The organism is Fodinibius sediminis, assembly GCF_900182555.1.
Taxonomy (GTDB): domain Bacteria; phylum Bacteroidota; class Rhodothermia; order Balneolales; family Balneolaceae; genus Fodinibius; species Fodinibius sediminis.
The window spans coordinates 56,842-114,512 of sequence record NZ_FXTH01000012.1 but is presented as its reverse complement, the minus strand read 5'-3'; the positions used below and the strand labels follow the sequence as shown (position 1 = coordinate 114,512).

The window sequence follows — 57,671 nt, the reverse complement described above, 5'->3', positions numbered from 1 at the left end:
ACAGCGATGGGTTGCCAGGGAAGGCTACCGGCTGTCAGCAGTTCCACGCTCTTGCCTACTGCGGCCGTCAGGGCCAGGGTCCATGCAATACAGCCTATGGATAAAAAGAGGGCCAGTACGAGGGCTCCCTTTTTTCCCAGTTTTTCCCGGATGAACGTCATCAGGGTATCACCAAAAATTCCAAGGCGGGCGCTCATATCCTGGGCCATAAACCCCAGCAATACCGCCCCGATGACAGCCCAGATGAGTACATAGCCATATTCCACGCCCGCCTGGCTGGCGATGAAGATGGACCCGGAGCCAAAATAGCTGGCGACCATAATAAATGACAGACCATATCTATCAAAGAAGTTTGCTAACAATTCTTTCATGTACAGAGATAATGTATGTTGTGATTAGGTGCAGAATGATGCTGTAGTGACGTTGAACCCAAAATGCCAACAATGGGAAAAGCACAAGCGAAAGAAGACCACAGGTCGGGTAGTTGTGTCTGCCAAAGTCCTGTGATATCGTTTTAACGAGACTTTGGTTATTTCTTTAAACGCATACAGCCGGCCAAAGATAAGGATTTAGCAGAGGAGAGTAAATCATATAACGTAATGGATTTACTGCCGGTGACCGGCCCCTCATAGACCCACAGACGTTCGCTTTGGCAGTTTTGGAAGTCTGCCTGATGCCTTCGGTTTTTATGCAGACCGGAGGTAATTTAAAATTGGTATAACATTATCAAATGCTTTCCGTAAGATGGTAATAACAGATATTTGAACTATATTTATAGGAAAGACCGGTTCTGCAGCATCTGCTTGCTGATGTCGTACTGTTAATCAGGAGGTTGAAGAACCCTGAAACGAAAGTGGGAGATGGATGTTGAATCTTCAAAAAATAACCTAACTTATTGTTATGTTGGTTACAGCACTGCTGTAATTAGTCAATAGGGCAAGGGCAAAAGCTAACAAACCAAAAATACTATGTTTAAACGATTTATTCGGGCAATCAAGTCACTGTTCGGCGGATTTGTAAGTTCAATGGAGGATCCGAAACTTATCCTGGAGCAAAATATCAGGGATCTTAATGATCAGATTCCCCAGATGAATGAGAATATTGCTACAGTCAAAGCGAATATGATCATGCTTCAGAAAGAAGTAAAGAAATACGAAAAACGTATTGAAAGCCTTACGGCAAAAATAAAGTCGGCTATCAATGCCGACCGGGATGATATTGCCGAGGGGTATGCTTTGCAGCTGGAAAATGCCAAGGAAAATTTGCGGTCTTCAAAAGAGCAGCTGAAGTTTGCTGAACAGGCTTATGAAAAAGCATTGAAAGTTAAAAAAGCGTTTATCCGTGAGAAGGATCGCAAGATTGAGGAAGCCAAGGAAGCTTTGCGTGCCAACGAGCGGGCCGAATGGCAGGGACGGGTGGCCGATGCGCTGGAACAGTTTGAGGCCGGCGGGCTGGATCAGACCCATGATGAGATGGTTAGCCGCCTTAATGAGGAAACTGCTAAAAATGAAGCCCGCATGGAACTGGCCCTTGACAGTGTCGACACCGAAGCGATGGAGATTGAGGCCAACGCCGAAAAGCTGCGGGCCAGTGAGCTGGTCAAGCAGTTTAAAGCGGAGATGGGCAAGGCTGATGTCTCGGAGGGCGAGAAGAGCGTGGGGACGTCCGGCGACGGTGACATAGAAATTGAGGAGGAGTCGGCCGAGAAGGAGCAGGGTAAAACGATTGGAAGCAAGGAGCGGTCCAAATCCTGACCTGCCGGCCTGCAGCCCCTCCGGTTGATACAACGGCTGGGCAGGAAGGCGGGGGAGGACCATCCAGCCCCCCCCTGTTACATTGAGAACCTCCAATAACTAATAACCAATAACGGCTAATCCATCCATGAGCTCTGATAATCGCAGTGAACGGGAACGGTTGAAAGAAGAGTACAAGGCACATTACCGGAAAATGCGGGCTACAAAGGAGCGTTTGGAGCAGACCAGGAAGAAACAGAATATCGTTCAGGCCCTCAAAAATATGGATAAAAGTGAGCTGCTTGACTCATTTGACAATTTCCTCTACTCGGTAAAGCATAAACTGGCCTCGGTGGAAGCGCGGCTGGACATAGCGATGAATAACCTGGCTGATATGGAGGGTCAGGGAACATCAGAACAGCAGCTTGACGAGGAAATGAAACAGACCAAGGCCAGGGAGACACTCAGGCAGGTAAAAACGGAGATGGGGCTTCTTTACCAGGAAATTGAACAGCAGGCCGGTTCCATCCATGTAGAAAAGACAATAGGATCAGGAGAAGAGGAGAGCAGCCCGGATAAGCCGGCATCTCCAACTCGTTCTGAGCGAACTAAAGAGGAACGGTAAGTCATGAGCGACCAGGAAGCTATTAATTTTACGCGAGAAGCATTTCTCCACCCGGTTAACCTGGGGGTATTGTTGATTGCCACGATTTCGGCTTTTGTTGTCAATGACATGGGCATGATCCCCAACCTTATTCTGGGCATGGCTTTCAGCACCGAGCTGATCTATCTGGGCATTGTGCCCCGCCTGCCGCAGTTCCAGCAGATGGTGAAACTGAAAAAGATGCATGATCGTGATCCGGCGGATGAGGAGAAGGCCATTTTCCAGGAACTCGACCGCAGGAGCAAAAAACGATTTCTGACCCTGAAACGGCTGACAAAATTGATTAAGGAAAATTTTGATCGCCTGCCCTACAGCTCACAGGGACTGTTGGAAAATATTCGCAATAAAATTCAGGATCTGACTTCCAATTACTTGACGCTGCTGGACCTTCACAAGCGTTACCAGCTCTACATGAATACTTCGGTGGAAGAGAGCTTGAAGAATGAAGTCCAAAAAGAAGAGCAGGAAATGGAAAGCATGACGTCGGACCGTCTTAAGCAAACGACCCATCGGCGGGTGCGCATCCTAAAAAAGCGACTCAAAAAGTTTGAAATTGCCAAAGAGAAGTACCTGGTCTGCGAGACCCATCTTGAGACGATCGAAGATGCTATTCAGTATATCTACGAACAGTCGATGACTATGAGCGATCCGGATGAAATTGGTTTTCAGCTGGATAATCTGCTGGAGGAGGTGGAAGAAACCTCCCAGCTGCTCGATGATATGGATCGGGAGATTATGCCCTACCACTCCGATATTGATGATTTTGATCTGGATGCCGAATTTCTAAAAATGGAAGAAGAACAGGAAGCAAAGCAGGAATCAGATACCAATTCTTCAAACCGCCTAAAAGAATAATGATTTATGAGTCTATCGTTTGATACCCTCATCCTGGACAGGGATGATAATGGGATTGCTACCATAACCATTAACCGCCCTGCAAAGCTCAATGCTCTGAATGCCGAGGTGCTGGAAGAGCTGGAAGAGGCTGTGAAGGCTATTCGGAAAGATCAACAGATAATGGCAGCCATATTAACGGGGACAGGAGATAAAGCTTTTGTCGCCGGAGCTGACATCAGGGAACTCCGCGATTTGGATGGCTCTGCAGGACAGGCAACATCGCGCAAGGGACAGCAGGTCATGCAGCTTGTCGAGGACAGCCGCAAGCCGGTGGTGGCTGCGGTCAACGGTTATGCCCTGGGGGGCGGGGCTGAGCTTGCGATGGCCTGTCACCTCAGGGTAGCGGGCGACAATGCCGTTTTCGGTCTGCCCGAGGTCGGTCTGGGGCTTATCCCCGGCTACGGCGGGACCCAGCGATTGCCGCTGATCGTCGGACGAGCCCGGGCACTGGAGATGATACTTTCGGCCAAACAACTGAAGGCCGCAGAAGCCCTGGAAATGGGACTGGTGAATCGAATCGCGGAAGACAACCCGGTTGAGGCTGCACGGTCCCTGCTTATGACCATTCTTGAAAATGGTCCGCTTGCCATCCGGCATGCCATTGAAGCAGTTTACCAGTCCGGAACCGGGGAGGGCTATCAGGTGGAGGCCGACCTTTTTGGGAAACTGTGTGAAACCGAAGATTTTGCAGAGGGAACCTCCGCCTTCCTGGAAAAACGGCCAGCCGATTTTAAAGGAAAGTAGCAGGATGGTTCCGGCTGGAACTTTGTGCATCGTGTGGTGTTGCAAAAAACGGCTTGCTATACAGCTAATGCACGATATTCTTAAATAGATCTACAGGGCAAGAAGCTCTATGACAGAACTACTTCTTATTGTTTTAACAATTATTCTCAGCGGGTTCTTTTCCGGCTCTGAAATGGCATTTGTCAGCGCAAATCGGCTGAAGCTTGAAATTGAGTCGCGCAAGGATTCCTGGACCGGAAAGGCCGTCAACAGCTTTGTCCAGAGTCCGGAGACCTTCTTGACGACCACCCTTGTGGGTAACAATATTGTCAACGTGGTTTATGCGACCTTGATGACGATTTTTTTGGTTCCGCCCCTAACCAATATGTACCAGGGCTGGACGGGTACGCCCCCGTCGGAGGTTTTGCTGCTGGTCAGCCAAACGGTGATTGCTTCCGGTGTCATCATGCTTTTCGGAGAAATTCTGCCTAAAGCTTTTTTTCGCATCCACGCCGACTGGTGGATGAAAATTATCGTGGTTCCACAAAAAATAAGCTATTACCTCTTTAAGCCGTTTATCGTGATTGCCAATGCGGCTTCCAAAATGGTTATCAGGATCGTACAGCCCGATTCGGCTACTTCTGACCAAATATTCAGCCGCCAGGATGTGGAACTAATTTTCAAAGAACTACGCGACACCGGCGGAGAGGATCTTGACCGCGAGGACTCGGAAATCCTGCATAACGTTCTGGAGCTTTCCAACATGCGGGTCAAGGAATCCATGATTCCCCGGACTGATATTGTGGCTGTTGAAAAGAACACCAGCATAGAGGATACCCTTAAGCTGTTTATCTCTTCCGGTTTTTCCAAGCTGCTGGTCTACCAGGGATCCATTGATGACATTATAGGTGTTATTTTTGCTTATGATCTGTTTAATAACCCGGAGAAGCTCATTGATATCATGCGTCCCGTTAAATTGGTACCGGCCTCACACCGTTCGAAAGATCTGTTGTCGGAGTTCCGAAAGTCCAATCTCTCAGTGGCGGTTGTTATTGATGAATATGGCGGAACAGCCGGTATGGTGACCATTGAAGACCTGCTGGAGGAGGTCGTGGGCGACATACAGGACGAGTACGATACCGAAGATTATTTCATGAAGAAAATTTCGCCCAAAACCTATATTCTAAGCGGGGGTACTGAGGTGGAAGATCTGCTCGAAAAATTTCCCGAAATTGACCTCCCGGTGGAAGCTGACGAATATGAGACGGTTGCCGGATTTATCATTAATACTCTGGGACGCATTCCCAACGTTAATGAAGAACTGCTTATTGACGGAAAAAAAATTATCATCAGCAAGGCGACTTCAAGCAGGATCGAAACCATAAAGCTGGTAATAATGGACTAGCCGGGATCTGTTTGTGACCCTGATTCGGGGATCGGTACAGCCGGGGCGTAGCTGTAAAGGCCACAGAAATTTTACCTTGACCGGAAGTTGGGAGATGCCCAGCCTCTGCTAACTGCTAACTGCTAACTGCTAACTGCTAACTGCTAACTGCTGATGTTTGATCATTACCCACAGTGGGCCCGTGAATTTGCCCAGAAATATTTAAGCCGGACTATCAACCAGTTTATTCTGCACGGCAATGTCTACGACCTGGTTCCGCTCAAGAGAAAGAAGAAATCAGAGTTTGTACGTTTGAAGTCATTCCTGTCGGAGGAGTTCTTCGGCGCGCGCGACTTTGTGATCTTCTACGACCGGTCCTCCGGCATCTACTTCCGGGATGAACAGAGCCGCAAGGACTTCAACCAGGCACTGTCCGGCCGCGACTCCCTGCTGGGTACGGATTATGCCAACAAGCTTCCCAAAGATCCGGTGCGGGTTTTTTCACTGCTGGAACAGTATTTCAGGGTGCGCATCGACAGCAAGAAGAGCATTGCCCTGATTATCGATTATGCAGAGACTATTGTACCAATGAACGAAGCCGGATCAACCGGTTCGGAAGACCGCACATCGATGGTCTATTTATCGCGCTGGGCCCATGACCCGATGTTCCTGGCCGCTGATTTTACGACCGTACTGATCACGGAAAACCTGGCCGACCTGAATAAAACCCTGGTTCAGAATCCCTATACCGATGATATTCGCATGGATATTCCGGATCAGCAGCAGCGGGAAGCCTTTATCAGCCATGAGCTGCCGGGCGAGCAGTTTGCCGAGCTGTCGTCCGTACCGAAAAGGGTGGTTGCCCAGCAGACCGCCGGGCTCAACTTCGTCAATCTGCGCAGTATCTTATTCAATGCACGTGAAAATAAGGAGAAGATTACCCATCACAGGCTCTCTGAGGCCAAAAAAGAACTGATTGAGTCGGAAGCCTATGGTCTGCTGGAATTTATCGAAACTGAGTATTCTTTGGACAGTGTGGCCGGCCATGCCAAGGTAAAGGAACACCTCCGGTTTGCCGTGCAGGCCCTCAAGAACGGTCGCCAGGATGTCATGCCGATGGGCTACCTGGTATGCGGACCCGTGGGAACGGGAAAAACGTTTCTGGTGACCTGTTTTGCCAGCGAAATCGGCATCCCGATGGTGAAACTGAAAAACTTCCGAAGCCAGTGGCAGGGGGTGACCGAAGGCAACCTGGAGAAAATATTGGGCTTGCTGAAAGCGATGGCGCCGGTGGCTGTGATGATTGACGAGGCGGACGCTTACCTGGGCGATCGTGATGCGGGGGGCGACAGTGGCGTGTCCAGCCGGGTCTTTTCGCAAATTGCTACTTTTATGAGCGATACACGCCATCGGGGGCGCATTCTTTGGTTTCTGATGACGGCGCGTCCCGATCTAATGCCCGTGGACCTGAAACGACAGGGACGAGCAGAAGAACACCTGGCACTCTTTGCCCCCCATACAAGGGAAGAACGACTGGAACTTTTTGAGGTGATGAAAAAGAAAACGGGCCTGAAAATGACGGAAACGTACGTGCCGCCGGTTATCGAAGAGGGTTCAAAATCATTCTCCGGTGCCGATATGGAGGCGGCCCTGACCCGCGCCAAGTTTCGTGCGGCGGCTCAGGGGAAGGAAGAAGTAAGTCCGGATGTGCTGGATACTGCGCTCAGCGATTTCCTGCCGCCCACCTACCCGGAGGAGATCGAGCTGCAGACGCTCAGTGCGGTTATTGAATGCACCTCCAGGGAGCTTCTTCCCGAACGCTATCGCGAGATGGACCGGGAAGAAATTCTGAATAAAATTGAAGAACTAAAGCTGAGAGTCGGGTAGTAACCGTTTCTTTTTCTTTGAGAAAGCCCCTTTGGATGAAACCAGAGGGGCTTTTTTTATCAATAGTAAACAATTAACCTTTTGTTTCAACCAAACAGTTGAATTTTATGGTTAATATTGATAGCTTGTTTTTGAACCAACAAAAAAGAACGGCTTATGTCAGAAAATAAACAGGATACGGAAGAACAGATTTTTGAAGCGGCAAGCCGTGTATTCCAGCGCAAGGGATATGCGGGGGCGCGGATGCAAGAAATTGCAGACGAGGCGGATATCAACAAGTCGATGCTGCACTATTACTACCGCAGCAAGGACAAGCTTTTTCAGAAGGTCTACCAGCGGGAGGTAAGCCGATTTTTTCCGGTAATTTTTAAAGTGCTGGGATCGGAGCGCCCGCTCGACGAAAAATTGGAACATCTCATCGATACCTATTATGCCTTCCTGGACGAAAACCCGCGGATTGCCCAGTTTATCATCCACGAAATGAGTCAGCACCCCGAACGGTTTCGGAAATTCATTCGGGAGAAAGGCATTCAGCCGCCGGAACGTTTTTCCAGGCAGATCAGCGAGGAGATCGACCGGGGCAGGATGAAGAAGGTGGATCCCCGGCAGCTGCTCATCAGTATCGTTGGACTGATTCTGTTTCCGTTTGTTGCACGGACCATGGTTGAGCTGTTGTTCGATCTGGATGAAGAGCAGTTTTTGGACTTCCTGAACGAGCGGAAAGCCTTTTTGGTGGATTTTATTTTGAATGGAATAAATTATAAAGGCCATGAATAGCTTAGCAGTCCTTCTCATTGCTTTGTTTCCGGTGGCTGGCCCGGCGGAAACGGATTCGATCAGTCTGAATTATTGTTATCAGCGGGCCTATGAGGATTATCCAACGGCCCGGAACATTGAGCTCCAGGAAGAGATCACCCGTCTCAATGTTGCCATAGCACATACGGCCTATTTTCCGGATGTCAGTATAAACGGAAGAATGTCGTACCAGTCGGAAGTAGCTGAAATAGCGGTAGGCGGTGGGGGGGCTTCGGTCAGCAAGGATCAGTATGAGGCATCCCTGGATGTGACACAGACCATTTTTAACGGGGGAGTGACGGGGATCCGTAAAGATCTCCAGCGGGCCCGGGGCCGGCAGCAGGTTGAGGCTACAAAGATTGAGCTGCATCAGATTCGCTCGCAGATCGATCAGGTCTACTTTGGAATCCTGCTCTCGCAACAGCAGGCCAGGACCATTCGCCTGTTGATTCAGAATCTGGAGAAACAGCTTGCCATGGTACGCTCGCAGGTGGATAACGGCGTACTGCTGCCCAGCCAGCAGTATATCCTGAAGGCAGAACTGATCAAGGCGCGCCAGGACTCGGTTGAAAACCGATCCAATATCACCGCCGGTTATCGAGTGCTCAGTGATCTTATCGGGGAGGAAGTGCCTGAAGAAACGGGGCTTGTGCTGCCGGCCGTACCCGCTGATTACCGGTCGCTGCAGTCGCAGCGGGCAGAATATGCGCTTTTCAGCAGCCGGAAGGAAACGCTTGAGCAGCAGCTGAGACTGGCAAAAACCGCAAAGGTACCCGCTGTTTCCGCATTCGGGACCGCCGCCTACGGGCGTCCCGGCTATAATTTTTTGAATGATGATTTTCACTCCTACTATATTGCCGGGTTCAGGATCAGGTGGAATATACGGGATGTGCTTAATATGGGGCGAGAGCAGCAGGCGCTGCAGATCGAACAGCAGAAAATTGAACAGGAAGAGCAGGCCTTTACGCGGCAGGTGAATGCTTCCCTGGATCGGCTGGAGGAACGAATTTTCGCTATCAAGGAAAACATGAAGCGCGACCGGGAGATTATCAATCTCCGCAGCCGTGTAGTGGACGAAAGCGGCAGCCAGCTCAAGAATGGTGTCATAACGGCGACGGAATATGTCACGGAACTCAATGAGGCTAACCGGGCGCGGCTCTCTCTGTTTATCAACAAGGTGCGGCTTGCGCAGGCGCAGAATGATTATCTGACCACCCTCGGGATTCCCATCCAGGAATGAAATACAACAGATCAAGTTAAATTGGAAAAATGATGAATAGACATGACATATTGAAACCAATGGGCATCGCGCTACTGGCGCTTATTGGGTTTCACGGTTGTTCGAGCGATGAAGTTTCTGATGCTTATGGTCAGTTTGAGGCTACGGAGATACGTATATCCTCCCAGAGTTCCGGGGAACTGCTCTCTTTTACTGCCGAGGAGGGCCGAACCCTGAAGGCCGGTGAACAGGTTGGACAGGTGGACACGACCCAGCTCATCCTGAGAGAACAGGAGCTGCTGGCGCAGCAACAGGCCACCCGCTCACAGATCGCCAACATCGATGCCCAGATAGCGGTACAGCAGGAACAGCTGCAAACCGCCCGAAATAATCTTGACAGAACCCGGCGGATGTTGAAAGACCAGGCTGCCACCCCGCAGAAGATGGACGACATCCGGGGTACAGTAAACACCCTCCAGAAACAAGTCAATGCACTGCAGACACAGAAGCAATCGGTTCGGGCAGAAATCAATGCCACGCAGGCCCGTCTGGATCAGCTCCGCCAGCAGCTGAAGGATGCGCAGGTAATTAACCCTATCAGGGGAACGGTACTCACTACCTTTGCAGAGCCTTTTGAGGTCGTTCAGCAGGGGCAGCCGCTCTATGAGATCGCTGCCCTGGATACGCTGGAGCTGAAGGTCTATATCAGCGGTGCGCAGCTACCTTCTGTTAGGCTCGGCCAGCAGGTCGAAGTGCTTGTGGATGCATCAGCGGAAGAGAACCAGCAGCTGAGCGGCACCATAAGCTGGATCGCCTCGGAAGCTGAATTTACGCCCAAGATGATCCAGACGAAAGAAGAACGCGTTACCCAGGTCTATGCCGTGAAAGTGAAGGTACCGAACCCGAATGGCCTGTTGAAAATCGGCATGCCGGGGGAAGTGAATTTTGCGGCGGCCGATGAATCGGGGGCGGCGGGACAAGCCAAGAATGACAAACAATAACGAACTTATGCAACCTGTACGGATCCATAACCTGCAAAAATCCTACGGCGGAATTCAGGCTCTCAGGGGAATAACTTTTGACGTGCAGGAGGGAGAACTGTTTGGCCTAATTGGTCCCGACGGGGCCGGCAAGACGACGCTGTTTCGTATTATCACCACCCTGCTTAAGCCTGATTCAGGGGAGGCTTCGGTTTTGGGAAAGGATGTGGTAGACGAGTACAACGCCATCCGATCCAGCATCGGCTATATGCCCGGACAGTTTGCGCTGTACCAGGATTTGAGTGTTCGTGAGAATATGAATTTCTTTGCCTCGGTCTTCGGGACCACCCTGGAGCAGAATTATGAACTGGTGGCTCCCATTTACCGTCAGCTTGAACCGTTTGAAAATCGGCTGGCCGGTGCCCTCTCGGGCGGTATGAAACAGAAGCTGGCCCTGAGCTGCGCCCTGATCCATAAGCCGGCGCTGCTGGTACTCGATGAGCCGACCACCGGGGTGGATGCCGTTTCGCGAAAGGAATTCTGGCAGATGCTCCACAGGCTGAAAGCGAAGGGTATTACCATCCTGGTATCCACCCCCTACATGGATGAGGCCAAACAGTGCGACCGCATTGCCCTGATGCAGAACGGGGGTATCCTGTCGATCGAAAGCCCGTCAGCTGTCACTCGTCAATTTGACAGGCAGGTCTGGTCGGTGAGGGCCGGAAGCAAATACCGGCTTATCCAGTTTCTCCGCGGATACGAGCATGCGGAGTCGGTGCAGCCCTTCGGGGAAAGTATCCATTATATCGACTACCGGGCGGGGTTTGATCCCGCCGATTTTAAACAGATGCTGGAAAGAAACGGTTTCCAGGGAGTCCAGGTGCAGCAGGTCGCCCCGGGTATAGAGGACGTTTTTATTCGACTGATGGAACAGGAGGAGACCTATGAATGAGCTTATCATCGAGGCGCAAAACCTGACCCGGAAGTTCGGGGATTTCACAGCGGTCGACCATATTACTTTTGATGTCGGGAGGGGCGAAATTTTTGGATTCCTGGGGGCCAACGGGGCAGGCAAAACGACGGCCATGCGCATGCTGACGGGACTGTTGAGTCCCACGGCGGGCGAAGCCCGGGTCGCCGGCTATGATGTGGCTTCCCAGGCGGAGCAGATCAAACAGGAGATCGGCTATATGAGCCAGAAATTTTCGCTCTATGGCGATCTGACCGTGTATGAAAACATTCGGCTGTACGGCGGCATCTACGGGCTTGGGGATGAGGAGATCAGGAAGAAATCTGCCGAGCTGGTGGAGATGCTGCAGATGGAAGCCCTGCGGGACAAACGCGTGGGGGCTCTTCCGCTGGGCTGGAAGCAGAAGCTGGCCTTTTCAGTAGCCCTTATTCATGAGCCGAAAATCGTATTTATGGACGAACCCACCGGCGGGGTGGACCCCATCACCCGGCGGCAGTTCTGGGAGCAGATTTACAAGGTGGCGGAGGAGGGCACGACGGTTTTCGTGACGACCCATTACATGGATGAAGCGGAGTATTGCGACCGGGTGTCGATTATGGTCGACGGCAGGATGGATGCCCTGGGCTCACCGGCCGAACTCAAGAAACAATTTGAAGCGGAGGACATCGAACAGGTCTTCATCAAACTGGCCCGGGGGGCGGATCGCGATGAAGGGTGATCTCAAGATAGCCATAAAGCGTTACTTGCAGGCAGAAATATGTTCATTGCTGGTGCACTGCTTACTGTTAAACTGACCAACGAATATGCAATCCTTCAGAGCATTTATTATAAAGGAGTTCAAGCAGATCTACCGCGACAAGCGGACGCTGCTGGTGCTGTTCGGCATGCCGATTATCCAGATGCTGCTGTTTGGTTTTGCCATCCGTAACGAGGTGGAGAATGCCCGGGTGATGGTACTGGACAGATCCGGGGACGCTGTAACCCGTCAGCTGACTGGCAAGATTGACGCCTCGCGGTACTTTACCATAACCGGGCAGCTCCAGCGGTATGATGAAATCGATTCTTATTTTCAGCAGGGCAATGTCGACGAGGTCGTCATTTTTGAGGAGGATTTTGCACGCAGGCTGGAACGAGGCGAGCGCCCGGCCGTACATGTTGTCACCGACGCCTCCAATCCCAACCTGGCCCAGCTCATCCAGCAATATTCTTCGGCTATTCTCCTGGATTACCAGCAGCGCCGGGCCCCCGAATCGCGGACGGGCCTGACCACCAGGGTCAACATGCTGTTTAATCCTCAGCTGGAAAGCGTAAATCTCTTTGTACCAGGACTTATTGCTGTAATTCTGATGCTTGTTTCGGCCCTGATGACCTCCATCTCCATCACCCGCGAAAAGGAGATGGGCAATATGGAAATACTGCTGGTATCGCCGCTGCATCCCGGACAGATTATCATCGGCAAGGTGTTACCCTACCTGGTGCTGGCCTTTGTCAATGTGCTGACGGTGCTGGCCCTGGCGCAGTGGGTGTTTGATGTGCCCTTCCGGGGATCCTACGGGCTTTTTCTGGCCGAGTCGCTGCTTTTTATTTTTACGGCCCTGGCGCTGGGGGTATTTATCTCGGCCAAGGCCAGCGACCAACAGACCGCCATGATGGTCTCCCTGGCCGGGTTGCTGCTTCCGACGGTGCTCTTGTCGGGGTTCATTTTCCCCATTTCGAGCATGCCCCAGCCGCTGCAATGGCTGAGTCATATTATTCCGGCCCGCTGGTTCCTGGTGATTGTCCGCAGCATCATGCTTAAGGATTCCGGACTGCTGTTCCTGTGGAAAGAGACCCTGGTGCTTGTTGTGATGACCCTTGGCTTTATTGCACTGGGTATTAAAAGCTTCAAAATACGATTAGAATGACCTTGCAAAAGCATCTGAGTAGCGCTCACTTTTTGACTTAACTTCTACCAGCGAATAATGAGAACCATCAAATTTCTGTTACAGAAAGAGTTCCTGCAGATATTCCGCAACAAGAGTATGTTGCCGATTATCTTTGTGATGCCGGTCATCCAGCTTGTTGTCCTCTCTTTTGCCGCTACCTACGAGCTCAAAGAGGTGGACATGCACCTGGTGGATTTTGACCGCTCGGGGGTTTCCCGGCAGCTGGTGACCAAGATGCAGGCTTCCGGTTACTTCACGCTCAGGAGCCAGTCGGCCAATGTAGAGGAAGGGATCACCGATATCCGCAGAAACAAGGTGCAGCTGGTACTCGTGATACCTCCTCATTTTGAGCGCGACCTTCGATCGGGCCGGCCCGCTTCCGTTCAGATGAACATCGATGCCGTGGACGGTGCCACAGCCGGTCTTATTCAGGCATACGGGCGTTCCATCATCCAGGATTTTGACGCCGGTATCCGGCCGGATGTAGAGGAAGTCCGGGGGGGCGGCCCGGGAGGGATTGACATCATTCCGGCCAGCTGGTACAACCCCAACCTGGACTATATCAAGTATATGGTGCCGGGTATCCTGGTGGTGTTGGTGGCGATGATTGGTATGTTTCTGTCAGGGATGAATATTGTGCGCGAACGGGAGATAGGCACCATCGAACAACTCAATGTGACGCCTATCAGGCGCTACCAGTTTATGTTGGGCAAGCTGCTGCCCTTCTGGATTATTGCTCTCTTTGAGCTGGCGCTGGGCCTACTTATCGCCCGTTTTGGCTTTGATATCCCCTTTGTGGGGAGCGTATGGCTGCTTTTTGGCATCGCCGGGATTTTCATGTTGGTGGTGCAGGGACTGGGGCTCTTAATTTCAACCGTCACCCATACCCAGCAGCAGGCCATGTTTATCGCCTGGTTCCTGATGGTCATCTTTATCCTCATGGGTGGGCTCTTTACGCCTATTGAGAGCATGCCGGTGTGGGCCCGGGAGCTGACGCTCTTTAATCCTATGGCTCACTTTATAAAAATCATGCGGATGGTGCTGCTGAAGGGCGCCGGCTGGAATGAGATCCAGCACCTGGCGGGCCTCCTTGCCCTGATGGCTGCTGTTATCCTGCCGGCGGCTGTTTTCCGGTATCGCAAATCAACCGGCTGATGCATCCTGACCATACCACCGTGCTGGTGAAAAGCCGCCTGGAAGCCTTTCGTTCTTTTTTCCGGTGATTAATAATTTTATTTTTATAAACGCTATTATTCCGATATCCTATCGGGGTACCAGAAGTGAACAGAAGCAATAATATGGCCGATAAATTAGATCAAATACGCAAGCTACTCGACGAGACCGACAAAGAAATTATTGATGCCCTGGCCAAACGCCAGCAGCTGGTTCGTGAGGTTTCTTCTTTTAAAATTGATGAGAAGAAAAAGATCCGGGATTTCCAGCGCGAGGAGAAACTGCTCGACAAGATTACGAAACTTGCCCGGGAAGCGGGGCTGGACCGCTATTTTGCCGAACAGCTTTTCAAGGATATTATTGATCATTCGGTCCGTTTCCAGACCCATACCCTGGTGGATCACCAGAACGTCAAAAACGACGCCCAACATGTGCGGGTAGCCTACCAGGGGACGGAAGGCGCCTACAGTGACCAGGCAGCGGCCCGTCATTTTGAAGAGCGGTATACGGAAGTGCAGACCGTCGGCTACGACACTTTTCGACAGGCGGCCGAGGCCGTAGAGGAAGGGGAAGTGGATTATGCCATCCTGCCTATTGAAAATACCACGGCCGGTTCCATCAGCGATACCTATGACATCCTGGGTGATGGTAAGCTTCATATCGTCGGAGAAGAAGCGCTGCGCATCATCCACTGCCTGCTGGCTATCGAAGAAGTGCCCCTGGACCGGATTCGCCGTATCCTGTCGCACCCGCAGGCCATTGCCCAGTGCAGCAATTTTCTGGCTACGCAGCACCGCTGCAAGGTGGAATCCTATATCGACACGGCCATGTCGGCCAAGAAGGTGCTGGAAGACGGCGACCTATCGCAGGCAGCCATCGCAGGCGCCCATGCCGCCGATATTTATGACCTGAAGATCCTGAAGCGGGATCTGGCGAACCAGCCCGAGAATTTTACCCGTTTTGTCATTGTAAGCACCAAACCCGTGGAGGTAGACCTGCAAATTCCCTGCAAGACCTCCCTGCTGATGGTTACCTCGCACGACAAGGGAGCGTTGGTCAGCTGCCTGAATGTGATAGACGAACACGATATCCTGATGACTAAGCTGGAATCGCGTCCCAAGCCCAATGAGCCGTGGAAATACCAGTTTTACCTGGATATTGAAGGCAATATCGCCGAGCCCGACACGCGCCTGGCTCTTGAGGAGCTGGAACAGAAAGCCAGCTCCCTGAAAATATTGGGGTCCTATCCCGCCCAGGTAGGTAACGGGGAGGATTGAACGGGTGGTTTAGCAGCTCCGGCGCCCTGAACAGATAAAGCTTTGTTGCAGGTTGAGTGTTAAAGATTGAAGGTCGTGGTGCAAGCTTCCCCAAACATCCGGCCTCAGTGGTTAAGACGTTAGTTTCCTTATTTCAGAATAATGCCATACTCTTGTCCATCTTTTATCGCAAAACCCCGTACAAGCCGGGGCGAAAAAAGTGTCAGTTGGTTGATTTTAAACACAGTTCATTTCAAGCCCTGGCAAGAAATTTCCTACTTATTTGGGCACTCAGCCTTAAAATAGAAGATCTCTCCCTGCCGGTCGAGATGACGGGGTGGGGTAGGTAAAGGGAGGCCATCTAATAAAAGGGTATCCGCATCATTTCAGCACCCTCGTCATTTCGAACGAAACGCAGTGGAGTGAGAAATCTTCTATTGTCCGGACACTCGGCCTTGAGAGCAAAAGGGAATGAATCAAAGGTTCCCCTAAACAGCCGGCTATGTAGTTAAGGCATTTAGTCTCTTAGTTAGAAATAATGCTATACACTCGTCCATTTTTTGTCACCAAAGGGATGTTCCTTTTTTGAATGAACATGTTCTTGTTCCATTTTTGGAACGACGCATCCCGCAGGCGCGGGACCAGCAAAGCTGGGGAACCCAAAAACGTCGCCGGCTGAGAAAACTCATCGCTTGGCTGCTGCATCGTCTACGGCGAAAAATATAAACTCATCGCAGGGCTCCTCAGATATATATTTCTTTTTCCTCCGCCTCGTATCCGCCACCCAAAGCGCTGACTTTTCGTTAGGCCGGAGGGGGGCTTCCTAAATGAAACGACTTTCTCCAGATGAAACTTATCACGTTCAATAAGGAGTAACCAGGGGTTTGGGGAAGAGCCGGGAAACATTATGTAGCATAAGTACTTATGTGGAAGAGCAATTACTGCCCGAAAAGCTTTAACTATCACAACATCTTGCTCTTCCCCAACACTTTTTTCGTCCCAGCTTGCTGGCCCCGGCTTGTACGGGGTTTGGTGACAAAAAATGGACTATAAAACCTTTTTAGAATTACAACCAACAATATAAAGTTAAATTCTTCTTGAGCTTTTACGAGCCCAGCTTGCTGGTTCCGAGCATTCGGAAGGGTCAAGCCAAAAGGCGTTCCTTCATCAGTGGTTTCTGCTCCACTTTTGGCCATCCAAAAGTGGTATGTAAAAAAGGAATTGATTTCGATTAGAAATCAGGGCAAAGGAGAGGCTCGCTGCCTGTTCATTTTTTTTCAAAAAAACATAGAAATGCAGCCAACCTTCTATTGCGGTCTCAATATTAACGCATTCCCGGATCCACGATAGTATTATCCGGACGGGGGACGCCGAAGATCGGTTCGCCCTCATCCGACCAGCGCAGGACCTGAACACGGGTATGCCGGTTGGGATCGCTGAGGGGATCACCTTCGATCTCCCTGTAGCTGCGGGCGTGGTAGAACATCAGGTCCGTCTCGCCGTCCGGGGTAGTGGTAAAACTGTTGTGCCCCGGCCCGTAAATACCGTTTTCGTCGGAGCTTGAAAATACCGGCTCCGGTGATTTTTTCCAGCTGGCGGGGTCCAGCAGGTCGGCATCGGCATCTGCGCTCAGTAGACCCATCGCATAGTGATGGTTGGTACCGCTGGCCGAATAGGTCATGAAGATACGGCCGTCTTTTTTGATCACCGCTGCCCCCTCGTTAACCTTAAAGAGTTGTTTCTCCCAGTCGTAGTCAGGTCGGCTTAGCTCTACCTGCGGCTGGACGATGCTCCAGGGCGTGTCCATCTCGGCGATGTACAGCGCCGTGTTGCCCTCCATCTCCGGCGGGTGCTGGGCCCATACCATATAGCGGGTGTCTCGGTGTTCGAAGGTTGTGGCATCCAGCGAAAAGGTTTCCCACCGGGTCCTGGTCTGCCCCTTCTCTTCCCAGTGGCCTGTCAGCGGGTTTTCGGAATCATTCTCCAGTACATACATCCGTATAGCCCAGACATCCTCTGCGCCCCCGGCGGCAAAATAAAGGTACCATTTGCCGTCGATGTAGTGCAGCTCAGGTGCCCAGATATGCGAGCCCATGGGACCTTTCTCATGCTTGCGCCAGATGACCTCCGGTTCGGCTTCCCTGAGTCCCTCGATAGTCCTGGCCCGGCGAATCTCCAGGCGGTCGTATTCTGGTACAGTTGCTGTAAAATAATAGTAGCCGTCCGTATGCCGGTAGACCCAGGGATCGGCGCGCTGCAAAATGAGGGGGTTGCTGTAAGAGGGAGTGGCGGATGCCTGTGCCCGGGCCATTTCGGATGCGGCAAGGCCCTGGACAAAGAAGCAGATCACAAAAAGAAACCGGAGATGATGGTTAAGCAGTCGCATGGTTGCGGGATGAGTGATGGTTGACGATATAAAAACAAGAATAAATTATAATTGTTTTTAAAACACTTAACAACTGGGGGAAGAACCGGATTTGTATAAGCTCCGTTCTTATGTAGAGGAAACAGAGCCGGCCTGCGTCTTTCTGGCTGATTCGGGCAACGAGAATATCCTGGCGCAGGGAGGGTTGTAGTTATTGGTTTTTAGTAGATTAGGAGGCGGGAGTGTACGTGGAGCGTAAATTGGATACCAACGCAGAGCATGGGTACCAAGTAATAGTTTCACTTAGATACCACTCCTATCTCCGTTCAATTGCTCTACGTTTCGCATAGCGATGCTCGATCTTTTAACCTGATCATCCTCATATATTATCCCTGGATATAACCATACGAAGTCCTATTCCCGCCTAAGCAAACAAATTTGCTGATTGAACCGGATTTCTTAGTTTGGTTATAGTGTGATGGTAATTTCAAGCTGTCATTAACTAAAGGGAGAAATATGAACAAAGAGGCTGCAGAAGAATCCACGCTCCAGGAACAGGTTGAAGATCATGCCTCCACCATACAGCAGAAGTATGGGACCTTTGGGGGCGTCTTTGTGCCGACACTGCTGACCATCCTCGGGGTGATCCTGTTCCTGCGTCAAGGCTGGGTCATCGGGAACGCCGGGCTCCTGGGCGGCTGGCTGATTATTACCCTGGCCTTTGTAATCGTAACGTTTACGGCGCTGTCCATGTCGTGTATAACCACGAATATCCGCATTAAGGCGGGCGGGGCATATTCCATTATATCGCAGTCACTGGGACTGGAGGTCGGCGGCAGCGTGGGTGTGCCGCTGTACCTGGCGCAGACCTTTGCCATCACCATGTATATTTTCGGTTTCCGGGAGGGATGGCTCTATATCTTTCCCGGCCATTACGCCATCATCGTCGATATCGTCGTTTTTGGGATCCTCTTCATTGTAGCCTATTTAAGTGCCCGGTTGGCTTTTCGCATCCAGTACATCATACTGGCAGTCATTATCGGGGCCCTCATTTCAGTCGGAGCCAGCGTATTTACCGGGGCAATGGAACACAGCATCCAGTGGTGGGGAGCGTTTCCGGGAGCACCCGGGGATAATTTCCAGGGCGTCAGCTTCTGGGTTGTCTTTGCTGTTCTCTTTCCGGCGGCGACCGGTATTATGGCGGGGGCGAATATGTCGGGCGAGCTCAAGAATCCAAAAAGGAGTATTCCGCTAGGTACGCTGTCGGCCATCGCCATCAGCTACCTGGTGTATATGTCTACCGGCTACTGGATGGCCCGGGTGGCACCCGTGGATGAGCTGGTGAGCAATTACAACGTGATGATCGATTATGCGCTCTGGGCGCCGGCCGTGCTGGGCGGACTGCTCGGGGCTACGTTCTCGTCGGCGCTGGCTTCTATCGTGGGGGCGCCCCGAATTCTGCAGGCGCTGGGCGATCATAAAATTTTTCCCGGCGGAGATGTCTTTTCGGAGTTGGCCGAGAATGGCGAACCACGCAATGCCATTATACTCACCGGCGGACTGGTGTTGGCTTCCCTGCTGGTACGGGACCTGAACACCATCGCCCCGCTCATCACCATGTTCTTCCTGATTACCTACATGATGATCAACCTGGTGGTGTTTATCGAGCAGCGGATGGATATGATCAGTTTTCGCCCGACCTTTCGGATCCCCAAATTCGTACCCCTGCTGGGGACCGTGGGCTGCCTGTTTACTATGTTTATCATCAATTCCACCTTTGGACTTATTGCCCTCGGCTTTGTGATCATTACCTACCTGTACCTGACCAACCGGAAACTTGAAGTGCCCTACGGTGATATGCGCAGCGGTCTTTTTGTGTCGCTGGCCGAGTGGGCGGCCAAGCGAATATCGAGCCTCCCGGAGAATAACGAACGCGCCTGGAAGGCCAACCTGCTGGTGCCCGTCCGGAGTTCGCGCGAACTGCGCGGTAATTTCAGCCTCATCAGGAACCTGGTGTATCCCAAGGGATCGGTAAAGCTGGTGGGCATGTCGGGACAGAATGACGACAGCGAGCTGCGGGATTCCCTGATGGATTTTGCCATATCATTCCAGCGAGAAAATATCTATGCCCAGTGGAGTGTCATTGATTCGACTAATTTTGAGGATGCCGTACTCAATTCCCTGCAGACGCTGCAGGGCACGTTTTTTAAGCCCAATATCCTGTTTTTGCGGCTTCCCGCCCACAAGCATTATGATGAAGAGATTCTTTCGATCATGCGTCAGGCGCGGCTCAACAACATGGGGATCCAGCTCTATGTGGAGGATACCATTGCCCAGCTGGGCCGCAGTGCTTCGGTCAACGTGTGGATCCATGAACAGAGTCCCGAGTGGGACCTGAGTATGGAGCTCGGGAACGTGGACCTGGCGATGCTGACGGCCTACAAGCTGAAGGTAAACTGGAACGCCCGGATGCGCATCATCACCGTGGTGGAGGAGCCGGAAGTGGAAAAGGCCTATCAGTACCTGAACAACCTGCTGGATGTTGCGCGGCTGCCCGATGTGATTCCGCATGTTGAGATTGGCAACTTTGAAACGGTCATGCGAAATGCCCCGCAAGCGGATGTGGATCTGCTTGGCCTGCCGGAAGAGCCGGACCTGGATAAACTCCGTTCTTATGTAGAGGAAACACAGTCGGCCTGCGTCTTTGTGGCCGATTCGGGTAACGAGAATATCCTGGCGTAGGGATGGTTTTAGTTATTAGGAAGAGGGAGGGTACGTGGAGCGTAAATGGGGGTAGCGCGGAGCATGGGCACCAGGCGTTTTTTTAAAAAAACACTTATCTCTGTTCAGTTGCTCTGCGGCTGAACCACCCGGACGCTCTGAATCGTATTATTTTAAGTTCGAGATCAATTAATTAAATCTTCAATAATTACCCAACAGTTGTCTTCCAGGGCCTCTTTATTAGGCATAATGTTTTCCTCTTTTCCCGCGAAGCAAAGTAAATGAGTAGGTCTGGACATACCAACATAAGCCATCTTCAAGGTTTCCTTTATCCTAACTTCACCTTGAGCAGGATTATCATATAAGTTTCCAACTAGCTGATCCATGATTCTATCAGATTCTCTACTACCATAATAATCCGTCTCTAGGTATAATGTAGCTGTATGAGTTTCACCTTTTACTGAATGTACGGTTCCAACTTCTACATCAATATGTGAGAAATCATCAGATGAATGGTTAAATATATTCTTATCGAATAATTCTTCTTCATCAAAACCTTCATCTACGAAATTACTATCTATAAATTCTCTGAGTACTTCATCATCTCCTTCTATTTCAAAGAATGGTAGAAATTCCTCATTTATATATTCTCTTACTGATTCTAATACTTCTTCAGAGTAACTATCGGTAGAGTTAATAATTCCAGATATCCACTTAGTTATATTTGTTCGAAAATTTAAATAAAAATCCTCATTGTCTTCTTTAAGAGTGGTTTGAAGAGTATTCTTAGTATAGGAACGAGTACCGTCTCCCGTGTCTCGCTTTACATCAGCTAATTGTAAAATTCGTAAGAAACAATTGATCATTGATTCAAAATACTTACTTGCCTTGGAGGTATCATATTTTTTTAAATGAGATTTAACTGTAGGTAAGGTGGGCTTGTTAATATTTGCTATTCGGTTGTATGACTCAAAGTAGGTCTTTATTGTATACTTATAATGTTGCTCCCTCTGGTAATAAAAGCTCACCTATTCTATCTATCGCCTCATCAGTTATTTCCATTTTCAGCCCCCATGGGTTTAGTCACATGGCAAATTGCATCTCGTAAGTATGAAAATGTTTCGTCATCTCTGATGATCTCTTTTATTTCTGTTTTATAATCTTCGTCTGTCTCTTCATTTTCTGGATCATTAACAAATATGTCTGACAAATATTGAGCAGTTACAGCCTTTGAAGCATGGTGTTTTTTCAATTTCTCATAAATTTTATAAGCAACATATAAATCATCATCTTGTTCCTCTCTGATTTGTTCTAAATAGGTATTAGCGTCTTCACATTTCCGCCGGATATCCTCTTTACTCAAAGGGTTGAACGGTGCATCATACCCTTCCCGACTCTTCACAAGCTGGGCAATATGTATGGCTCTATTTATATAGGGTGCTAATTGCCCTTCAGCTAAATCAAATTCCATTGTCCACTTTGGAGATGGGAATACCTGAACTACATCTTCTGAGTTAAAGGTATCTTTTAGTGTGTCAACTCTTGATCCTTTCTCTTCATCAAAATTTGCTACCTCTTTGGGTATTACTTCATTTGACTCATCACCAATTTTATGTTCTATATCAAGGTCAGTTATAACTGAAACCTGGATATTCATTTTTTTATCATCCAATCTTTTAAAGATCTTCGCATACCTTAACAAAGCCTTACTGCCAACATTTACAATGGAGACTCCGTGTTTATGAAGTGGCCTATCAATTACTTCAGCAATAGTTGGTATGAGAAGATTTTCTGCATCCCCCTCAACGATTATAACCCCTTTTGCAAAGAATAAATTGGCCTTTGTAGCATCTAAAAACCGTTGCAAGAACCCGTAGTCATTTTCATTAAGTTCTGTATATTGACTATCCATCGGATACACGTCATCAGATTGGCATATGATTAAATTTTTCAGATCAATTTTGGACCCTAAAGTGGTACTATGGGTTGTTACTATGAACTGTCGGCCATTTTGTTCTTGTTGCAAATAATTTATCAGTCTCAATTGTGCTTGAGGATGTAAATGAGCTTCTAACTCCTCAATTAAAGCCAGTTTTAATCCTCGTTCTTCTTCATTTTGCAATAGAACTAATTCAGCAGCTATGAATAATAAATTCAGTGAACCAAGACCTGATTTATTTTCTTCAAGGTTAAGTGATAACTTTTTTAAGATATCTAGTAAATCACTCCCAGCAATTTCTACGAAAGGATTAGCATCTTTCCCATCTTCATAAAATATCTTGAGAAAATTAGTTATAGTATCCTTTATGTGTCTTGCGCCTTGTGTATCCTCCGGTATATCTAAACCATCGTGGTCATCTATCTCACTTTCTTCAAAATAATTTGTTATCCACTCATTAGCTTTGTTTACATAAGTTTCTAAGACATGTTCTTCTAGTTCTCCATCGGCATTCTTTGCTTTAATAAATAAATCATCACCTCGAAGTATCTGAGCAAACCGTGACTTGTAACCAGGTGTCAACTCTGCTTCAGCATCCCTCAATGGTTTTAGATACGTAACTCTTAACAGGTTTCTGGCATTACCATCCAATTGGGCCCCCTCCTCATCAAGGCCAGCCCTGACATCAGTAATAATTCGATTATCTTTTCTTTTAGCAGTCAGCCATACTTTTAATTTATAATTGCCATCATCATCGAATCCAATCCACTCTAAGAAACTTGCTGCTTCCTTATCTTCAAACCCCTCAAAAGTACACTCGATTTTTAGGTTCTCTGCGCGACCTTCTCCATTTGAATGAAAATCTTTTTCATCAAACCGTAAATACTCATGACTTTGAGTTAATAAAACATGCTTGATGGCATCAATAATTGTGGATTTGCCTGAATCATTTTCTCCAATTAAAACATTCAGTCCATCTTTAAAATCAACCGTTAAACCGGGGTTGTTATTTTCAATGGTATTTCCCTCTTGAATACTATACTTCCTAAAATTCCATAATCTGAGTCTTGATAAATACATATTGTGATTTTAGAATTAGCTTTTAATGTTTTCATCCCAGAATCCAATTCATAGGGGATAATCTCAATACAAATCAGCCAACATCCTTAAATCGCTGGTACCGGACATCCAAAAACTCCTGATTTGGCCACGCACTCTTAGATTTTGGCAATATCAACTTCTGATCCTGCAACTCTTGAATGCCGTGCTTTAACATCGGGCCATCCTTCTCTTGCAATACATCCTCTTTCACCTTAATCTCGTAATCCGGGGAAACCCCAATGATATGCTGGTCGAAAGCGGCATGATGGATTTTGCAGAGAGCCAAGCCATTATTAACAGAAGGGATAGATTCTTCATCTTTATCCGGTATGATATGGGCAGCGTCGAGCAGTTCCACATGCTTTAACTGGCAAAACGCACATTGCGATTGGTAGGCAGCCATTACCCGTTCACGAAATCCGCGTTGGTGCAAACGTCTTTTTACGGTGGAAGTAATGTAGGCACGCCTGTATTGGCTGCCTTCAGCTGCCTTTCCTTCGGAATCTATTTCATACTGGTTGTCTGCTGCAACTCTAAACGTAAGGGCATCGGGGTTGTCCCCAATAACATAGACCGGCCAAACGGCAAGGTACTTGCCGGGTACAATACCGTGGAAATAGATTAGGGGTGTTTCATTTTGCATACATTGTCGAAGCCCAACATTATCTCGATGCATTGGGTCAGTTCCCCGGTACTTGTAGAGCAAAAAGTCATTTTTATCAAAACTGTCGGTATAAGGTCCCTTGGGAGAGGTAGTAATAGTGAGGGGTAGATCCAGCTGTTTGGGTTTAAAAATCCCTTGGGGGGAAACCAAAGGTATTCTTGTGCCCTTAAAATAAAATCCCTTTGCTAACTTGTTGCGGTTTAGCACGTCCCCATGCATCTCCACCTGTTCAGTTAGCCAACTGAATGTGGTTAGCCGTATTTGTTTATCCGTGTCCATGTCTGTTTGTACCCTTTACTGTAGATGTTGTCCAGTCCCGAAGCCAAAATCCATTATACTTTTCTTTCAGCAAAAAATCAGGAGCTGATTCTGCGATTATCTTATCAATAGCTGCATTACTATTGATAAACGGGGTGTTTAGTGGTCGTCTCGTAGTCAGACCCAGACTGGAATTGTCTTGTCAGCAGTCTGGCGGGAGACTTTTATATTGGCTTGTACCGCTGTGTAACCAAAAGTAGTAAGGTGAAGAACAGAGAGCAGTTGGTACTTCCGGCCTCACAGATCCCCCGGTTAAATACAGTAGAAAAGGCATAGCCCTTACCGGTTGCTGCCGGGGTTCCCCTGATTATTTGCCTCTTTCTTTCTTCCCCCGTATATACCTGCAACTTGCACACAGATGAAATACCACATATTCTATGGGCTTATGACCAACATCAGTACGATTGACGGGGTGCTCGAAGAGCTTGACAATATCATCAGCACGACGGTGGAAGAGGACAGTCCGCTGGCGATTTTCGCTTTTGTATATCGTCGAACCACGGCAAGGATAGCAGATGGAATTACGGAAGGCGTGTTTGAGGATCCCCGGCGGATGGAGCGTTTCGACGTCGGCTTTGCCCGGAAATATATTCAGGCCTTCTGGCGCTATCGCCACGACAAACCGGTTTCCTTTGTATGGAAGATTGCTTTTCGGGCTGCCGAGGGGCCGGATGGGCGAAAGCCGATCATCTTGCAGCATCTGCTCCTGGGCATGAATGCCCATATAAACCTGGACCTGGGAGTGGCTGCGGCCGAGACGGCCCCGGGCGGACAGATCCAGCTGCTCAAAAAGGATTTTATGATTGTGAACGACCTGCTTGAGGAGCTGATTGATGAGATGCAGGAATGGATAGGGCGGTCCTCGCCCCTGCTTTTTCTGCTCGACTGGATCGGGGAGCGAAATGATGAGTCCGTCGTCAACTTCAGCATTCGGAGGGCCCGGGATTTTGCGTGGAACCTGGCCGTGACCCTGGCGCATGCCGGTGAAGAGGAGAAAGAACACATCATCCGCGATGTGGATGCCCAGATAGAACGGGTCGCAAAGGCGGTGCTTGCACCCCCGGGCGTTCTGCTTCCCGGTGTCCTCCGCCTGATCCGTACCTTCGAGGAAAAGAACACCCGGACGGTTATCGAAAGCTTAAAGTGAGGGCGCGGTTAAGGTGTTTGTTACCTTATTTAGAAATAAGGCTTTCTTCCCAAACCCCCTGGTTACTTCTTAATGAAAGTGATACGCCCCATCTGGAGTTCGTTCTGTTGCAGGTTATGTGTTGAATGTTGAAGGTCATGATGCAAGCTTCCCCAAACTGCCGGCCTTGGCTGGTGAGGCGTGAAAAGCATTGTTCCTTTTTTGAATGAGCATGTTCTTGTTCCATTTTTGGAACGACGCAAAAACGGAACCCAAAAACGTCGCCGGCTGAGAAAGCTTCGGCACCCCGCTGCGGCTCTCGTTGCTAAAATCATTTGACTCCTCCCGCTGGTCGTCAGACAGGAAATGATTTTTTTACGCTCCCGCTCGCCACGACGAAACGGGCCCCTCACCTTTCGTTAGGCCGGAGGGTTGTTACTCTTTGATGAAAGGGGTAAGCTCCATTTGAAGTTAGTTTAGTTGCACGTTGCATCTTAAAGGTTGAAAGTTTTGAATCAAGGTTTCTTCAGAAAGCCGGCCTTAGTTGGTGAGGCGTGGAAAGAGTTATTCCATCTTTGTCACTAAATCCAGATTGTTTTTTAATGAAAGTTACAAGCCCAACCGGAAGAATTTCTGTTTGACGAGGGGCTGGCGGCCAATCTTTATCAGCGTTGCTGATAGTCATCAGCACCGAGGAGTTAAATTCTTCTTGAGTTTTTAAGATCCTTTTGGGTCAAGCCAAAAGGATCTCCCACTTCACCGGTGGTTTTTCCGCACCTTTTGACCACTCAAAAGGTGCTATATAAAAATGATATTGATCAGAAGAGAGGGCAACAGATAATGAATCAGCTGATGTATTTTTTTATAAGGCTACCTGCATGCCGTATTAACGTCGTATCGGGCCTTGGAAAGAAATCCTTCTGCAACTCGGGCCCTTAGCCTTGCGAATAGAAGATCTCTCCCTGCCGGTCGAGATGACGATGCGGGGGCAGGTAAAAAATGGTTGCCCTTGTAAGGCTACTCGTATCAATCCAGCACCCCCGTCATTTCGAATGGAACACAGTGGAGTGAGAAATCTTCTATTGTGCGGGCACCCTGCGTTAAGATCAAAAGTTATGGATCAGGGTTTCCCCAGACAGCCGGCCTTGGCTGGGGAGGCGTGAAAAGGGAGCGGGAGCTGCGAAAAAGAAATAAATGGGGAAATTGGTGGTAAAGGCGGTCAGCGGGCCAGAGCAACAAGTGCGTTGAAGTTATAGAAAAAACAACATCTTCATTTATTTCCGCAGCAAGCGATCCCGTGCGCCGAAGCAGGTACAGCCGGTGGTTTTTCCGCACCTTTTGACCACTCAAAAGGTGCTATATAAAAAATGATATTAATCAGAAGAGAGGGCAACAGATAATGAATCAGCTGATGTATTTTTTTATAAGGCTACCTGCATGCCGTATTAACGTCGTATCGGGCCTTGGAAAGAAAGCCTTCTGCAACTCGGGCACTTAGCCTTGAGAATAGAAGATCTCTCCCTGCCGGTCGAGATGACGATGGGGGGCAGGTGAAAAATGGTTGCCCTTGTAAGGCTACCCGCATCAATCCAGCACCCCCGTCATTTCGAACGGAACACAGTGAAGTGAGAAATCTTCTACTATTCGGGCACTCTTTCTTTAGGAAAAAATGTAGTGAGTCATTTTACCCCAAACAGCCGGTGGTTTTTGCTCCACTTTTGGCCATCCAAAAGTGGTTAAATAAAAAAGGATGGGTTTAAATTAAAGGAGAGGGCAACAGGATAGTTATCCGCGGGCACCTGTTATTCATATCCCTGTAGGGATGGACGTCTTATCCTTAGAGGGAACAGCCGCTGATCCCTATAGGGACATAAAAAGGCATGTCCCATATGCCGTGCTCTGTTTTCTATACATGGTATACTTCTCCCGTTACGGGCTCCCCGGCTCAATCTCCAGCGGGCCGCTTCGGTTTTGTTTGGCTCTATGCCCCCAGCCGTGGATGTTTCTTGAGGCGGGTTGTCATCACTTTCTGACGAATAGGACAAGGTCCGTCTTGAAGAATAGCTGTTTTACCAGGGGAGAGGTTGAGGAGCGGAATGCTGTGCCGGGGGCTGCTGTTGCATTGAAGCAACAACGGACATTAACTCATTAACTTATTCATCATGAAATACAATCTATTAGGCGATACGGGACTGCTGGTTTCTGAACTCTGTTTTGGGACGATGACCTTCGGAGGAGAAGGGTACTGGGAAGCCATCGGCCAGCAGAAACAGAAAGAAGCGGATGCACTGATTAAGAAATCAGTGGATGCGGGTATTAATTTTATTGATACGGCCAATATCTATTCGTACGGCCAGTCCGAGTCTATCCTGGGCAACAGCCTCAAAAACCTGGAACTCAACCGACAGGAACTGGTCATAGCTACCAAGGTACGGGGAACCATGGGAGATGATCCCAACAACCGGGGACTCTCGCGCTTTCATATCTTTAACTCGGTGGACAACAGTCTTGAGCGGCTGCAGCTCGACTACATCGACCTGCTGTACGTGCACGGGGTGGATATGGTGACTTCCACCCGTGAGATTATGCGAAGCCTCAACGACATTGTTGAGACGGGCAAGGTCCGCTATATCGGTGTCTGCAACTGGCCGGCCTGGATGGTGATGAAGGCGCAGGGCATCGCCCGTCGGGAGGGCTGGCACGCGTTCAAGGCGATGCAGTATTTTTATTCGCTGTCGGGACGCGACGTGGAAGATGCGCTGCTGCCGATGAGCCAGTCCGAGCAGCTGGGATTCATGCCATGGAGTCCGCTGGCCGGAGGGTTTCTGAGTGGAAAATATACCCGTGACACTCCCAGGGCCGGCGACGGTTCGCGGCGCGATGATTTTGATTTCCCGCCCATCGACAAGGAACAGGCCTATGATATTGTGGAGGTCATGGAGGAGATTGCCGAGACGCATGGGGCCACGGTTGCCGAGGTGGCGCTGGCGTGGGTTCGCTTGCAGTCGGGCGTCACCAGTACCATCATCGGGGCCAAAAACATGCAGCAGCTCGAGTCGGATATCCGTTCGGTGAATATCACGCTCAGCAGCGAGGAGCTGGATGCCCTGGATGAAGTCTCGGCCACGGCCGATCGCTACCCGTTCTGGATGGTGGACCGCCAGGATTCAGATCGGATCCCGGAGCAGTAGGAGACAGGCAGTCATACCCGGATAGCGATGAAATATCCGCCCCGTGGTGCATGCCTGCGAAGGGCTGGGCGTCATCCGGTAGTGAGTAACTCCCGGATCCGGGGATCCAGCCGCCGGAGGTGCGAGCCCGACCAGTACACCTGTCCACAGTCGGGACACTGGGAGAATGTTTGGTAGTGGCGTTTGGTCAGCGGTTCAAGCCGGTCAATGATGTCTTCCTTGGCCACCTGCCGGAGCCGGCCGTTGCAGTGCGGGCACCGCGTGAAGGGGGCTGTTTCCCGAAGGAGATGAAAGCGCCCGAACACTTCCTGCAACTGTTCGACCGGATCATCAGACCGTGGAAGATAGCCGTGTTCAACGGCGTTATGCATAAGCAGCTTGCGGTCGCGCGTCAGCAGTATGCGCTTCTCTTCCTCCATCTGCTCGAGCAGCTCCCTGTCTTCGGCGTTGTTACGGTAGGCCGTATCGAAGCCGGCCATTCGGAGATACCAGGCAAGTTTGCCGAGGTTGACATCTGCCAGGAAACGGGCCGGGCCCGACAGGGGTTGCTGCAGGCGCTGGCCGGAGGGGAGCTCGATAGTACTGAAGGGAGGATAGATGCTGATATATTCCCCGTCCTCGACGAGCCGGCTGAAGGAGGCGGGTTCCCTGTCAACCAGAACCAGGTCCACTTCCGTGTGGGGCACGCCGCAGCCTTCGATAAGGTCCTTGACCGAGGTCGGCAGAGGGAGCCGCCGATGGACGGGCATCCCATCGTGCGAGATGAGAAGCAGTTCCTTCAGGTCCCCGTAAAAGCGGAGGGTCAGGGAAATCATATGATGCTGCCGGTTAAGATTATTGGTCAAGGCTGCGTGGATATGATAATATAAGTTAGGCATTATTAACAAGCAGTTGATGGGTTTACGGTCCGGCAGCAAGTTTTTTTCCAGGTTTAGCCTGATCGCTGGGGCGCGATTTTTTTATTGGTGTATCTGATCCATTACAGGGTATATGTTAAAAGTTAAAGGTTGAAAGTTGTGGATTAATTTCCCCAAACAGCCGGCCTTGGCTGGTGAGGCGTGAAAAGGGAACGGGAGCTGCGGTAACGAAATAAATGGGGAAAGCGGTGGTAAAAGCAGTAAGTGTTTCAGAGCAAGGGGTGCGTTGAAGTTACAGAAAAACCAACATCTGCATTTATTTCCGCAGCGAACGATCCCGTGCGCCGAAGCAGGTTCAGCCGGTGGTTTTTGTTCCACTTTTGGCCACCCAAAAGTGGTATATAAAGAAGAAATTGTTTTAGGTATGTGTTTAGGGAAACCGAAAAACGTTCTTAGTTGTCCATTTTTGTCACCAAACTCCGTATAAGCCGGGGCCAGCAAGCTGGACCAATAAAGTATCCGTTGGTCGATTTTAAACACAGTTCATTTCAAGCCTTGCAAGGAATTTCCTGCTATTTGGGGACTCAGCCTTGAGAATAGAAGCTCTCTCCCTGCCGGTCGAGATGACTCTGTGGGGCAGGTAAAGAAAGAGTAATCCTTGGTAAGGCTACCCGCATCAATCCAGCACCCCCGTCATTTCGAACGGAACGCAGTGGAGTGAGAAATCTTTTACTGTGCGGGCACTCAGCCTTGAAAATAAAATGATGTGAATTAAGGTTACCCCAAACAGCCGGCCTTGGCTGGTGAGGCGTGAAAAGGGAGCGGGAGTTGCGATAACGAAATAAATGGGGAAAGCAGTGGTAAAAGCAGTGAGTGATCCGGAGTAGTAGGTGCGTTGGAGCTACAGAAAAAACGACATCTGCATTTATTTCCGCAGCGAGCGATCCCGTACGCCGAAGCAGGTTCAGGCGGTGGTTTTTGCTCCACTTTTGACCATCCAAAAGGTGCTGTATGAAAAGAATAGATTTCAATTAGAAGAAAAGACAGCCCCGGATAACTGTTTTACCCGTGCACCCTCACTGAATGCTCACCTGATCGCCGGTGGAGGGGCCGCTTTTTTTCCAGTTGCGGTAGAAGCGGATCAGGTTGGAAACGGCGTAGACGAGGAGGAAAGTGGCAATCAGATAGGCTACTGAATCCGGGTTCATAAGAATGAGTGCGGCAATGATTAGCGTGAGCACACCGACGATGGAAAACTGGAAGCCGAACAGGAGCAGGAATCCAAACAGGCCGAGAAAAGCTGCAAAGGTGATGGGAATAAGTTCGGGGAAAATGAAGATAATCACGCCGGTGACGATGGGGATGGCTGAAAGGACGGAAGGCAGTCTAAAAGCCATGAACAGCAGTCCCAGGGCCACCAGGTAACCCGCGGCGATGAGATACAGAAAGTTGGGATAGATGAGGGTAAGCACACCGGTGCCCAGTGCCAGCAGGGCATTCAGGAATTGCTGCTGGCGGGGTTTGTAATCAATCTGTATGCGATATTGGTCAAACATAAAGTTGGGCCTAGGTGGTTGAAGATCCTTGCCGACGTCCGTTTTGTATCTTCTTATAACATAAGATGTTCAAAGCTCCATTCCCAACATCCCATGTCGTGTGTCGTGCCTGCAGTTAAGCAGGCCGGGGTATTTATTATTCTTTAATGAAAGTGATAAGCCCCACCTGGAGTTCGTTCTGTTGCAGGTTATGTGTTGAATGTTGAAGGTCATGGTGCAAGCTTTTCCGGACGCCGAAGCAGGTACAGCCGGTGGTTTTTACGCACCTTTTGGCCATTCAAAAGGTGCTATATAAAAAGAATTAATTTAGATTTTTTTAGAGAGTGCTCTTTTTTTGCATGTGACAAAACCCAACCAGAAGAATTTCTGTTTGACGAGGGGCTGGCGGAGGCTTGAATCAGCGTTGATAATAGTCATCAGCACCGAGGAGTTAAATATTTATTCCTTTTTTCAACGAAGAAATCCCGAAGGATCGGTACCAGGCAAGCTGGACCAAAAAAATTGCCGGCTGAGATAGTTTCTACTATCTGGGCACTTAGCCTGAAGAATAGAAGATCTCTCCCTGCCGGTCGAGATGACGATGAGGGGCAGGTAAAGAAAGAGTAATTCTTTGTAAGGCTACCCGCATCAATCCAGCATCCTCGTCATTTCGAACGGAACACAGTGGAGTGAGAAATCTTCTATTGTGCGGGCACCCTGTGTTAAGATCAAAAGGTTATGGATCAAAGCTTCCCAAACAGCCGGCCTTGGCTGGTGAGGCGTGAAAAGGGAGCGGGAGCTGCGATAACGAAATAAATGGGGAAAGCAGGGGCAAAGGCAGCGAGTGATCCGGAGCAATAAGTATGTTGGGACTATAGGAAAAACAACATCTTCATTTATTTCCACAGCGAGCGATCCCGTGCGCCGAAGCAGGTTCAGCCGGTGGTTTTTGCTCCACTTTTGGCCATCCAAAAGTGGTTATATATAAAAAAGAAATTGTTTTAGGTATGTGTTTAGGGAAACCGAAAAACGTTTTTAGTTGTCCATTTTTGTCACCAAACCCTGTACAAGCCGGGGTCAGCAAGCTGGACCAAAAAAAGTGTCGGTTGGTTGATTTTAAACATAGTTCATTTCAAGCCCTAGCAAGGAATTTCCTGTTATTTGGGCTCTCAGCCTTGAGAATAGAAGATCTCTCCCTGCCGGTCGAGATGACGATGGGGGGCAGGTGAAAAATGGTCACCCTTGTAAGGCTACCCGCATCAATCCAGCATCCTCGTCATTTCGAACGAAACGCAGTGCAGTGAGAAATCTTCTACTATTCGGGCACTTTGTGTTAAGATCAAAAGGTTATGGATCAAAGCTTCCCAAATAGCCGGCCTTGGCTGGTGAGGCGTGAAAAGGGAACGGGAGCTGCGATAACGAAATAAATGGGGAAAGCGGTGGTAAAAGCAGTAAGTGTTCCGGAGCAGAAGGGGTGTTGGAGCTACAGAAAAACCAACATCTTCATTTATTTCCGCAGCGAGCGATCCCGTACGCCGAAGCAGGTTCAGCCGGTGGTTTTTACGCACCTTTTGACCATTCAAAAGGTGCCATATAAAAAAAGGATTAGTTTCAATTAGAAGAAAAGGCAACAGAAAATTTATCAGCTTGCTGAAATCGTCCGTTTTTTCGCCAAAAAGGGAAGAATGTAGCCGGCTGCTGGTGCAAAGCAACGCCGGGAGCAATCGTTATTTGTCATTCAGTTCTGCTTTCCCGTCCTTCCATTCGATGGTTGCAGCCTTCTTCTTGTTGAAGGCCTTGAAGGATTTAATCCACTTCCCCTCCTGGCGGATGCGGCTGTAGCCCTGTTCCAGGGCTGCGTTGGGATTGCGAATTGCGAGCCGGTGACGCAGCTCACTGAGGACCTCTCTTTTCTGCATGATCATCACCTGTTGCTGATGCTGCAGCCGATGCTGCAGCCCGCTGACCCGCTCGTGAAACCCGGTGACTTTCTGCCGTACTACCTGCAGGGCATGCGACTGGACGAGCTGGCGGACGTGCTCTTTGTAATTGGTCAGGCGGTCTTCCACCGACGAGTGCAGGCGGTTGGACAGGTCATCGGCATACATGCGCACTTCGTTGATATCCGGCGTGGCGAGAATGGCAGCCTGGGTGGGTGTGGCCGCCCGGGCGTCAGCCACAAAATCGGAGATGCTGAAATCCACCTCGTGCCCTACAGCGCTGATGGTTGGAACCCGGCAGTTGAAGAGGGCCCGGGCCACGGCTTCTTCATTAAAGGGCCAGAGGTCCTCCAGCGACCCGCCGCCGCGTCCCACGATCAGCAGGTCCACATCTTGACGGGACGAAAACCAGTTAATAGCCCTGACCAGTTCGGGGGCAGCGTTGGCCCCCTGCACGCTGGCGTGGTGGAGGTAGACCGTAGCCGCCGGCCAGCGGCGCTCCAGGGTATCGCGTATATCGTGAAAGGCGGCTCCGGTAGCGGAGGTAACGACTCCGATCCTGAAGGGGAACCGGGGGAGCGGTTTCTTGTGGTGTTCTTCGAAAAGTCCTTCTTTTTTGAGCCGGGCCTTAAGCTTTTCAAAGGCTTTCTGGAGGGCTCCCACCCCGGCCTGCTCCACGGAACGGACGATCAGCTGGTATTTGCCGTGTGGTGGATAGACCTGGATATCTCCGCCGGCTATGATATGCTGGCCGTCAGTGAGGTCAATATCCAGGCGGCGGTTGATGCCGCTCCAGATCACACAGGAGAGCTGGGCATCTTCATCTTTGAGGGTAAAGTAGGTATGACCGCTTCGGCTGGTGGAGGCATTGCTGACTTCGCCTTCCACTTTGACGTCCGGGAAGTTGCCTTCCAGAAGGAGTTTGATATCTTCGGTGAGCTCGGAGACGGTCAGCGTGGAGGAGGCAAAAAGGTCCGGTTGCGGCATGGCAGGGTTTGGTTAACAGTTTTCATTGACAGTGTTGGCAGGCAGGCTGATCCCGCTCGCAAACAGCAGTAAGAACCGACTGTTTGCGGGGGCTGGGCAAAATCGGGAAATCAGCTTCATCAGCCCGCTGGTTTTTGTATATTAAGCATCATCAAAAATAACGGAAAGTTTGTATGAGTTACACACCTAATTTACTACTTAAGAACGTGAAGCCGGTCGGGGCTGATTTCGACGGCAGCCGGCAGCTGGATCTTCGCATTGCCGATGGCAATATCGCTGAAATAGGAACGGATTTGGAAGCCGCCGGGGATGAGTCGGTCCACGATGCGGACGGAGCATATGTCTCCGGCGGATGGATGGATATGCATGTGCACCTGCGGGAGCCGGGCTTTGAGCATAAGGAAACGATTGAGACGGGCTGTGCCGCTGCTGCCTTCGGTGGTTTTACAGAGGTGGCCTGCATGCCTAATACCCAGCCGGCCATCGATTCGCGCGATGTGGTGGAGTTCATCCGCAACAGGGCCAGCGATCTTCCGGTGGACGTGCATCCTATCGGCTGTGTATCTAAAGAACGGAAAGGAATCTCCATCGCGGAGATGGCTGACATGAAAGAGGGCGGGGCCGTGGCCTTCAGCGACGACGGTGACCCGGTGTATAATTCCCAGCTGATGCGCGTGGCCCTGGAATATTCTTCGATGCTGGAGATGCCCATCATCAATCACGAGGAGGATTTAAAGCTTTCCCGTCCGGGTCACATGCACGAGGGAAAAGTGTCGGCACGGCTGGGGATTGACGGCACGCCCGGCATTGCCGAAGAGACGATGATTGCACGGGATATCCTGCTGGCGGAGTTTACAGGGGGACATGTGCATGTAGCTCATATCAGTACGGCCCGGGCGGTGGAATTGGTGCGGCGGGCAAAAGCGGACGGCATCAATGTGACTACGGAAGTCTGTCCCCACCACTTCGATTTGACGGATGAGGAGATAGAAAAGCGCGATTTTGACACCAATGTAAAAATGCATCCGCCGCTGCGCTCCCGGGAGGATGTGAACGCGATGATCGAGGGATTGGCGGACGGTACCATAGATGCCATTTGTACCGACCATGCCCCGCATGCGATCGAAGAGAAGGAGGTCGAATTTATCTATGCTCCCAACGGAATTATCGGCCTGGAGACCGCCTGGAGCGTGAGCGTGCACCGGCTGCTGTCGGCGGGAATCCTGGAGCTGCCGAAGTTGCTTGAGAAGTTTGTGACAAGCCCGCGCAGGATTCTGAACCTGGATATTCCGGAAATCAAGAAGGGGGCAAAAGCCAATCTGACACTCTTTAATACGGATGAAACCTGGACCTTTGACGAGCAGAAGGTTCGTTCGAAATCGACGAACTCTCCGTACCTCGGACAGGAAATGACGGGAAGGGCTGAAGGCATCTATAATAAAAGCCGTTTTGTTATAAACGAGATATAGCCACAGAATGAATAAGCGGTTTGAGCGTTATGATCATCTAACTCTAATTTGAGCCTCCGCTTTTGCGTCATTTCTTCACGTTTCTGACATTCTTATGCATCCTGGGCACGGGGATGGCCGGTGCCCAGGACGGAACGGATACCCAATTCGGTATTATTCCAGATTCGCTGTTCCGGATGCCGGCCCCGTCGGGGGATTCAGCGGCTCCTTATCTCATTACCAACAAGGAGGTGGATGTTTCTTTCCGGCAGACGAATGGCAATATCATCGCCGTCCTCGAACATCACATGCGGTTAAAGGTCTTTGATGCCTCGGCACGGGAAGCTTCCATGGTAACTATTCCCTATTATTATGATGAAAATATGGAGCAGATTTCAGGCCTCCGGGGGCTCACCCACCTGCCTTCCGGCAAGGAAGTATCCCTTGATCCGGAGACCATCAAGACCATCGATATCAACGGGCGGTACAAGGTGAAGGAATTTGAGATGCCGGCAGTCCGCGACGGGGCGGTGCTGGAATACCGCTATGTGATCAGCCGCCGCTACATTGAGGAGCTGCCGGACTTCTACCTCAACCAGCGGGTACCTACCGCCCATGCCAGGGTAAGCATAACCTATCCCCAGTACCTTCGCTACGAGGGCGTGGTTGAGAATTTTGACGGGCCGCTCCAGCATACGTTTGCCTACCGGGATACCAGTTCGGTGCCCAAGATTTTTACGCTGCCCCGGCCGGAGCCGGTGGTCACCGAGCGGTGGGTAGCCCGGGATATCCCGCCGGTGCAGGAGGAGGCGTATATATCATCGCTGGATGATTACCGGGGGAAAATCAAGTTTATCCTGAAAGCCTTTGGACTGCCGCGCCAGCAGCTGGATATCAGCTGGGCGGTTGTGGTGGCCAAGCTGCGTCGCAACACGAATCCCCTCACCGAGATCAGGGACTACGGGCGGGCCCGGGCGCTGGGCGATTCCATTGCATCGGCCCATCCCGGGGAGGCTCCGCAACAAATTCAGGATCGTATTTTTAGTTTTGTAAATGACCAGGCCCGGTTTTCGGGGTCATATGCCCCCTACAGCAGCCGGTCTGATACGGAAGTGCTCTCCGGCCAGGCGGTGGATCAGGCCGCCATCAACCAGACGCTGCTGGCGATGCTTCGCGGGGCTGGGATCGAGGCTCATCCGCTGTTGACTTCTACGCGGTCGTCGGGCAGGATTAACCGGGATTTCCCTTCTTTTTACCAGTTTAACGCCCTTGCCGTTCAGAGCAAGATAGAAGGCCAGACGTATCTTATGGATGCTAGCTTTGCGTATAGTCAGCCCAACCTGCTCCCGGTGGAAATCAACAACGGGGAGGGCCTGCTGCTGCGCGAGGACTCCTTCACCTGGATACCAATGCGGGCCGAAAACAGCCGGGTGGATATCCAGGTACAGGTCGATGGACAGTTACAGGCAGACGGCACTTTGCGCGGCGAGGTAGTGTCCTTTCAGCGCGGTTATCCCGCCCAGCTTATCAGGCAGCAGAAAGCCAACGGCCGCTCGGATGCCGAGGTGCTTCGCCGCACTTTATTCGACGGTTATGGGCAAATACGCCTGAATGATGTGACGATTCGTGAGTTTGAGAGTTATTCCGGTCCGGTAGAAGTGAGGGGACAATTTGAAATTGAGAACTATGCTGCCAGCTTTACCGATGGGCTCCGGTTCCGTCCCATGGTGGTAGGATACCAGCGGGAAAATCCGTTCAAGGATACCAGCCGGGACCTGCCGATTACCCTTACAGCCCCCGAGCAGCTGGAGGTACACTATAATATTGAACTGCCGCGCGGCTTTGAGGCAGAAAACACCACGCAGGGTAATGAGCTTAATTTCCCGGGAGCGCATTTCCAAGAATCTTATGCGGTGGAGCGGGGAACCCTCAGCTATGATTATAAAATTGATATTGAACGGCAGAATTTCGCAGTGGACCAGTTCGAACAGCTGTATGCGCTTTATGAACGCTGGGTGGAGCTCAGCAACAGCTACTGGATGATTGAACGCTGACCAATGGTAACTTCTAATCGGTTCTTGCATGCTACTGGCTATTGAAACGGCAACAAACGTATGTTCGGTCGCTTTCTGTAATGAGAGGGGCAAACTATTTGAAAAAAGGATTGAAAAGCGGGGCGCTCATTCTGAGCAGCTCTTTCTTTTTATTGAAGAACTGATGGAGGAACACCAGTTCCGACTGCAGGACCTTTCTGCCATGCTGATAAGCGAGGGGCCGGGATCTTACACCGGGCTTCGCATCGGTGCCAGCGCCGTTAAAGGACTGCTCTTTCAGACCGAGGTTCCCCTCTACGGAGTCAATACCCTTGCCGCTTTTGCGATGAAGGCCGTTACGGAAGAAAATCAGCGGAGGGGAGCCATCCATTGCATTATCGATGCCCGACGAGTTCATGTGTATCATCAACAGTTTCAGCTGGCCGGCGCCGAGCTGAAAGCTGAGGATGATGTGAAGGTGATCCCCATAGAAACGTTTGAAGACAGGATCAGCAGGGGCGACATGCTGATTGGAACGGGATTGGGGCGCATCAGTGAAGATGCCATGGAAAAGGTCCATACGTATGGGTCCGAAGCTATCACAGCTCAATCGTTGATCAGGCTTTACCAGAAAGGTGTTACTTGCTTCTATCGCCAGGTTGCTCCCGAGTCTTTCGATCCCCGGTACTATACGTCCAATCAGGTCCGGTAGATTAGCAGCTGCTGGCAGCTTCGGCTGTCATGTCCATCGCGAAATGCTCCGGGTACCTGCCGGGCATTGCGGCACGACACCGCAAGTTGGCCTCCTGAGCGCTTATATCCCAAATGCGTGCAAAGGATGCTTTCAGATAAGGCTTTTTGTCTCGATGATGAATAGTTTCGTATTAAAATAAATAGAACTATATACACTCTAAGCCCTGTTATTGCTGCTTGAGTGGAGGCGTCATCGGCCAATAAAAAGATTTTAGCTTCGTCGGAGAATCATTATTTTGGGGTTCCATTTAAACAAAAATATTTTTCATGGATTGGTTTAAGCGAAAGGATAAAAATATACAGACTGATCAGCGCAAGGAAATGCCGGAAGGGGTGTGGATCAAAGTGCCCACGACCGGCGAGACGGTGCACCGCCGGGAGGTTGAGGACAACCTTTGGGTGGATCCACTCAGCGGTTATCATTTTCGCATCGGCAGTGAGGAATATTTTTCATTTCTGTTTGATGACGGCACTTTTGACGAGATCGGACAGGAGATTGTGCCTGCCGATCCGTTGAATTTTGAAGATCGGAAAAAATATTCCGATCGGTTAAAGGAATACCAGGAAAAGACAGGACACTCCGACGCCGTGCGTGTTGGCATCGGAAAGATGAACGATCTGGATGTAGTTATTGCCTGCATGGATTTTGATTTCATCGGCGGGAGCATGGGATCGGTTGTCGGCGAACGGCTGGCGATGGCTATTGATCATGCCCGCGAAAACAAGATGCCTCTCATCATCATTTCACAGTCGGGCGGGGCACGGATGATGGAAAGCGTGCTGAGCCTGATGCAGATGGCCAAAACATCGGCCAAGCTGGCCCAGCTGGAGGAAGAGGGGGTCCCCTACATTTCAGTCATGACGAATCCCACCACGGGAGGGGTAACGGCCAGTTTTGCAATGCTGGGTGATTTCAACATCGCCGAGCCCGAGGCACTGATAGGTTTTGCGGGGCCACGCGTAATCCGCCAGACAATCGGCCGCGACCTGCCAGATGGCTTCCAGCGGTCGGAGTATCTGCTTGAACATGGGTTCCTGGATTTTATAACACCGCGGAACCAGATGAAGCCAGAGCTTACAAAGCTGCTTAAAATTTTACTTCACAAGTACGAGGAATAAACTGCGATATGGCGTGAAATACTTCGCAATGCCTGCCGGGTACTCTTCGTTCTTAAAAGGTATAAGCTTTTCAAATGTGGCAGAGCGGAACACTATGTAACGATTCAAGGTACTATGAAGAGATTTTTCTTACTCCTTTTTGTCCTGGGATGGCTTGTCCAGCCAGGCCAGGCCCAACCCCGGGAACTCGACTTTCAGCATATATTTGACAATACGTTCCGTACAGAGGGAATCCGGAATATCAACTGGATGAAAGATGGACAGTATTATACGACGCTCAATCGCGTTAACGGGGATATCGAAATACGAAAATATGATATTTTGACCGGTGAGTATGAGGTGTTGTTGTCGACATCGGAGCTGAAGGTACCCGGCCGGGATAAGCCGATTATCATTCAGGATTACCAGTTTTCCGCCGATGAGAGTAAGCTGCTGATCAAGACGGACATTGAGGCGATCTGGCGGCGCAGCACGCGCGAAAATTATTTTATTTATAATTTTGAAACCGGTAAAACACAGAAACTAACCCGTTCCGATGAGAAACAGCAGTATGCGCAGCTTTCTCCATCGGGCCAAAAGGCTGCTTTCGTGCAGGATAACAATCTCTACTGGGTTGATTTGAAGACCGGCCGCGAAACAGCGATCACTACTGACGGAGAGCACAATAAAATCATCAACGGGGCTGCCGACTGGGTGTATGAGGAAGAGTTCGGTTTTGCCAGGGCCTGGTATTGGTCGCCGGACGGTCAAAAGATTGCCTTTTATCGGTTTGATGAGTCAGAGGTAGAAGAATTTGTAATGATGGACTGGAAGGAGCTCTATCCGGGCCTGACCCGTTTTAAATACCCCAAAGCCGGTGAGCAGAATTCAACGGTTAAAATCGGGGTCTATGATCTGCAGGAGGATGAGACGACCTGGATGGATATTGACTCCGGGGAAGACCAGTATATTCCCCGTATCAACTGGACCCAGAGTCCCGAAACGCTGGCTATTCGGCGGATGAACCGGCTGCAAAACCAGCTGGACCTTATGCTGGCGGATGTGAATACAGGACAGACAACCATTATCAAACAGGAGACCAGCAAGGCGTGGATTGATGTGAGTGATGATCTGAAATTCCTCGAAAATGGACGTGAGTTTGTCTTTACCAGCGAGGAGTCTGGCTATAACCATATTTACCTTTATGACATGGATGGTGATCTCGTCCGCCAGGTTACAAAAGGAGACTGGGAGGTAACTAATTATCTCGGCTTCAATGAGGACACCGGCCGATTTTATTATATGAGCACCGAAGAGTCTCCGCTGCAGCGTCACCTGTACAGTATCAGGGGTGACGGGAGCCGCAAAAAGAAGCTGACAGATGGTGATGGCTGGAATGAGATCAATATGAGTCGCGATTTCAAGTATTATATTGAAACCTTTTCCACGCCTGACCTGCCGCCCCAGTATACCCTGCACGACATAAGCGGCAAAGAGATCCGGCTGCTGGAGGATAATACCGAGCTCAAAAAAACACTGGCCGGTTTTCAGCTTCCGACCAAGGAATTTATCAAGATCCCCCTGGAGCAGGCTACGCTCAACGGTTATATCATGAAGCCGCATGATTTTGACCCCGAGAAAAAATATCCGGTGCTGTTTTATGTGTACGGTGGGCCCGGAAGCCAGACGGTGCAGAAGAATTTTGGCTCCGGGCAGCGTCCGATGTGGCATCGCTATTTAACCACCCAGGGCTATATCGTGGTGAGCGTGGATAATCGCGGAACCGGCGGACGCGGACGCGCATTCGAGCAACAGGTTTACAAGAAGCTCGGGCAGTATGAAGTTACGGACCAGATTGAAGCAGCGAAATATCTCATGCGTACCTATGATTATATCGACAGGGATCGCCTTGGAATCTGGGGATGGAGCTATGGCGGTTTTATGTCGAGTCTGGCTCTTGCCAGGGGAAGCGAGGTCTTCAGTACTGGTATCGCGGTTGCCCCTGTTACCAGCTGGCGGTTTTATGATACCATTTATACGGAGCGTTTTATGCAGACGCCGCAGATGAATCCTGAAGGCTACCGCGAAGGTTCACCTCTGACTTACGCCCACCTGATTGAAGGGGATTATCTGCTGGTGCATGGAACAGGGGATGACAATGTACACTTCCAGAATACCATCGAGATGATCAACCGGCTGGTTTCGGCGAATGTATCGTTTGAAACCATGTATTATCCCAATCGCAATCACGGCATTTACGGCGGGAACACAAGGGAGCATCTCTATGACTTGTTGAATGATTACATTTTAGAACATCTATAGCTATGGGTCGAGTTCAGTTTGCCGATTACGCGAAAGTATATGTAACAGGAGGAAAAGGCGGAGCCGGATCCGTGCACTTTCGGCGGGAGAAGTATGTGCCTCGTGGCGGGCCCGACGGCGGTGACGGCGGGGATGGCGGCGACGTAATACTTCGAGGAAATGAGCAGTTGAATACCCTGCTGGACCTTCGCTATAGAAAATATGTGAATGCCAAGGATGGCCAGCGGGGGGAATCAAGCAAGCGCAAGGGAAAAGATGGAGCCGATGAAATTCTGGAGACCCCCCTCGGATGTGTGATCTATGATGCCGAGACCAAGGAGCGGCTGGGGGAGATTACTGAGCATGGCCAGGAGATTGTTGTGGCTCAGGGCGGCAAGGGCGGGCTTGGCAACTGGCATTTCCGCAGCTCGACCAACCAGACTCCGCGCCACGCACAGGATGGCGAGGAGGGGGAAAATCGTGCCATAGAGATTGAGCTCAAACTGATTGCAGATGTGGGACTGGTCGGTTTCCCCAATGCCGGCAAGAGTACGCTGCTGTCAGCCATCTCCGGAGCGGAACCCAAAATCGATTCCTATCCTTTTACCACCCTGCAGCCCAATCTCGGCGTGGTGACCATGCCCGATTATCGTACGTTTGTGATGGCGGATATTCCCGGCATTATAGAAGAGGCTCACGACGGTCGGGGGCTGGGGATTCAGTTCCTGCGCCATATCGAACGCAATAATGTGCTTCTGTTTATGATCAGTTCGCAGCAAGACATTCAATATGAGTACGAAGCGCTGTTGGAAGAGCTGAAGGCCTATCGCTCCGACCTGCTTGAAAAACCGCGCATTCTGGCCATCACCAAGATGGATCTGGAGGAGAACTATGAGCTTGATGACGATAAAAAGATGGATCTGGATATTCCCGTAGTTGAAATTTCGGCTGCAACCAATTACCATATAGATGAACTGAAAGAAATGTTATGGGAACAGATTCAAAACGTTGAGTCATCAAGGGAAGATACCGCAAGCAGCAGTTAGGGAGTTCGTCGCTCTTCACCTGACGTCCATGCTGGGGGCACAGCGTATACGCCTGCTGCTGCAGAAGGTTGATCATCCCCAGGATATCTTCCGGATGGATAACCGGGAACTGCAGTCGATATACGGTATTGGGCCGAAAATCGCCGATGAGATAGTCTCTTTTGATAAATGGGACGAGGTCGATCGTATACTCCGGTCTACAAGAGAGACAGGCGCAGAGCTTATGACCTTTTGGGATGAAGACTATCCGTTGCTGCTTCGTGAGATCTACGACCCGCCGCTGCTTTTGTGGATCAGGGGATATCGTGGGGCTCTTCGGACCGACGGCGTAGCGATTGTAGGCACGCGCAAGGCCGGTCAATACGGGAGGGATGCCGCGCGGCATTTTGCGGAGGAGTTATGCAGGGTGGGATTGACCGTCGTTAGCGGCCTGGCCTACGGCATTGACGGGGAGGCGCACCGGGCAGCGGTAGAGGCGGGAGGATGTACCGTTGCCGTACTGGGCTCCGGCATCGATACAATATACCCATCGGGACATAAGAAGCTTGCCGCGGATATCGTGGAAAGCGGAGGTGCTGTCATATCAGAGTTTCCTTTGGGGACAGATCCCGATGCGGGTAATTTTCCGGTCCGAAACCGAATTGTAAGCGGAATGACCCTGGGTACGCTTGTCGCTGCCTCGGGCATTGCCGGGGGCAGCATGATAACGGCGAAGCTGGCCCTGGATCAGAACCGCGAGGTGTTTGTAGTTCCACACCCTATCGGCACGCCTAATGCCATGGGCTGTAACAGCCTGATACAGCGAGGCATGGGTAAACTGGTGCAGAATGTAGAAGACATTCTGAGCGAGATTGATGTGCATGTATCAGCCGGTGAGGAATCAGCAGCCTCGGGAGGGACCCCCAAATGGAGGTCTGTGGACCTCGACGAACCTTCAGCTGCCATATGCCGGGTACTGGAAGAAGGATCGCTGCATATTGATGTGTTAGCTGAGAAGGTGGGCGTGCCTCCGCACAAGCTGCTGCCGACGCTGCTGGAGCTGGAGATGCAGGAATGTGTGTGTCAGCGTTCCGGGAAAAAATTTGAGCTTCTTTAGCCATCGAGGGGCAACGACAGGGAATCGGGCGGACCATTTTTATTCGTTGCAAGAAATAGTATCTTGAAAGACCGATTGAGATCACGGGAGCAGCCGGATTGCAGGTTGTTCTGCAATTCCAGCCTGTGGTCAAAGAAAATAAACGAGGAAAGAGGAGCGCTTAGATATGCTTAAGACAGGCCAACAGATGAATCAGAAACAGACGCAGCAGCAGCGTCTGTCGCCGCAGCAGATCCAGTATATCAAGTTGCTGCAGCTCCCTACCATTGCCCTGGAGCAGCGTGTGAAAGAGGAGCTTGAGGTAAACCCTGTTTTGGAAGAGGGAGAGCCGACCGATGATCTCAATGAGCTGGAGTCTTCGGAGTGGGAGACCGATGAGGCTGAGAGCAGTGAGGAGCTGGACCCGGTGGATCAGAACGAAGAAGTCGACTGGGATGAATTTATGCACAATACCGAGTATGATGGTGGAAACTACAGCGGGGGTTCCGGATATTCGGGTAATGAGGACTGGCGCGATTTGCCCGATCCCTATCACGAATCGTTTTTGGAAGAGCTTGAGCAACAGGTCGGGCTTCTTGATTTGACTGAAAAGCAAAAACTCATTGCCGATCAAATACTGGGTTCGCTGGACCAAGACGGCTATTTCCGCCGGGAAATTGAAGCGGTGGTCGATAATATCGCTTTTAATGAAGGCGTGCTGACCAACAAGGAGGAAGTGGAGACCGTTCGAAAGAAGATTCAGCTGCTGGATCCGCCGGGCGTCGCCTCGCGAGACCTCCGTGACTGCCTGATCATTCAGCTGGAATTGATGGATCCGCAGGCCGAAGGGCGGGAAAATGCAATTAAAATGCTGCGGGATCACTGGGATTTGTTTGAAAAAAAGCATTTCAGCAAGCTTAAAAAAAAGCTCGATATCGGTGACGAGGAACTTAAGGCGGCTTTTGACTGCATCAAGGGACTGGATCCAAAACCCGGGGGCAATGGCAATGCGGTTGATGATACCCAAAACTACATTGAACCAGATTTTGAGGTTTACTACCAGCCGGTTGAAGAGGAGGAAAATAACGGAGAAAAGAACGCTGGTGATTTTGTCATTTCACTCAATAACAGCAATGTTCCGCCGTTGCATATCTCGCCGCGCTACAAGAAAATGTGGGATGACCTGAAAAAGAAGAAAAATAAAAATAAGCAGACAAAAGAAACGAAATCGTTTATCAAGAACAAGATAGAGTCGGCCCAGTGGTTTATTGATTCCATCCGCCAGCGTCAAAATACCCTCATGAACACCATGAAGACTATTGTAGCGCTGCAGGAAGATTTTTTCAAGCACGGCGAGGGGCTCAAACCGATGATTCTGAAAGATATTGCCGAGCGGGTGAATCTTGATATCTCCACGATTTCACGGGTGGTTAACGGCAAATATGTGCAGACGCATTTTGGTGTTTTTGAACTGAAGTATTTTTTTAGTGAAGGGCTTGAAACCGAAAGCGGAGAAGAAGTCTCCAGCCGGGAGGTCAAAAATGCGGTTCAGGAGATTGTGGATAACGAGAACAAGAAAAAGCCATTGAGCGACCAGGCTATTGCAGATTTGCTGAAAGAAGAGGGCTATAAAGTGGCTCGCCGGACGGTAAGTAAATATCGGGAAAAGCTGAATATACCTGTTGCCCGTCTACGGAAACAGATTATTTGAGCTGCAGACTCAGGTCGATAACCTGCCAAAGGGGATCGTTAAATTTGAGCACCCAGATTGCCAGAGCCGAGATGGCAATGAGATAAAGACCGATTGTCAGGCCTAGATAGCGCATTCTTTTGCCCATCAGATGATGCGCGGCATCCCGGGCAGTTATAATAAAACTAAGAAGACATATCGTCAGCATGGCCGCAGACAGCGAAGCCATTGTCGTTGCATTTCCGCCTGATACGTAAAGGGCTATGACAATAGTACCCAGGATAATATTAAGCTGCAGAGGCCAGGCAAAGAGTGTCAGAACCTGCGTGATCGAGCGCAGGGACTGATGGCTGAGATAAAGCCACAGGGTGCAGGCAAGGGAATACAGAAGGGTGCCTCCCAGAGCTATGATGAAAATATCGTAGCGGCTGCCGCTGATAAAAAGCAGGTTCGGGTAATAATGAAGCAGTCCCCGAATGCCTGTGATAGACCATAAATTCCGGGAAAGAATGAACAGGGCCGCTGCAACGAAGAGGGCGTTTTGAGTGGTAATGAGAAGCGCCGGAAAAGGCGACCGGATGTGCTGATGAAAGATATCGTTGAGAAAAAACTTGTGCCCGGTGAAATAGCGAAACAGGGATTTTCTGTAAATGGGACTCATGTTGTAGTGGATGGCCAAAATGCCCCAGCCGAGCAGTAGAACAATGATGGGAAGAGGGGAGGAATGCTGGTCCGGCCGGGGCTCATTGGGGGTGGGAAAAATGGAATCTTCACCAGAGGCCTGCGACTTCAACGTTGCGGGCAACCGGGGGTGGTGCTCGGTCATGGTTAGCAGCCAGCGGCTGTCCAGGAACAGGATATCCCCGGGATGGGTTGAGGTGACCTGGAAAAGCTGTTTGAGCGGAGTCAGAAGGTGAGCAAGTTCCGGGGAGGGATGATAATAGTATCCGCTGGGGTCAGGGGAAGATGAAATGGGGAGTGCATCGACATTTTGGGGCGAAACATGAAGATCAAGCATGAAAAAGTCGACAGGTAGATCCGGATCCGGGCTTGCCCTGCTTCCACTGTAGTACATTTCGGTGTTTTCCAGCGGACCAATGCTGCTAAAAAGAGAGTCGGCGGCCCGGTTAAAGTCCTCATCGTGTACTGCACCGTAACTAAACAGTTTTAGTGCTTTAACAGCCGGATGACCAACAAAGGCATCGACTTTGCGGTTGATTTCGGAATAAAAGGAGGAGTCAGCCCGGGCAAGGGTATGGGCGGTTGGAAAACGGATATTCAGATCGCCGTAGACCGTGAAATTGTGCTGGCTGATCTCATCCCACAGGCGTCCGGACGGCAGCTTTTGCACTTCAAGAACGGTAATACCCATCTTCCGGAAGGTCTCCAGCTGCTGCACGGCTTGCGCCTCATCGGAAGGAATCTCCCATACGACCCCCAGAATGCGTTGCGCCTGAGCGGTGCCAAAAGATGCCATGAGAAGGAAAATGCTCAGTAATACAAGGCGAAGCCGGCTATTCACTATGGCTGATGAAATGAAAAACGATTACTTGGGATCTATTGTTTTTTCGATAGGCAGTTCTGTTGTCTCCTTGAAACTGCTGAGTACCACATTGGATCGGCTTTTGCTCACCCCGTTCCATGACTGGATGCGCGAGAGCAGCTTCTCAAATGAGTCGGTGTTTTCTGTGCGGATTTTGAGGATATGAGATCCGTCACCGGTTATGGAATGACATTCCAGCACTTCCGGTTCATTGGTGATGCGTTCGATGAACTTGGGGTAGTTATCCGAACCATCCACCTCTACAAAAACGAAAGCGGTGATATCAAATTTAAAGAGCTTGCCATCTAAAATGGCACGGTATCCCTTTATAAGCTTCTTTTCTTCAAGTTTGCGCATGCGTTCCGATACCGAGGGCACAGATAGATGCACGATCTCAGCGAGCTGATTCCGCTGGGCACGTCCTTCTTTTTGAAGATGATTTAAGATTTTAATGTCAATCTCATCAAGTCCTTTAGCCATAATAGCACTCCACTTCCTAAATTTTCTATGATTTATTTAAAATAAATTAAAATAATAAGGAGGTCAAGCAGAATGAAGGGGATCTTATTTTCCAATTTTAGTTTGAACAATCCTGTAATTAGGAAAAAAATAGATTCAAAGGTTGCTAAAACTCTTTTATCTTTAGCAAAACGATTTTCTAAAGCAAATGTTATACAGCAGATGTTAGACGTCACCTATATTCGTACCCATGCCGAGGATGTAAAACAGGGAATGCGCAACAAGGGGGTGGAAACCCCCGAGCTTGTCGATAAGCTCCTGGAGACTGACGAAGCGTGGCGTTCGCTGGTTAAAGAGACCGACGATCTCAGAAATGAGAGCAATACGAAGGCCCGGAAAATTGGGCAGCTGATGGGGCAGGGCAAGAAAGACGAGGCCCAGGAGATTATCGAGCATACCAGCAAGCTAAAGGAAGAGATCAAGCAGAAAGAGGAGCAGCTGGACACCTTGAAGCAGCAGCGCGAAGAACTGTTGCTGCGGGTCCCGAATGTTCCGCATGCATCGGTACCAGTAGGACACTCGGAGGAGGAAAACGAGGTTTTTAAAACCTGGGGGACCCCCGGGGAGCCCGAGAAATGGCAGCGGCCTCACTGGGAGCTTGTGGAGGAGCAGGGGTGGATCGATTTTGAACGCGGAGCGAAGGTAACCGGCGCTGGCTTCCCCTTCTATGTGGGACCGGCAGCAAAGCTTCAGCGGGCCCTCATCAATTATTTTCTAAACAGGGCGGCACAGGAGGGGTATACGGAACTGCAGGTCCCCTACTTCGTAAATGAAGAGTCGGCCCGGGGAACAGGGCAAATTCCGGATAAGGAGGATATGATGTATGAAATCCCCCGCGATGAATTTTTTGCCATCCCCACGGCTGAAGTGCCGGTGACCAATTTTCGCCGTGATGAAATTATTGAACTGGAGGAGCTCCCCCTGTATTATACAGCCTATACCCCCTGCTGGCGGCGCGAGGCAGGCTCCTACGGCAAGGATGTGCGGGGGCTCAACCGCCTGCACCAGTTTGACAAGGTGGAGCTGGTTAAAATGGTGCACCCCGACACCGCCTATGACGAGCTGGAAAGCCTGAGGGAGTATGCCGAGTCGCTGCTGGAGGAGCTGGGAATTCCCTATCGAACCCTGCTCATGTGCACGGGCGATATGGGGTTTACCCAGTCGAAGAAATACGATCTGGAGGTTTGGAGCCCGGCTCAGGAGCGATGGCTGGAAGTGAGCTCCTGTTCCAACTTCGGGAGCTTCCAGGCCCGGCGGATGATGCTCCGGTATCGAAATGATGAGGGAGATACCGAAATAGTCCATACCCTCAATGGTTCGGGACTGGCCCTGCCGCGGGTGATGGCCGCCATCCTGGAAATTTACCAGCAGGAAGACGGAAGTATTGCGGTTCCGGAAGTGCTGCAGCCATTTATGGGGGCTGAAACCATACAGGCCGGCTGATTTTATTATATTATTATTGTGACTGACAAAAGGTGAGATCCTATGGGAAGTGATATTTGGGGTACCATTTCGCTGCAGGAAAAAGCGAATCATTTTGTGCATATCGGAGAGCTGTATCTGTGGCTTAAGTACCAGGATGAGGAGATTCGTATTGCGTATTGCTACATGGATGAGGTAAGTGGATCCGTGGATGAAGCCGAACCACCTGAAGAGGTTCAATGGGTACGGTGGGCCCATAAAAACGGGCACGACCGGGTTCGCATTCTGCCGGCCTTTGCTGATCTGCCGTTGATTGTACACTCGGAATATTCTCTGAAAGTAAGTCCCCGCACCAAGATACAGGTATTCAGCCGCATTCCCATTTGGCTTACCATAAGGCTGGCCAACGACAACTACCAGCTTATAGAGCTGCCGGTCACAAAGATGTCCAAAACCTGGTTCGGTACCCCGCTTGAGGGGGAGCTCTGCTACCATACGACCACCAAGGCCCGCCGCGATCTCTCCCAGCTGCAGCCGGAACGCCATCTGGTCAGCTGTCCCATTACCATTTCCAACCAGTCTTCGGAAGCGCTTGATTTTGAAAGTTTCTGTTTCCGTGTCGAACGACTGGGTATTTACCAGTACAATGGTACCTTGTGGGCGGATGAAACACAGATTACCTACCATGGAAAAGAACAGCACAGTGATGTCATCATGACCGGGAAGCTGCCCAAGGGCATTGACAGGCAGATGCAGCTTGCGCGGCCCCGAAAGCATATTCAGGCAAGCCTTACAACCCGAACCTTTAAACGCCTGTTTGAAGATACCTTAATTTTTGACCGCTAGATTATGGCACTCTTGCAAGAATCCCTGCTGAACCTGGATACCCTGACTTCGGAGGAAACCCTGGAAATGATGCTGAAAGTGGCCCTGGTGCTGGCCATTGCTGTACCGCTGTTGTGGATACTGCGGGGCTGGGCCCGCAGGTTTTTTACCAGGAAATACTCTTCTCATTACGGGATGCTGGCAGGTAAGATGATATTCTATACCGGCATCATTATTATCGTGATAACCATCATGGGGCAGCTGGGCATTAGTCTGACCCCTCTGCTGGGGGCCGCCGGCATCGTGGGAGTGGCCCTTGGTTTTGCTTCCCAGACCAGTGTATCGAATATTATAAGCGGCCTGTTTTTAATTGCCGAGCAGCCCTTCAAGGTTGACGACATCATTACCATCAACAATACGACTGGTATTGTTATGTCGATTGACGTGTTGTCGGTAAAACTGCGGACCTTTGACAACCAGTTTGTCCGTATTCCCAATGAGGCGATCATAAAAACGGAAGTGACCAATGTGACCCGCTTTCCCATCCGACGCTTCAATGCCAAGATATCCGTAGCCTACAAGGAGGATATTGGACGGGTTCGGGAAGTGTTGATGAAGGTCGCCGAAAAAAATGCGTATGCACTGGCGGAACCCAAGCCGCTTATCATCTTTGAGGCCTTTGGTGCCTCGTCTATTGACCTGCTGTTCCTGGTATGGGCCACCGTCGACGATCGTGTGCTGCTTAAAAATACCATCCAGGAGGAGGTCAAGGAGGCCTTTGACCGGGAGGGTATAGAGATTCCCTTTCCGCATGTTTCCCTTTATGCCGGGGCTGCTACCGATCCGATGCCGATTCGAATGGTTGAAGACGGCGATGCCTCACCGCCCTCAACGGATTAGCTGTGGGCGGGATTTGGCTTTTGGTTAAGAGGCCTCAGCATACATTTTTTGGTCTTTGAACTGGAAAAGAAGGTCCAGGATAGGCTGCATCTCTTTTTCTTCCATGATGGCTGCCCGCAGCTGCCGACTATTACGCACGCCTTTCAGGTATTGCCCGTAGTGTTTTTTCATGATAATGACCCCATATCGCTCGCCATGGTGATCGACGGATCGGCGCAGCTGGTCGGCACAGAGTTCGATGCGGTCATCCACGGTGGGTTCGGGAAGCAGTTCTCCGGTTTCGATGTAATGGTGGGCCCGCTCAAAGATCCAGGGATTCCCGATAGCGCCGCGACCTATCATCACGCCATCCACCCCGGTTTCGTCAAACATTCGTTTGGCATCCTGCGGGGTCGTGACGTCGCCATTGCCGATGACCGGGATTTCCAGCCCGGGGGTATTTTTTAGTTTCTTAAGCCACTGCCACTGAGCATCTCCCTTGTATTTCTGGTTGCGGGTACGTGCGTGAACAGTCAGTGCTTTTACGCCCAGATCCTGCAGCATAAGGGCCGCCTCCTGAATCTTGATCGTACGGTAATCCCAGCCGAGCCGGGTTTTGACGGTAACCGGCTTGTTTTCAACAGCGTCTACCACGGAGCCGGCCATGCGCTCCATGAGTCCCATGTCCTTGAGGCAGGCAGAACCCGCTCCCTTTTTGACAATCTTGTAGACCGGGCAGCCAAAATTGATATCCACAACATCGGGATTATTTGATTCAGCGATCCTGGCAGCGCCGTCCATGGCCTCTTCACGTCCCCCGAAAATTTGTACGCCGAAAGGGCGTTCTTTCTCGCTGAAGTCCATTTTGTGCATTGCCTGATCAGAGTCGCGGATGATCGCTTCAGAGCTGATGAATTCAGTATACACAATATTAGCCCCTTTGCGGCGACAAATGGTGCGAAAAGGAGAATCGGTAACATCCTCCATGGGGGCGAGAAGAAGCGGTTTATGGCCTAAGTCAAGGTTTCCTATCTTCACGGTACGCTGGGTTGGTTTGTTTTTGATAACCCGCCAATATAAGGAGATTCCGGCAGAACCTCGATTGTTTTAGGTCTGAAAATCTTTATACCAGTACCCTTCAGAAGTTGATAGCACGACATTAGTGCTCATGGCCTTGAGTTTCACGGATGTGGCAGGTTACGCTATGATCTGCTGGATTTATTATTTTGGGATAAAAAGTGTTTGTCCCACTGCCCGTTTCTGGCTATTTTCAGCCACTGATGAAACGACTACGTTCCTATATTACCCGGTTGATGATGACCCTGCTTGTGGGCATGGGGTTTGGATTGTATATGATTCAGCCGGTACAGGCCAGCCGGAATTCGGATGCTTTTGCCCGCTGGCTGCACCTGATGGCCCAGGCTTCAGATGCTCCCGGCCTGCAGCAGGAATTACAGGATCTGAGGGCCTCAACCGCTTCGCTTGCCGATATCCTGGAGCAGGCCTCACAGATTGTTAAAGACAACAATGAGGAATTTAACTTCCCGTTTGCCGAGCAGGAGGCTTCTCTTCAGATGTACCAGCTGCTTCTGATTGAGTGGAATCAGTTTCAGACGGGTAATGCTATGAGTGGCATCCCGGTTCAGCAAACAGTCAAATCTTCGCACATACAGCACATAGACAAGGCCGGGGCCATGGAAGCCGTGCAGGGTTTGTCATACAGCGGGCCCCATGCAGTACCTTCCCCAGGCATCAGCAGTTTTTCTCAGGTGCCGGCAACGGCATCCGTTGAGCCTATGAGTGACGGCATAGCTATAGGTGCTCCCTGAGAAGATTTCCCTCTCTTTTATTTTTATCGTCTGTCTAAAACGTACGACTGAAACCCAATTCTAATTATTTTCAAACCGATTTATTATGAAAGGTAATGGCACTAAAATTGGATTTATTGTAGCCTTTCTGGCGATCTCGATCTATTATTTATGGCCGACCGTGGCTAACATGCTCGAGCAAAATTATGTCGAAGACCTCCCGGAAGCTGAACGCGCGGAATATGTGGAGGAAAATGCACAGCGGCTGCAAAATCTGCGTGAAGAATCACTTTCCCTCGGGCTCGATCTTCAGGGCGGTATGCATGTGACCCTCGAAGTGGGGACCCCCCAGCTCGTTCGTGAACTGGCGGGAGAATATCTTGATTCAACACTGGTTGATGTCATTGACACAGCTGAACAAGAGGCCATCGAGAACGGTACCGACTTTATTACCGAAATGGTCCAGGAGTTTGAAGAGCGGAACCCGGATGCCCGGCTGAGCCGTTATTTCCGGTCCGATACCGAAAATATAACCCGCCGCTCCACGAACGAGGAGATTGAAGCCTACTTGCAGCAGCAGCGAGACAGTGCTGTGGAGCGGGCCATGGAGATCATCCGAACGCGGGTCGACCGTTACGGGGTGACAGAACCGGCCATCTTTGTGCAGGGGAATAACCGTGTTGTCGTTGAGCTGCCGGGCGTGGCTAACAAAGAACGTATCCGTAATCTGTTGAAAGGTACAGCGCGACTTGAATTCCGATTGGCGGCCGAGCCCAACCAAATCAATACGGCTCGACAGCGCATTATGAACTACTACAGCAACCAGGCGTCTTCCGATACCACCGATACGCTTCAGCAGCAGCAGGGCAATGGACAAAACCCACTGGCTGAAGTTATGAGCACGCAGACGCGCAATGCCTATTCATTTGGCTATGCCACCGGCAGAGATACAGCCCGTGTTAACGAGCTGCTTCAGCGCCCGGAGGTTCAGGAACTGATTCCGCGGAATATGGTGCTGATGTGGGGAGCCAGCCCCTTCCAGACAACGCCTGAAGGGCAGGAGTTTTTCGAGATGATCGGAGTTCGGCCCGATGTTGAGATGACGGGTGAGGTCATTGAGGAGGCCAGCGTGAATTTTGATCAAACGACCAACCAGCCGCGGGTTTCGATGAATATGAATTCGGACGGAGCACGGCGCTGGTCGCGGATCACGGGAGCCAACATCGGCAAGCCCATCGCTATTGTTCTTGACGGTTATGTGTACTCCTATCCCAATGTAGAGACGAAGATATCTAACGGACGTTCCTCCATTTCGGGACTGGAGAATGTAGCTGAAGCTGAAGACCTCGTGAATATTTTGCTTTCCGGTGCGCTGCCGGCCCCGCTTGATATTATCGAAGAACGAACCGTGGGGGCTACGCTGGGTGAGGCTTCTATCCAGGCCGGCTTTTACTCAACGCTCATTGGCCTGGTGATTGTGGCGATATTTATGATCGTTTACTACCACGCGGGCGGGGCCATCGCCGACCTGGCCCTGATACTGAATATTATCTTTATCCTGGGGATTCTGGCGGCTTTCAAGGCCACGCTCACGCTGCCGGGTATTGCCGGAATTGTGCTTACAATCGGTATGGCGGTGGATGCCAACGTGCTGATCTTTGACCGAATCAGGGAGGAGCAGCGAACCGGGAAAACACTGCGGGCCGCCATTGAAGGAGGGTATTCCAATGCGATGAGTGCTATTGTGGATGCCAACGTCACCACCTTCTTTGTCGGTATTATCCTCTACAGCTTTGGTGTGGGACCGATTAAAGGGTTCGCTGTTACCCTGATGGCTGGTATTGTGGCCTCGCTCTTCAGCGCTATTGTGATTACACGTGTTGTTGTGGATTACCTTACGCGCGACAAATCCGCCGAACTCAGCTTCGGTTAACTGAAAATATTTTCTAATAATAATTTAAGGATTTATTACCATGAGATGGTTCGAAACACCTGATTTTAATTTTTTGAAAGCCCATAAAATTGGCCAGATTGTCTCCGGCATTTTGCTCGTGGCTTCTATCATTGTAATTTTCACCAAAGGACTGCAATATGGCATTGATTTCAGGGGCGGTAAAGAGTTTGTCCTTGAGTTTCAGCAGCCGGTGGAGGTAACGGAGGTGCGTAGTGAGCTTGCAGGTCCACTGGACGGGGCCCCGGAGGTCAAGCGTTTTGGTTCGCCGCAGGATATTTTGATCCGTACCGACAACCCGGGTGATATTACCGCAGTTCAGTCTACCATCATGGGGACCATGCAGCAGCTTTATCCAGATAATGATGCAACTGTAATCAAGACGGATATTGTGGGTCCCCGTTTTGCAGAGGATCTCAAGCGGGGGGCCTTGAATGCCATCATCTTTGCCCTGATCGTCATTTTTATCTATATCCTCATCCGGTTCAAAGACTGGACCTTTTCGGCGGGGGCCGTTGGTGCGCTGTTCCATGACGTGTTCATTGTGCTGGGGATTTTCACCTTATTCAGTGAAATCGCTCCTTTCAGCATGCAGATCGACCAGGCGATTATCGCCGCCTTCCTGACAATTGTGGGCTATTCACTGAACGATACAGTGGTGGTCTTCGACCGGATCCGGGAAAACAGCATGCTTTACAAGACGATGGATTACGACAAGATGATCAACAAGAGTCTCAATGATACGCTCAGCCGGACTGTCATAACCTCCATAACCACCTTGTTTGTGGTGACTGTGCTATTTATCTTTGGCGGTGAAGTTCTGAAGGGCTTCTCCTTTGCTTTGATGCTCGGGGTCATCATAGGAACCTACAGTTCGCTGTTTGTAGCTAGTTCTATGGTGGTTGAGCTTCACAAAAGAAAGCAGAACACCTAGCGTTTTTTAGGAGAATTTCCTGTTTTTAAAGGTTATATTGCCCAAAAGCCGTAACAACTTAAGGCATTAGCCGTAAGGGGTAATCGGGGCATTTAAATTTAGCATCAAGATATTGCTAAGAACCTATTGTTAAATACTAATTCAAAAAAGTAACAGGAGAATTCAGATATGAATTTCAAAGTATCGGAGCGTTATAATTGTGTAGTTATCGAGTTCAAGGGAAATGTTATGGGTGGCCCGGACGCAGTCAGCCTGAATGAAAAACTGCATGAACTTATTGAAGAAGACAAGACCAACATTGTTGCAAATCTGGCAAAGGTAAAATTCATGAATTCCTCCGGGCTTGGTATGCTGATCGGTGGGCTTACGACCATGCGCAAGGCCGGTGGAGATCTGCGTATTGCCAATGCTACCGACAAAATTGAAAGCCTGTTGGTTATTACTAAGCTTATTACTGTTTTCAAACATTATAAATCGCTCGAAGAAGCGGTTGAATCGTATTCCGAAGAATAAATTTATTTCGAACTTTTAATAAAAAAGGGGGTGCGCACACCCCTTTTTTTATGTCTAATGATTACAAGACTATGTCTATTCGTGTTGTTGTGGGGGCCCAGTGGGGTGATGAAGGAAAAGGTAAAATTGTTGATTTGCTTAGTAGAGAGGCCGCTTACGTGGTCCGGTACCAGGGGGGAGCCAATGCTGGCCATACCCTGGAGTTTGACGACAAAAAAATTGTATTGCACCTGATTCCCTCCGGTATATTCAATGGAAATGGGACCTGTGTGATTGGCAACGGTGTAGTAATCGATCCGCTTGCGCTGCTCGATGAAATCAAGGAAGTGGAAGCAATGGGAGCGGATCTCGGGGATCGCCTGAAAATCAGTAGTGCCGCCCACGTAATTTTACCGTATCACCAGCTGCTTGATCAGGTCAAGGAGGAGCATCGCGGCGATGATGCCATCGGTACTACCGGCCGCGGTATTGGACCGGCCTACGTAAGCAAGGTTTCACGGGTGGGGATCCGGATGTCGGATCTTTTCCATCCCGGGCAGTTGCGACGGAAAATATCCTCGAACATCGACGATATAAATGATGCTCTAAGGCACGTCTATAAGCACGAGCCGATAGAAGCGGAGCCTGTTATTGAAGAACTGCTGGAGGCCGCCGATAAACTTTGTCCATACATCACCAATACCAGCGCTCTGCTCCATGAGGCTATTGAGCGAGGGGAAGAGATTTTGCTGGAAGGCGCACAGGGCAGCCTGCTCGATGTTGACCACGGCACCTATCCGTTTGTAACTTCTTCCTGTCCTACGGCCGGGGGCGCCTGCACCGGCTCGGGCATACCGCCAACAGCCGTTGACAAGGTAATGGGCATCACCAAAGCCTACTGCACGCGTGTGGGCAACGGTCCATTTCCCACTGAGCTGGAGGGAGAGGCGGGGGAACAGCTACGCGATGCCGGACAGGAATTTGGCGCCACTACGGGACGTCCCCGCCGCTGTGGATGGATTGACCTGGTAGCATTGAAATATGCGGTTCGTATTAACGGAATCAATGAACTTACCATTACCAAACTTGATATTCTTGATGATTTTGAAGAAATCAAGCTGTGCACCAGTTACAAAATTGATGGGAAGCAAACGAAGACTTTCCCGGTCGATTTACCGGATGTGGACGGACTGGAGCCCCAGTATAAAACGATGCCCGGATGGCAGCAGTCGCTTCAAGGTTGTGAGAATATTGACGCGCTTCCGGCAGAGGCGAAAAACTATCTGGAATTCATCCAGGAGTACCTTGGAGTGGATCTGACGATTCTTTCCAAGGGCCCCAAACGCAGTGAAACGATTGTCGTTTAAAGGGCGGCCCCGCCGGATGAAATAGCTAACAAGCTGTATGGGATGAGTATCTTTACGGTAACATACCAGCTGGCACTTGCTGACGGGGAGGAGCTCGATAAGAAAATCAGGAATCTCTGCCTGGAACAATCAGTCGA

General features: G+C 50.3%; 45 protein-coding genes (2 of these 45 only partly in view). 34 read left to right on the top strand and 11 right to left on the bottom strand.

Going from position 1 to position 57,671, the window contains the following annotated elements:
• Window positions 1-371: the 5' end (the start) of an Nramp family divalent metal transporter gene (locus FN808_RS13565; protein WP_142715146.1), read on the bottom strand. The gene continues 877 nt to the left of window position 1, outside the view; only the first 371 of its 1,248 coding nucleotides appear in the window; it begins with the start codon at window positions 369-371; its stop codon lies off the left edge, out of view.
• A gap of 597 nt (window positions 372-968) precedes the next feature.
• On the opposite strand from FN808_RS13565, the gene FN808_RS13560 reads away from it, so the two are divergent.
• From FN808_RS13560 to pheA, 14 genes are all read left to right on the top strand, one after another.
• The gene (locus tag FN808_RS13560) at window positions 969-1,754 is read left to right on the top strand and encodes a PspA/IM30 family protein (protein ID WP_142715145.1); all 786 of its coding nucleotides are present in this window, start codon (window positions 969-971) and stop codon (window positions 1,752-1,754) included.
• 127 nt (window positions 1,755-1,881) lie between these two features.
• Entirely contained in the window at window positions 1,882-2,358 is a 477-nt protein-coding gene (locus tag FN808_RS13555; RefSeq protein WP_142715144.1) for a hypothetical protein, read from the top strand.
• Window positions 2,359-2,361: 3 nt separating this feature from the next.
• Window positions 2,362-3,252 carry a hypothetical protein gene (locus tag FN808_RS13550; RefSeq protein ID WP_142715143.1) on the top strand — a complete coding sequence of 297 codons (891 nt, stop codon included), beginning with the start codon at window positions 2,362-2,364 and terminating at the stop codon, window positions 3,250-3,252.
• A 6-nt stretch (window positions 3,253-3,258) separates the two neighbouring features.
• A complete protein-coding gene (locus FN808_RS13545) occupies window positions 3,259-4,038 on the top strand; it encodes an enoyl-CoA hydratase/isomerase family protein (protein WP_142715142.1) in 780 nt (259 codons plus the stop codon).
• Between the two features lie 109 nt (window positions 4,039-4,147).
• Window positions 4,148-5,422: a hemolysin family protein gene (locus tag FN808_RS13540; protein ID WP_142715141.1), complete on the top strand. Its 1,275-nt coding sequence runs from the start codon at window positions 4,148-4,150 to the stop codon at window positions 5,420-5,422.
• 153 nt (window positions 5,423-5,575) lie between these two features.
• Window positions 5,576-7,288 (top strand): ATP-binding protein, encoded by a 1,713-nt coding sequence (locus tag FN808_RS13535; RefSeq protein ID WP_142715140.1) that lies wholly within the window; start codon window positions 5,576-5,578, stop codon window positions 7,286-7,288.
• A gap of 156 nt (window positions 7,289-7,444) precedes the next feature.
• Entirely contained in the window at window positions 7,445-8,065 is a 621-nt protein-coding gene (locus FN808_RS13530) for a TetR/AcrR family transcriptional regulator (protein WP_142715139.1), read from the top strand.
• Window positions 8,058-9,323, top strand: coding sequence for a TolC family protein (locus FN808_RS13525; protein WP_142715138.1), 1,266 nt, complete (start codon window positions 8,058-8,060; stop codon window positions 9,321-9,323). The genes FN808_RS13530 and FN808_RS13525 overlap by 8 nt, the downstream gene beginning before the upstream one ends.
• Before the next feature lie 29 nt (window positions 9,324-9,352).
• Window positions 9,353-10,303, top strand: a complete 951-nt coding sequence (locus FN808_RS13520; protein ID WP_221930051.1) for an HlyD family secretion protein — start codon at window positions 9,353-9,355, stop codon at window positions 10,301-10,303.
• A 7-nt stretch (window positions 10,304-10,310) separates the two neighbouring features.
• A complete protein-coding gene (locus FN808_RS13515; RefSeq protein WP_142715137.1) occupies window positions 10,311-11,234 on the top strand; it encodes an ABC transporter ATP-binding protein in 924 nt (307 codons plus the stop codon).
• A complete protein-coding gene (locus tag FN808_RS13510) occupies window positions 11,227-11,970 on the top strand; it encodes an ABC transporter ATP-binding protein (protein WP_142715136.1) in 744 nt (247 codons plus the stop codon). Before FN808_RS13515 ends, FN808_RS13510 begins: the two co-directional genes overlap by 8 nt.
• Window positions 11,971-12,055: 85 nt before the next feature.
• On the top strand, window positions 12,056-13,156 hold the full coding sequence (locus FN808_RS13505; RefSeq protein ID WP_142715135.1) for an ABC transporter permease: 1,101 nt from the start codon (window positions 12,056-12,058) through the stop codon (window positions 13,154-13,156).
• 57 nt (window positions 13,157-13,213) lie between these two features.
• Window positions 13,214-14,332, top strand: a complete 1,119-nt coding sequence (locus tag FN808_RS13500) for an ABC transporter permease (RefSeq protein ID WP_142715134.1) — start codon at window positions 13,214-13,216, stop codon at window positions 14,330-14,332.
• A gap of 143 nt (window positions 14,333-14,475) precedes the next feature.
• Window positions 14,476-15,627, top strand: a complete 1,152-nt coding sequence (gene pheA / locus FN808_RS13495) for a prephenate dehydratase (protein WP_142715133.1) — start codon at window positions 14,476-14,478, stop codon at window positions 15,625-15,627.
• Between the two features lie 1,303 nt (window positions 15,628-16,930).
• Here the strand turns inward: pheA and FN808_RS13490 are convergent.
• Window positions 16,931-17,917, bottom strand: coding sequence for a glycoside hydrolase family 43 protein (locus FN808_RS13490; RefSeq protein ID WP_185958412.1), 987 nt, complete (start codon window positions 17,915-17,917; stop codon window positions 16,931-16,933).
• Window positions 17,918-18,487: 570 nt separating this feature from the next.
• Between FN808_RS13490 and FN808_RS13485 the strand changes: the two genes are divergently transcribed.
• Entirely contained in the window at window positions 18,488-20,713 is a 2,226-nt protein-coding gene (locus tag FN808_RS13485) for an amino acid permease (RefSeq protein WP_142715131.1), read from the top strand.
• 164 nt (window positions 20,714-20,877) lie between these two features.
• Here the strand turns inward: FN808_RS13485 and FN808_RS13480 are convergent, their stop codons facing one another.
• The 3 genes from FN808_RS13480 to FN808_RS13470 form a co-directional block, all read right to left on the bottom strand.
• Window positions 20,878-21,720, bottom strand: coding sequence for a hypothetical protein (locus tag FN808_RS13480; RefSeq protein ID WP_142715130.1), 843 nt, complete (start codon window positions 21,718-21,720; stop codon window positions 20,878-20,880).
• 20 nt (window positions 21,721-21,740) lie between these two features.
• A complete protein-coding gene (locus FN808_RS13475) occupies window positions 21,741-23,711 on the bottom strand; it encodes an ATP-dependent nuclease (protein ID WP_142715129.1) in 1,971 nt (656 codons plus the stop codon).
• A 73-nt stretch (window positions 23,712-23,784) separates the two neighbouring features.
• The gene (locus tag FN808_RS13470; protein ID WP_142715128.1) at window positions 23,785-24,675 is read right to left on the bottom strand and encodes an HNH endonuclease; all 891 of its coding nucleotides are present in this window, start codon (window positions 24,673-24,675) and stop codon (window positions 23,785-23,787) included.
• A 397-nt stretch (window positions 24,676-25,072) separates the two neighbouring features.
• Between FN808_RS13470 and FN808_RS13465 the strand changes: the two genes are divergently transcribed.
• Together FN808_RS13465 and FN808_RS13460 are read left to right on the top strand one after the other, a co-directional pair.
• A complete protein-coding gene (locus tag FN808_RS13465; RefSeq protein WP_142715127.1) occupies window positions 25,073-25,861 on the top strand; it encodes a DUF5995 family protein in 789 nt (262 codons plus the stop codon).
• A gap of 2,141 nt (window positions 25,862-28,002) precedes the next feature.
• Window positions 28,003-29,031 (top strand): aldo/keto reductase, encoded by a 1,029-nt coding sequence (locus FN808_RS13460; protein ID WP_142715126.1) that lies wholly within the window; start codon window positions 28,003-28,005, stop codon window positions 29,029-29,031.
• Between the two features lie 71 nt (window positions 29,032-29,102).
• Here FN808_RS13460 and FN808_RS13455 read toward each other — a convergent pair whose 3' ends face one another.
• The 3 genes from FN808_RS13455 to xseA form a co-directional block, all read right to left on the bottom strand.
• Entirely contained in the window at window positions 29,103-29,909 is an 807-nt protein-coding gene (locus FN808_RS13455; protein WP_142715125.1) for a Mut7-C RNAse domain-containing protein, read from the bottom strand.
• Window positions 29,910-30,964: 1,055 nt separating this feature from the next.
• Complete coding sequence (locus FN808_RS13450; RefSeq protein ID WP_142715124.1) at window positions 30,965-31,444, bottom strand: hypothetical protein; 480 nt, start codon at window positions 31,442-31,444, stop codon at window positions 30,965-30,967.
• A 1,706-nt stretch (window positions 31,445-33,150) separates the two neighbouring features.
• Complete coding sequence (xseA, locus tag FN808_RS13445) at window positions 33,151-34,350, bottom strand: exodeoxyribonuclease VII large subunit (protein WP_142715123.1); 1,200 nt, start codon at window positions 34,348-34,350, stop codon at window positions 33,151-33,153.
• 173 nt (window positions 34,351-34,523) lie between these two features.
• On the opposite strand from xseA, the gene FN808_RS13440 reads away from it, so the two are divergent.
• The 8 genes from FN808_RS13440 to rpoN all read left to right on the top strand — a co-directional run bounded on the left by FN808_RS13440 (window position 34,524) and on the right by rpoN (window position 45,815).
• On the top strand, window positions 34,524-35,819 hold the full coding sequence (locus FN808_RS13440; RefSeq protein WP_142715122.1) for a dihydroorotase: 1,296 nt from the start codon (window positions 34,524-34,526) through the stop codon (window positions 35,817-35,819).
• 62 nt (window positions 35,820-35,881) lie between these two features.
• Window positions 35,882-37,852, top strand: coding sequence for a DUF3857 domain-containing protein (locus FN808_RS13435; protein ID WP_142715121.1), 1,971 nt, complete (start codon window positions 35,882-35,884; stop codon window positions 37,850-37,852).
• Window positions 37,853-37,880: 28 nt separating this feature from the next.
• On the top strand, window positions 37,881-38,543 hold the full coding sequence (gene tsaB, locus FN808_RS13430; RefSeq protein WP_142715120.1) for a tRNA (adenosine(37)-N6)-threonylcarbamoyltransferase complex dimerization subunit type 1 TsaB: 663 nt from the start codon (window positions 37,881-37,883) through the stop codon (window positions 38,541-38,543).
• A gap of 308 nt (window positions 38,544-38,851) precedes the next feature.
• Window positions 38,852-39,703, top strand: coding sequence for an acetyl-CoA carboxylase, carboxyltransferase subunit beta (gene accD / locus FN808_RS13425; RefSeq protein ID WP_142715119.1), 852 nt, complete (start codon window positions 38,852-38,854; stop codon window positions 39,701-39,703).
• A 114-nt stretch (window positions 39,704-39,817) separates the two neighbouring features.
• Window positions 39,818-42,004 carry a S9 family peptidase gene (locus FN808_RS13420; RefSeq protein WP_142715118.1) on the top strand — a complete coding sequence of 729 codons (2,187 nt, stop codon included), beginning with the start codon at window positions 39,818-39,820 and terminating at the stop codon, window positions 42,002-42,004.
• Window positions 42,005-42,006: 2 nt separating this feature from the next.
• On the top strand, window positions 42,007-43,029 hold the full coding sequence (gene obgE / locus FN808_RS13415) for a GTPase ObgE (RefSeq protein ID WP_142715117.1): 1,023 nt from the start codon (window positions 42,007-42,009) through the stop codon (window positions 43,027-43,029).
• Window positions 42,992-44,125: a DNA-processing protein DprA gene (gene dprA, locus FN808_RS13410; protein ID WP_246068360.1), complete on the top strand. Its 1,134-nt coding sequence runs from the start codon at window positions 42,992-42,994 to the stop codon at window positions 44,123-44,125. Before obgE ends, dprA begins: the two co-directional genes overlap by 38 nt.
• Before the next feature lie 166 nt (window positions 44,126-44,291).
• Window positions 44,292-45,815, top strand: coding sequence for an RNA polymerase factor sigma-54 (gene rpoN, locus FN808_RS13405; protein ID WP_142715116.1), 1,524 nt, complete (start codon window positions 44,292-44,294; stop codon window positions 45,813-45,815).
• On the opposite strand, the gene FN808_RS13400 is transcribed toward rpoN, so the two are convergent.
• Window positions 45,808-47,271, bottom strand: coding sequence for a hypothetical protein (locus FN808_RS13400; protein ID WP_142715115.1), 1,464 nt, complete (start codon window positions 47,269-47,271; stop codon window positions 45,808-45,810). The two genes, rpoN and FN808_RS13400, sit on opposite strands and share 8 nt — an antisense overlap.
• 69 nt (window positions 47,272-47,340) lie before the next feature.
• Window positions 47,341-47,817 carry an Lrp/AsnC family transcriptional regulator gene (locus tag FN808_RS13395; protein WP_142715114.1) on the bottom strand — a complete coding sequence of 159 codons (477 nt, stop codon included), beginning with the start codon at window positions 47,815-47,817 and terminating at the stop codon, window positions 47,341-47,343.
• A gap of 201 nt (window positions 47,818-48,018) precedes the next feature.
• Here FN808_RS13395 and serS point away from each other — a divergent pair, with 201 nt between their 5' ends.
• The 3 genes from serS to FN808_RS13380 are packed head-to-tail and all read left to right on the top strand — an operon-like array spanning window position 48,019 to window position 51,003.
• The gene (gene serS, locus FN808_RS13390) at window positions 48,019-49,299 is read left to right on the top strand and encodes a serine--tRNA ligase (protein ID WP_142715113.1); all 1,281 of its coding nucleotides are present in this window, start codon (window positions 48,019-48,021) and stop codon (window positions 49,297-49,299) included.
• 42 nt (window positions 49,300-49,341) lie between these two features.
• Window positions 49,342-50,124, top strand: a complete 783-nt coding sequence (locus tag FN808_RS13385) for a DUF432 domain-containing protein (RefSeq protein WP_142715112.1) — start codon at window positions 49,342-49,344, stop codon at window positions 50,122-50,124.
• Between the two features lie 3 nt (window positions 50,125-50,127).
• On the top strand, window positions 50,128-51,003 hold the full coding sequence (locus tag FN808_RS13380) for a mechanosensitive ion channel family protein (protein ID WP_142715111.1): 876 nt from the start codon (window positions 50,128-50,130) through the stop codon (window positions 51,001-51,003).
• A gap of 24 nt (window positions 51,004-51,027) precedes the next feature.
• Here FN808_RS13380 and dusB read toward each other — a convergent pair whose 3' ends face one another.
• Window positions 51,028-52,020, bottom strand: a complete 993-nt coding sequence (gene dusB / locus FN808_RS13375; RefSeq protein WP_142715110.1) for a tRNA dihydrouridine synthase DusB — start codon at window positions 52,018-52,020, stop codon at window positions 51,028-51,030.
• 242 nt (window positions 52,021-52,262) lie between these two features.
• Between dusB and FN808_RS13370 the strand changes: the two genes are divergently transcribed.
• From FN808_RS13370 to FN808_RS13345, 6 genes are all read left to right on the top strand, one after another.
• Window positions 52,263-52,811 (top strand): hypothetical protein, encoded by a 549-nt coding sequence (locus FN808_RS13370; protein ID WP_142715109.1) that lies wholly within the window; start codon window positions 52,263-52,265, stop codon window positions 52,809-52,811.
• An 85-nt stretch (window positions 52,812-52,896) separates the two neighbouring features.
• Window positions 52,897-54,723, top strand: a complete 1,827-nt coding sequence (gene secD / locus FN808_RS13365) for a protein translocase subunit SecD (protein WP_142715108.1) — start codon at window positions 52,897-52,899, stop codon at window positions 54,721-54,723.
• Between the two features lie 40 nt (window positions 54,724-54,763).
• Complete coding sequence (gene secF / locus FN808_RS13360; protein WP_142715107.1) at window positions 54,764-55,675, top strand: protein translocase subunit SecF; 912 nt, start codon at window positions 54,764-54,766, stop codon at window positions 55,673-55,675.
• A gap of 168 nt (window positions 55,676-55,843) precedes the next feature.
• Window positions 55,844-56,188, top strand: a complete 345-nt coding sequence (locus FN808_RS13355) for an STAS domain-containing protein (RefSeq protein WP_142715106.1) — start codon at window positions 55,844-55,846, stop codon at window positions 56,186-56,188.
• Between the two features lie 71 nt (window positions 56,189-56,259).
• Entirely contained in the window at window positions 56,260-57,534 is a 1,275-nt protein-coding gene (locus FN808_RS13350) for an adenylosuccinate synthase (RefSeq protein ID WP_142715104.1), read from the top strand.
• A 42-nt stretch (window positions 57,535-57,576) separates the two neighbouring features.
• Window positions 57,577-57,671, top strand: the start of a protein-coding gene (locus FN808_RS13345) for a RuBisCO large subunit C-terminal-like domain-containing protein (protein WP_142715103.1). The gene runs 1,027 nt beyond the window's last position; the window shows 95 of its 1,122 coding nt (coding positions 1-95); it begins with the start codon at window positions 57,577-57,579; its stop codon lies beyond the right edge, outside the window.

What these genes read in the sequence shown, in the direction of transcription:
- FN808_RS13525 (WP_142715138.1), top strand. Translation starts at nt 8,058, where the DNA reads ATGAATAGCTTAGCAGTCCTTCTCATTGCTTTGTTTCCGGTGGCTGGC.
- FN808_RS13420 (WP_142715118.1), top strand. Translation starts at nt 39,818, where the DNA reads ATGAAGAGATTTTTCTTACTCCTTTTTGTCCTGGGATGGCTTGTCCAG.
- FN808_RS13555 (WP_142715144.1), top strand. Translation starts at nt 1,882, where the DNA reads ATGAGCTCTGATAATCGCAGTGAACGGGAACGGTTGAAAGAAGAGTAC.
- FN808_RS13475 (WP_142715129.1), bottom strand. Translation starts at nt 23,711, where the DNA reads ATGTATTTATCAAGACTCAGATTATGGAATTTTAGGAAGTATAGTATT.
- FN808_RS13550 (WP_142715143.1), top strand. Translation starts at nt 2,362, where the DNA reads ATGAGCGACCAGGAAGCTATTAATTTTACGCGAGAAGCATTTCTCCAC.
- FN808_RS13500 (WP_142715134.1), top strand. Translation starts at nt 13,214, where the DNA reads ATGAGAACCATCAAATTTCTGTTACAGAAAGAGTTCCTGCAGATATTC.
- FN808_RS13380 (WP_142715111.1), top strand. Translation starts at nt 50,128, where the DNA reads ATGGCACTCTTGCAAGAATCCCTGCTGAACCTGGATACCCTGACTTCG.
- FN808_RS13465 (WP_142715127.1), top strand. Translation starts at nt 25,073, where the DNA reads ATGAAATACCACATATTCTATGGGCTTATGACCAACATCAGTACGATT.
- rpoN (WP_142715116.1), top strand. Translation starts at nt 44,292, where the DNA reads ATGCTTAAGACAGGCCAACAGATGAATCAGAAACAGACGCAGCAGCAG.
- FN808_RS13545 (WP_142715142.1), top strand. Translation starts at nt 3,259, where the DNA reads ATGAGTCTATCGTTTGATACCCTCATCCTGGACAGGGATGATAATGGG.
- FN808_RS13540 (WP_142715141.1), top strand. Translation starts at nt 4,148, where the DNA reads ATGACAGAACTACTTCTTATTGTTTTAACAATTATTCTCAGCGGGTTC.
- FN808_RS13395 (WP_142715114.1), bottom strand. Translation starts at nt 47,817, where the DNA reads ATGGCTAAAGGACTTGATGAGATTGACATTAAAATCTTAAATCATCTT.
- FN808_RS13440 (WP_142715122.1), top strand. Translation starts at nt 34,524, where the DNA reads ATGAGTTACACACCTAATTTACTACTTAAGAACGTGAAGCCGGTCGGG.
- FN808_RS13560 (WP_142715145.1), top strand. Translation starts at nt 969, where the DNA reads ATGTTTAAACGATTTATTCGGGCAATCAAGTCACTGTTCGGCGGATTT.
- serS (WP_142715113.1), top strand. Translation starts at nt 48,019, where the DNA reads ATGTTAGACGTCACCTATATTCGTACCCATGCCGAGGATGTAAAACAG.
- FN808_RS13370 (WP_142715109.1), top strand. Translation starts at nt 52,263, where the DNA reads ATGAAACGACTACGTTCCTATATTACCCGGTTGATGATGACCCTGCTT.
- tsaB (WP_142715120.1), top strand. Translation starts at nt 37,881, where the DNA reads ATGCTACTGGCTATTGAAACGGCAACAAACGTATGTTCGGTCGCTTTC.
- secD (WP_142715108.1), top strand. Translation starts at nt 52,897, where the DNA reads ATGAAAGGTAATGGCACTAAAATTGGATTTATTGTAGCCTTTCTGGCG.
- accD (WP_142715119.1), top strand. Translation starts at nt 38,852, where the DNA reads ATGGATTGGTTTAAGCGAAAGGATAAAAATATACAGACTGATCAGCGC.
- FN808_RS13450 (WP_142715124.1), bottom strand. Translation starts at nt 31,444, where the DNA reads ATGTTTGACCAATATCGCATACAGATTGATTACAAACCCCGCCAGCAG.
- FN808_RS13355 (WP_142715106.1), top strand. Translation starts at nt 55,844, where the DNA reads ATGAATTTCAAAGTATCGGAGCGTTATAATTGTGTAGTTATCGAGTTC.
- xseA (WP_142715123.1), bottom strand. Translation starts at nt 34,350, where the DNA reads ATGCCGCAACCGGACCTTTTTGCCTCCTCCACGCTGACCGTCTCCGAG.
- FN808_RS13510 (WP_142715136.1), top strand. Translation starts at nt 11,227, where the DNA reads ATGAATGAGCTTATCATCGAGGCGCAAAACCTGACCCGGAAGTTCGGG.
- secF (WP_142715107.1), top strand. Translation starts at nt 54,764, where the DNA reads ATGAGATGGTTCGAAACACCTGATTTTAATTTTTTGAAAGCCCATAAA.
- FN808_RS13400 (WP_142715115.1), bottom strand. Translation starts at nt 47,271, where the DNA reads ATGGCATCTTTTGGCACCGCTCAGGCGCAACGCATTCTGGGGGTCGTA.
- FN808_RS13535 (WP_142715140.1), top strand. Translation starts at nt 5,576, where the DNA reads ATGTTTGATCATTACCCACAGTGGGCCCGTGAATTTGCCCAGAAATAT.
- FN808_RS13530 (WP_142715139.1), top strand. Translation starts at nt 7,445, where the DNA reads ATGTCAGAAAATAAACAGGATACGGAAGAACAGATTTTTGAAGCGGCA.
- pheA (WP_142715133.1), top strand. Translation starts at nt 14,476, where the DNA reads ATGGCCGATAAATTAGATCAAATACGCAAGCTACTCGACGAGACCGAC.
- FN808_RS13460 (WP_142715126.1), top strand. Translation starts at nt 28,003, where the DNA reads ATGAAATACAATCTATTAGGCGATACGGGACTGCTGGTTTCTGAACTC.
- FN808_RS13470 (WP_142715128.1), bottom strand. Translation starts at nt 24,675, where the DNA reads ATGGACACGGATAAACAAATACGGCTAACCACATTCAGTTGGCTAACT.
- FN808_RS13385 (WP_142715112.1), top strand. Translation starts at nt 49,342, where the DNA reads ATGGGAAGTGATATTTGGGGTACCATTTCGCTGCAGGAAAAAGCGAAT.
- FN808_RS13350 (WP_142715104.1), top strand. Translation starts at nt 56,260, where the DNA reads ATGTCTATTCGTGTTGTTGTGGGGGCCCAGTGGGGTGATGAAGGAAAA.
- FN808_RS13455 (WP_142715125.1), bottom strand. Translation starts at nt 29,909, where the DNA reads ATGCCTAACTTATATTATCATATCCACGCAGCCTTGACCAATAATCTT.
- FN808_RS13520 (WP_221930051.1), top strand. Translation starts at nt 9,353, where the DNA reads ATGATGAATAGACATGACATATTGAAACCAATGGGCATCGCGCTACTG.
- FN808_RS13515 (WP_142715137.1), top strand. Translation starts at nt 10,311, where the DNA reads ATGCAACCTGTACGGATCCATAACCTGCAAAAATCCTACGGCGGAATT.
- FN808_RS13505 (WP_142715135.1), top strand. Translation starts at nt 12,056, where the DNA reads ATGCAATCCTTCAGAGCATTTATTATAAAGGAGTTCAAGCAGATCTAC.
- obgE (WP_142715117.1), top strand. Translation starts at nt 42,007, where the DNA reads ATGGGTCGAGTTCAGTTTGCCGATTACGCGAAAGTATATGTAACAGGA.
- FN808_RS13490 (WP_185958412.1), bottom strand. Translation starts at nt 17,917, where the DNA reads ATGGCCCGGGCACAGGCATCCGCCACTCCCTCTTACAGCAACCCCCTC.
- FN808_RS13485 (WP_142715131.1), top strand. Translation starts at nt 18,488, where the DNA reads ATGAACAAAGAGGCTGCAGAAGAATCCACGCTCCAGGAACAGGTTGAA.